Here is a 57,248-nt window from a genome sequence, read left to right as displayed (position 1 = left end):
TCGCGGAGAATGGTTAAGCAATGAAAGTAAAAGAAAATCCTACTCGGCTTGATATCACGGGCACCTGGAAAGGGATTCGCATGATGATGCCTTTGGCGGTTTTTACAATCGCTTTTGGCTTGGCGTTTGGCGTCGCCGCTGTGCATCAGGGGGTTGCTGGCTGGGAGGCGATGCTAATGAGCTTGTTTGTCTTCGCGGCGCCATCGCAGTTTGCTGCTCTAGAGATGTGGCATTCGCCTCTGCCACTGCTTGCTCTGGCGGCGGTCACACTGGCAATTCATACCCGGCATATGCTGATGAGTGCGGCGCTTTACCCTTGGCTCAAGGCGTTACCTCAACGCCAGCAATTCGCGATGGTGATCCTGCTAACTGACTCCAATTGGGCAATGGCGCTGGGAGAGTATCAGCGCGGCGAGCGAAACCTGGGTATTTTGCTAGGTGGCGGCATCGCACTGTGGGGTGCCTGGGTCGGGGGCACTGCGATAGGGCTAGCCTTTGGGGGAGGTATTACCGAGCCTGAACGCTTTGGCCTTGATGTGATCATGCTGTGTTTTCTGCTGATGATCGTTGTCGGTGGCAACCCCAGAGCGGCGATGGCCCTACCCTGGTTGGCAGCAGCGGCGAGTGCATTAATGGCGTACTGGTGGTTGCCGCCTTACCTACACGTTATGGTGGGCGCCCTGACCGGTGGCGTGGTGGCCGTATTGTTGCCAGGACACTGGTTAAGGGAAAGCGCCTCATGAGTTCATCCCCCGTGTGGCAGTCATTGATAGCCATCATGCTAATGGTGGCAATTGCTTATGGTTCCAGAGTACTGGGACTGCTAATCATGTCGCGTGTGCCACTAGGTCCTCGTGTACGGCTATTCGTCGATGCCATGTCTAGCTCAGTTTTGATTGCCGTTATTACACCTATCATTGTGCATGGAGACGGCGGCGTTCGGCTTGCGGCCATTGCGGCGGGTACGGTGGCCGTAGTCATGAGAAACCCATTAGTGTCAATTGCAATGGGCATGCTTAGTGCGGCGGGTTGGCGCTGGTGGTTCACATGAGTGACACCATCATCCATATGCGCTTTTTTGTGGCGGCTAGGTTGGAATTAACATTGTTAAACGTTAAGCGCTCTAACTCTCTGCTCTTATGAGCACGCCACTCGAAACTGTATTTTAACGATTAAAACGCTGCTGAAGCTTCTGTTTTCCTAGCGTGCTGGCGAAGTTTACGCGGTACGCAAATCGGGCTATCGCTTTCGGGGTCGTGGATGACATGGGCGTCCAGGTCAAAAACGCGCTTAAGGTTGGCAGCGGTGAATACGTCAGTGGGTGCGCCGTAGGTGACAATACGGCCATCACACATCATTACTAAATGGTCAGCGTAGGCGGCGGCCAAGTTTAGATCGTGGAGCACCAGTAGCAGGGTGCGGCCTTTTTCATGGGCTAGGCGCGAAAGTAGCTCCAGCAAATCAACCTGCACCTTTAGATCCAAAAAGGTAGTGGGCTCATCAAGCAGAATCAGATCGGTTTGTTGAGCCAGTACCATGGCAATCCAGCAGCGCTGGCGCTGGCCGCCGGAGAGCGCATCGACGTTGCGCTCGGCAAACTCAGTCACGTTGGTATAAGCCATTGCTTCACGAATAGCTTCGGCGTCTTGCCGGGCATTTTTCTGCCATAGCCCCTGGTGCGGAAAACGCCCCATCCCCACCAACTGCTTTACGCTCAGCCCCTCAGGCGCCACCGGACCTTGGGGGAGAATCCCCAGGCGCTTGGCCACCTCCCGTGTTTTGCTGCGATGGATATCCTTGCCGTCCAAATATACATGCCCATCACTAGGTGTGAGCGTGCGGGCAAGTGTTTTCAGCAGCGTCGACTTGCCACTTCCATTGGGACCTAACAGCACCGTGAGTTTGCCTTCCTCGACCGCGATGTCGACACCATCCAGTACACGTCGAGTGTCATAGCCCGCGTGTAGGGCTTGGCCCGTCAAACTAGGTGGCTGGTGAGGAAGGTGGGTCATGGAGACGCTCATTGTGGTTGGTAATACAGGCAGAACCGTAAGACAAAATATTCTCATTTTCAATATCTTCCTTTGCTCAGTAAGCAATTGCTCAGCGCCTATGAGCACCAGCCATGGAGAGAAAGCGACGTAAGGAGGATAAAAATGATGGAGTTACAACGAGCGGTCCCTTCCGCTTGGGTAGACTCATATGGCCTGTTTAAATATAATAATTATTATCATTTAGATATAGATTACGATTTAAAAGAAAAGCTCACTCAAAAGCAAGGGGATAAAAAATACATGTACATTAAGAAACGCCAGGTATTTTGGCCCACGGTGACGCTTGCTGGCTTGGTCGCTGCCAGCCACGCTTATGGGCAGGAGTCTGCATCCGCAGAGCCGCAAAGCGGCGCTAGTGATGCCGCCTCGACTATGGTGGTTACCGCCACCCGCAGCCATAGCGAAGCGGGCCAAACGCCACAGCGGGTAACGATCATTACCCGTGAACAGATCGAGCAGCAGCTAGCCATTACCGACGACCCGGGCCAGGTGCTCAGTAACTTGATTCCCTCCTATTCTCCCAGCCGCCAAAAGCTCTCCAATGCGGGGGAGACATTTCGTGGCCGCGATGCGCTTTTCCTGATTGATGGGGTGCCGCAGTCCAACCCGCTGCGTGATAGCTCGCGGGATAGCTATACCATTGATCTTTCCATGGTTGAGCGTATTGAAGTGATCCACGGCGCCAGCGCCGAGCATGGTTTAGGCGCTACGGGAGGCTTGATCAATCTAGTGACCCGGCGCGCCGAAGGCGGTGGCATTAGCCAGCACGCAGGCATTAGCCTGACTTCGGATGATGATCTCCAGTCAGGTGGGCTGGGCCACAAGCTGGACTACCGAATTAGCGGCCAGCAAGGCGACTGGGATTTCGTTGCGGCCGCGACGCGTCAGGAACGCGGGGTCTTCTACGACGGCAATGATGAGGTGGTCGGTATCGCTTATCCAGGCGAGCTGCAGAACTCGGAAAGCTACGATCTTTTCGGCAAACTTGGTTACTGGATCGACGACAATCAGAATATTGAGTTCTCGCTGAACCACTTCGATTTGGAAGAGGGCAATGATTACGTGCCGGTAGCAGGTGACCGCTCCGCAGGTGTTCCCACCACAGCACGCAAAGGCCGTCGTGATGGCGAGCCTGGGTTCAACGAAGTGACCTCGGCGCGGCTTTCCTACTCTCACGCTGACTGGTTTGGCAACGAGCTGGACGCCCAGATTTATCGCCAGCGCTTCCGCGCGCGCTTTGCTACCACGCCTTTTTTCCCCTATGTGGATAGCGCGGGCGATACCCAATACGACCAGACGCGGAATGAATCCGACAAAATGGGCGCCAAGTTCACCTTGAACCGTGACGGCATGCTGGACGACCGCTTGGGAGTGACGATCGGTTTGGACGTGCTGGAAGACGAGACCAGCCAAATGCTCGTACATACCGGGCGTACCTACGTGCCGGAAAGCCGCTACCGTAATTTGGCGCCGTTCCTGCAAGGTCAGTTTAAGCTGGCGGATCCGCTGACGTTGCACGCTGGGGTGCGTCAAGAGCATGCCGAACTGGAAGTGGATACCTTTCAAACCATCGACCGCAGCAATGTCACCCAAGACAACGTCACCGTTGATGGCGGCAAGCCCAGCTTCGATGAGACGCTGTACAACGTCGGCTTAACCTATCAAGCCACCGACTGGGCCCAGCTTTATGCCAACTACTCTGAAGGATTTGGCATGCCCGACGTGGGCCGGGTGCTACGTGGCATTGGCACGGCGGGCCAGGATGTGGATACCTTGCTGCAACTTCAACCCATCGTGACCGATAACCGCGAGATCGGCGCCCGTTTTGACTGGGATGGCTATGGGCTAGAGATCAGTTACTACGAGTCTAACTCGGATTACGGCCAGCGGCTTACCGAGCAGAATGGCTCTTGGGTAGGCAGCCGTGAGAAGACCGAGATCCAGGGCGTTGAGATTACCGGCGACATGCAGGTGGCGGACAAGCACGACTTATCGCTTTCTTATGCCCACACCGAAGGCGAGTCGGACCAGGATGGCGATGGCAGCGTGGAAACCAAACTCACCGGTATCAATATCGCCCCGGATACGCTCAAACTGGGCTGGAGCGCTACCTGGAACGACCGCGTTTCCACGCGCTTACAGGGTAGTTACTACTTTGATCGAAGCGTCGATAATCCTGCGCTTGATTTTGACGGCTACGGCCTAGTGGATGCTTCTCTGGCTTATCGCCTGCCCACCGGCAGGGTGTCAGTGGGTATCGAAAACCTCACCGATGAGGATTACCTCACTTACTACTCTCAAGCCGCACGCATCAGCGATGAGTACTACTTCACTGGGCGTGGCCGCACTTTCACGCTGGGGTATCAGTTGGATTTCTAGTCAGCCGCTTTCTATACTCGTAACTGTTTGGCGGCGCCTTCGGGGCGCCGCTTTTTTTCGTCAATTCGCACTAAAAGCGAGCTCGCGATCTATGCAGCAAATAAACGAAGAAGGGCGCGCCTATCCCGGCCACAAAGATGCCTGCGGGAAGGTCTTTGGGCAAAAAGGCCACTCGGCCCAGCAGGTCGGCGTAAAGTACGATTAAGGCGCCGACCAACGCTGACGCGGGCACCAAGCGTGCCATATTGCGCCCCACCAGCCTAGCGGCCAGGTGGGGGGCAATGAGTCCCACAAAGCTTAAGCCACCGGCAAACGCCACCGCACCGCCAGCCAGCGCCACGCTGCAGGCTAGCAATACCAACCGGCTGCGTAGAATCGCCACGCCAAGCCCTTCGGCAACGCTATCACCCAGCGCCATGGCATCCGCATGGCGGGAGAAGAGTAGGCTGATAGGCACCGTGACGACTATCCACGGTAATAAACCCCACACATCGTCCCATTGCGCCGCATAAAGGCTGCCGGTGAGCCATACATAGGCGGTCATGGCGGCAGAATCATCGCTGATAACGATTAACAGGGTGGTGCCAGCGCCCATGGCCGCCGCCAGGCCAATGCCGACCAGCACCATGCGCGATGGACTAATACCTTTTTTCCAAGCCAGACTAACCACCAGCAGAGCAGAAGCCAGTGCTCCCAGCATGGCCGCAACGGGCAGCCAGTGAATGCTAAGAGTCGAACTCAATAGGGATAGGAACACCACCGCCGCCAGCGCTGCGCCACTGGTAATGCCGATCACATCCGGGGAGGCCAGCGGGTTGCGCACGATGCTTTGCAGAATCGCCCCCGCTATTGCCAGGGCGGCGCCAACCAGTATCGCTAGCGTAATGCGGGGCAGCCGAAGCTGCCAAATAATAAAGGCGATATCGCTGTTTTGCGGGGCCGTTAGTGCGTCTAGCACCTGCAGAGGTGGCGTGGGAAAACTGCCTAAACAGAGCGACAGTCCGGCGCTTGCTAGCAATAAAAGACTTAGCATCGTCAGGCTACGCAGTAAGCGTTTACTGTCGCTGATTGCTTCGCTATGGAGGGTTAACGTTGCGTCTGATCTCATTGGCCAGCCATCTTGCGTCGCGCCAGATAGATAAAGAAGGGCGTGCCGATCAGCGCCGTCATCACGCCGACCGGTATTTCCTGAGGTGGCATTAAAAAGCGCGAGCCTAGATCGGCCAGCAGCAGCAAACAGGCACCTAGCAGGGCGCAGGCGGGCAGCAGCCAGCGATGGTCGATGCCAAATATTCCTCGCGCCATATGGGGCACAATCAGTCCCACAAAGCCGATCATGCCCGCCAGCGCCACGGAGCTACCCGCTAGCACAATCACAATTAAACCAAGTAGCAGCTTGATGGTGGTGGCCTGCATGCCGAGCCCGGTGACCATGTCATCGCCCAGCAACAGTGCATTGGCGTGGCGGATCAGCAGGGCGCAGAGCAGCAGTGCTCCGCCAAAGAGAGGTAGTAAGGGTGCGACCAATGAAAGATCACGTCCCGACACTGAGCCTGCTAGCCAGTAGAGCACGCTTTCAAAACTTTGCTGATCAATCACCAAGAGTCCTTGGCTGAACGACACAAACATCGCCGTTACCGCAACGCCTGCTAGCACGACCCGCAGAGGGGAGAGCTCACCGTGGCGGCCGCGGCTAAGCACCACCACCAGTATGGCGGCAATGAGTGCCCCCAATAGCGCGGCCCAAACGTAGTGAGCGGGTGTGTGCAGCGGCAATAGCGAAACTGCCACTACCACAAAAAACATCGCGCCTGCGTTGATGCCCAGAATGCCCGGCGACGCCAGCGGGTTACGCGTCATGGTCTGCATCAGTGCGCCGGCAATCGCTAAGCTGGCGCCCACTAGGGCGGCAATCACCGCACGGGGTAAGCGCTCAGTTAAAAGAATGATGTGGGCGATGTCGGTAGGGTCGTAGTGGGCGAACGAACCGTACAGCGAGGAGAGGGCGATTTCAGTCGTGCCTAACATCACGCTAGCGAAAAAGGCGGCTAGCGCCACCAGCGCGCCAAGCAGCAGGCCGATACTTTTTGCGGCAGCACTGTTTAGCATGAAATAGGCTCCCCGTGCCCAGAGGAGCGAGGCAGGCAAGCCTGATGCTGTGCCGCTTCGGGTTGCAACAGCCCAAAGTGGCTATACAGATCATCCAGCATGGCGTTGGCCGCTAAGATTCCACCACCCATCATCCAACTGACCGGCTCAACTTCAAATACGCGCCCGGTTTGTACCGCTGACAGCTGTTGCCAGAGAGGGTGGGAAGCCCAGTGCTGGTAATTATCTGCAATGGCGGGGTCATCCGGCTCAAGCAGAATAAAGATAACATCGGCATCTAGCACCGGGATGTTTTCAGTACTGGAAAGTTTCATGCCCCAACGCTGGCTTTGCAGTGTATCCGGTTGCTCAAAGCCCAGCTCATTTAAAATCGAGCCTGCAAAGCCGCTGGTATAGATGCGTACGTGGTCGCTTTTAAACCGTACCACGGCCACTTTTTGCGGCCACTCGCTGCCTAGCCTGGCGGCAATCTGCTGACGAAAGTCGGCGACACGATCATTCCATTGCTGAAGCAGCTCATTCGCCTGCGCTTCGCGGCCAGTGGCACTAGCCACCATCGTGAGTGTGGTTTTGAAGTTAAACACCGTAGGCGCTGATACCGTAGTGGCGATATCTTCGAGTAGCGGCGCTATCCGCGCATGGCGAAAGTCGCTGGCAATGACCAAGTCAGGATTCAGCCAGGCAATCTTTTCCAGGTTGGGTTGGGTTTCCAGTCCCACATGCTCGACGCTATCAAGCGCATCGCGCAGGTAGCGGTACATGGGCTTTTCCAGCCATGAATCGACCACGCCAATAGGCGTCAATCCGAGGGCTACGGCGCTGTCGGTAGCCCCTTGGTAAAGCGTCACAATGCGTGGCGGTTCCGGAGGGCTGCTCGGCATGTTAGCGGCTGCCAGTAGGGGCAGTAGCGTCGTCAGCGTTAACAGCAACACCCTCATAAAAACATGCTTGCGATGAGTGTGTGCTTTTAACATTAATGTCACTTTACGATTGGCTCGGATTTAAGAGCCGGGATGATGGCATGACGTAAAAGCTAATGCAAAGCATTACCAAATGAAGGCCGCTACCTCCACCATCCCAAATACCGCGACGCCGGCCGCGACCGGCCAGCCAAGTGAGCGTACCCGCGACCACACCAGCAGCGTGATGGAAAGCCCGATGGCGGTGGCAATCCAGGAAATAGCGCTTGGGTTAACCGGCACAATGGACACCCCCAGCACGGCGGCAATCATCAGCGGGCCGAGAATACCCAGCCACTGGGGCATGTTATTAAGGCCGCTTTCACTGTTGAGGCGGCGCTGCATCCATAAAAACGGCACTACCCGCATCAGCAACGTGCCAAACGCAGAAACCGCTACCGCTAACCAAAGTGCACTGCTCATGATTCACGCCTCCTGCAGGTTGCGAATTTCACCGAATAGAACTGCATGGAATAAAAGCACAGCGCGCCGCAAGCGGCAGCTAGGGGAATCGCCACGTTGCTCCAGCCGAGCAGCGTTAAACACAGCGCCGCTAGAATGGTGCAGCCCATGGCGGCTGCCCAACGCTTGTCGGTAAAGCGCGGCGCCACCATGGTCAAAAACAGCGCGGGCAGGGCGAAGGGCATAATCTCACCCAGCAGCGGCCAGCGGGCGGTAAATGCCTCACCCGCGGTAGCGCCCACCGCGGTGCCAATGATCCAGGCGCCCCAGGCCAGTAGCGATGCACCAACAAACCAGCTAAAACGCTTTACCTCAGGCAGTTGCGGCAGCCGGGTTAAGGCAAGGGCGAATACCTGATCGGTAAGACCATGCATTAGCCAGGGCCAGTGGCGGCTGCGCGGCAGTAACGCCGCCAAGTTAGGCCCATATACCACATGGCGAACGTTAATCAGCAGCGTCATCGCCACCACCAGCCACAGCGGTGCACCGGTGGCGATCATACCGACAAACAGAAACTGCGAGGCTCCGGCGTAAATCAGCGCTGAAATAGCCGTGGCTTCCAGGGTGCTAAAGCCTGCCTGAGTAGCCACTAAGCCAAATGACAGCGACACCGGAATGTAGCCACCGAGTAGTGGAATGGCCTCTCGCACGCCCTGAAGAGCGCTATGGACTGGAGAGTGTCTGGCAGCTTGGCTCATGGTGTTTGGCCTTCTGCACCGTAGGTGATGGTCATCATCAAAGTGGCCTCCGCTGCATGGGTGCGATAAAGGTGTGGCTGGTCGGCGGGGAAGGTCAAGGTGTCCCCGGGCGTGAGTTGCGTGGTGGCGCCCTCTGGCCCTGCTTCCAGCCAGCCGCTGATCAGCGTAAGCGATTCACGAGTGCCGGGTGTATGGGCTTCAGCATGACGCATTGTATGTGGTGCGCAGCGCACCCAGTAGGCGTCTACCTGGGGGGAATCCTTGCCTTGATCAATCAAACGTACTTGAACGCCATCTTCGCCCAGCGGCACGCCGATTGGCGCCACCAGGGTGCCGAAAGGCACGTTGAGCTGCACCGCCAACCGCCAAATGGTATCCAGGGTCGGATTGCCGTTGCCTTGCTCCAGGCGACACAGGTTGGACTTGGCAATTCCCGCCTCACTGGCCAGCTGCGACAGTGACCAGCCCCGTTCTAGTCGAAGGGCTTGAAGGTGTTGGCCCAGGGTGTTGAGTGAAAGCTTATCCATTCTGGTATCTTGTGTTCCTTTTATAGAACGTTCTATATAAAGAACGTTAGCCTGTCAATGATTGTCACAAGCGCTTTCAGTGGCACTCTTTATGCATGACCTTTAGGTTGGCTGCTGCGAGGAAGCGCAATGCGTTCATTGGCAATGCTCAAACCGGTTAAATCGATCCTATACAGCGTGGCGTTACTGCTGCTCGGCAACGGCTTGCTGAATACGCTGCTAACCCTGCGTGGCACGGGGGAGGGATTCTCCAGCGCGATGCTGGGGATGATTATGTCCGGCTACTTTGTCGGCTTTATCTGCGGCACCTGGGTGAGCGGGCGCTTAATTCGGCGCATGGGGCACATTCGTACCTTTGGCTTCTGTGCCTCTATTTGTGCATCGGTGGCGCTTTTACACCTGGTGTTTATCAACCCCTGGGTATGGCTACCGTTACGGGTGATCTATGGGCTTTCGTTTATCACCCTGATTACCGTAATTGAGAGCTGGCTAAACAGCCAAGCTGCCAGCCATGAGCGGGGGCGAATTTTTGCCGTCTACATGGTGGTCAACTTGGGTGCTCTGGCCACGGCTCAGCAGCTACTGCGGCTCTCATCACCGCAAGGCTTTTTACTCTTTGTCGTCATCGCCATTCTGATCAGTTGGGCTCTTTTGCCTATCACGTTGACCCGTCGCGTTCAGCCTAAAATCCCCGAGCGGCCCAAAAGTAGCCTGCGGGCGTTGCTGGGCTTTGCGCCGCTAGCGGTGGCCTCCGCCGCGTTATCGGGGCTGGCGATGGGCGCATTTTGGTCAATGACCCCGGTCTACGCCACGCAGCTGGGGTTTGATATTGGCGGGGTCGGGCTGGTGATGAGTGTAGCGATTATTGGCGGTGCGCTGCTGCAGATACCCATTGGGCGCTTCTCCGATAAACACGACCGCCCTAGTGTGATGACCTGGGTAGTGTTATTAGCAGCGCTGATCGCCGCGGGCATGCCCTTTGCGCCTAGTCATGAAGTGCTGCTGGGGTTGTATTTTATCTGGGGCGGTTTGGCGTTTTCACTCTATCCGCTGGCGGTGGCGCAATTGATCGACCAGCTTCACCCGGATGAAATTGTCTCCGGCTCAGCGGATATGTTGGTAATGCACGGTGCGGGCTGTGCCGTCGCACCGATTGCAGCGGGGTCGCTGATGACGGCTGTGGGTAGTCACGGCTTGCCGATCTATATTGCCTGCGTATTTACCCTGCTGGGGATTTACGCCATTTATCGTCGCCGCCATGTAACGGCCTTGATTACTCATACGGCTCACTTCGAACCGATGGTACAAAGTAGTGCAGGGGCATTAGAAATGATCTTCGATGATACCCAGCGCGACCTATTCGATGACCCAAGCTTCTATGAAGATGATGAGCGCGAGCGTTTGGCGAGCCTTTTCAAACCATCAAATAGTTAATATAGGCGCGCGCTGAGGGGGCGGCTGTTATAAGCAGCCGCTCCCCTGGGAGATATTAAGAGCGATTGGCCTCTTGCGATTGGCAAGCGGCAGCAGTGAACAGCACATCGGTAGAGGAGTTGAGCGCGGTTTCGGTGGAGTCCTGTACCACGCTGATCACAAAGCCAATCGCCACCGCCTGCATGGCCACTTCCGTGGGAATACCGAACAGGTTGGCGGCCATGGGAATCAGCATCAGTGAACCGCCTGCCACGCCTGAAACGCCACAGGCCGCCAACGCTGACACCACGCACAGTAGTAGAGCCGTGGGAAAGTCGACGCTAATGCCCAGCGTATGAGTGGTTGCTAGAGTGATCACCGTAATAGTGATGGCCGCACCGCACATATTGATCGTCGCGCCCAGCGGAATGGAAATGGAGTAGGTGTCAGGGTCCAGCTTCAGGCGGCGGCATAGCTCCAGGTTCACCGGGATATTCGCGGCCGAACTGCGGGTGAAAAAGGCGGTAATCGCACTACCCCGCAGGCACGTAAACACCAAGGGATAAGGGTTTTGCCGGGTGGTGAAGTACACCAGCAGCGGATTACTCACTAGCGCAACAAACAGCATGCAGCCCACAATCACACCTAGCAGTTGGGCGTAGTTGAGCAGCGCCGCAACGCCAGACTCTGCCAGCGTGCCTGCCACCAAACCAAAGATCCCCAGCGGCGCTAAACGAATCACCAGTGTCACAATGCGAGTGATCGCGGCAGATAAATCGCTCAACGCTTGGCGGGTGGTATCGCTGGCTTGACGCAGGGTCAAACCCAGGCCGATGGCCCAGGCCAGAATAGCGATAAAGTTAGCCTCCATCAGTGCACTAACCGGGTTGGCCACCGCATTCAACAGCAGGTCGCGTAGAACGCTAAAAATATCCCCGGGGGGGCTGCCATCAACTTGGCCTGCATTCAATACGAGTTCGGTGGGAAATAGAAAGCTGGCTGCTACCGCAATGAGCGCGGCGATCAGCGTGCCCGCCACATACAGCACCAGCACGGGGCGAATATGGGTGGGTTGGCCTTTTTGATGAGCAGAGATCGCTGCGGCTACCAGTACAAACACCAAAATGGGTGCCACCGCCTGCAAGGCGGCGATAAATAGCTGGCCAAGCAGGGCCACGTTGCTCGCAATACCCGGTGCAAACAGGGCGAGTACTACCCCAGCAACGATACCGATTAAAATTTGCGGGATAAGACCCAGCCGTATAAGTGGCCGGAAAACGGTGCGGGCGGTGGCGATCATTGCGCAACTCTCAGGTAGTAAAAGGTAGGTGACGTTGCGGCGTTTAGCCGCTAACGCGCCTGAAAGGGGCGATATTCTACCAGCTACAAGCATGACGCGGGTGGCTGGAGAAAAAAACGTGCAGCCTATGTACTTAGCACGCAACTTGCTGTTTACTTTAAAAAAAGACCAGGGAACTTTCCAATGAAAATTAGAACGTTGTTATTTGCGCTTGTTGCGCTATGTGCTTCATCGCTGGCGATGGCCGCTGACTACTATGTGGATATCACCAACCGAACGGGTTACACCATCTACTATATGTACGTGAGCCCAGGGAACTCGAAAAGCTGGGAAGAAGATGTGCTGGGTAAAGATGTATTAATGAACGGCGATACCCAGCGAGTTACGCTAACGGGCTATACCAACCCCTATTTCGATATTCGCTTAGTTGATGAGGATGAGGACAGCTATACCTTCTGGAACGTGGATGTCTCAACAGAAGACATTATCGTCACGCTGGATCACTTGGATTAACGTCTGCATTCACGCAATAAAAATGCCCCTGCCCCATCAGAGGGCAGGGGCATTAGTCAATGATGCTTGTTGCCTTGGCGATCTAGCCTCTAGTTCAAGCAGCCACGACCTCAAGAGCCGCAGGAGTGGATTTTTGCGGTTTTCTGATGATTTCGTCGTTATCCGCAAATAGCTCACTGCTGCCAATCATCTCAGTATACCCTCGCTGTGTTAAAGCAAGCACCTCGGGTGACGTACCCCACTTCATCAGCATCTCATCCAGCACTTGCTCGGCTTTTTCAGCCTGGCCCCAGTGGGTAAGTAGTTGGGCAATGGCGTAGTCGCACTCGGGAGTGTCGAACAGTTCATCCTTGATGTCTTGAATGGCGATGTTAAGACCCGCCTGGGAAAGGTCGCTTGACGTTTCGTTATGCATATCACGGCTCCGTGTGATTGCTAATGAGACGGCGGTTAAGCTGAGATAACCGCCTGAATTTGAGTTGTACGTGTGTTGTACGAACCGAGCTTAATATAGCCGTGAGTGAGAAGCAAATGCGAAAAGGCGGCGGCAAAGGTTTATTGCACCGCGGTTGTATTTGGCTTGATAAATACCTCGAACGGGTGCTGTTTGCCATCAGTTACAACTAAAGTTGTTAGACTTTGGTTGTAGCTAGCAGCAAATTACTGGACTAATGGCCTATTGCAGTTAATAAAGGGCGCCAAATGAGGTTCCGTATCGCCCTGCGTGCGTATATATCGGAATGTTGATCCTCGATTTGTTCTTTTCACTCTGACCGTAAGTGGCGCAAATTGTATGCAAAAAACTGCCCTGATGACGGTGTGGGATCAGCTATGGCATTCCCACTACCAAGCTAAAAACTTATTGATGTGCGCGCTCCCAACGGGAGGGGCCGCCAACGCCGCGACTTCGAATACCAAGCGTGATCCTTCCCCTCAACCTAAACCACCCGCTTACACCACCCCGCAGAAGATCGGCCTGTTGCTTGGCCCTTTGCTGTTCGCTTTTGTGGTGATGTTTTTTCACCCTGAAGACTTGAGCTTTGAAGGGCGCATGGTGCTCGCCACCACTCTATGGGTGGCCGTATGGTGGATCACTGAAGCCATTCCTATTCCCGCGACCTCGTTGCTGCCCATTGTGCTATTGCCGGTTACCGGCGCGCTGGATGGCAATACGGTGACCGCCGCTTACGGCAATCCAATTATTTTCCTGTTCCTGGGCGGCTTTTTGATCGCGCTGGCAATGGAGCGGTGGGATCTCCACAAGCGTATCGCACTGTCGATTATTGCCGTGCTGGGCACCAGTATTAATAGCATCGTCTTTGGCTTTATGGCCGCGACGGGCTTTTTGTCCATGTGGGTTTCCAACACCGCGTCGGTCATGATGATGCTGCCGATTGGTACCGCTATCGTCTACCAGGTGAGCCAAGAGCTGGCGAAAAGTGATGGCGACCACAGTGCCGAAATCGATAAGTTCAGCAAAGCACTGATTTTTGGTATCGGTTATGGCGGTACCATTGGGGGGTTGGGCACGCTAATCGGCACCCCACCGAATATCATCCTCGCTGCCATTGTGAATGAGCTGTTTGGCATCGAGATCTCCTTTGCCGGTTGGCTCATGTTTGCTTTTCCCGTCGTACTGGTGCTGCTGTTTAGCACCTGGCTACTACTAACGAGGGTGTTTTTCCGCATCGAGTTTAGCCACCTGCCGGGCGGACGGGAGCTGATTAACAAAGAAAAAGCAGCGCTGGGTAACACCAGCTTCGAGGAGAAAGCGGTGCTGGCAGTGTTTCTGTTCGCTGCCTTTATGTGGATTACCCGTTCGTTCTTGTGGCAGGGGCAGATCATCAATATCCCCGGTATCAATGACACCATGATCGCCATAGTTGCTGCGCTGCTGCTGTTTTTGATTCCCTCCAAAAACAAAGGCGGCTGCTTACTGGGCTGGGACGTGGCGAAAGACGTACCCTGGGGCATTCTGCTGCTGTTCGGGGGTGGGTTGGCGATTGCCGCAGGCTTCGGCTCTTCCGGTCTGGCAGAGTGGATTGGCGGGCAAATGAGCGTACTGGAAGGCGTCAACTTCCTGCTGGTGATCCTGCTGGCGACCGGCATGGTGCTGTTCTTGACCGAAATCACCTCGAATACCGCCACGGCCACCATGATACTACCGGTGCTGGCGTCGCTGGCGCTGGCGCTAGATGTTCATCCCTTTGTACTGATGGTGCCCGCCGCAATGGCGGCCAACTGTGCCTTTATGCTGCCAGTAGGTACCCCGCCCAATGCCATCATCTTCGCCACTGGCAAACTGAAAATTATCGAGATGGTGCGTACCGGCTTCTGGATCAATATCATCGCCATGCTGCTGATTGTGGCCGCGGTATACTTCCTGTTGCCGGTCATGTGGGGGGTTGATCTCACCAGCTACCCTGATGCCTTTCGTCGTTAGTAAGATTTTATAGTGTCGACTAGCCCCGCCCGTGTGCGGGGCTTTTTTATGGTGAAATGGAGTTTTGTGAGTAGATAGCGTGTCGGGTTGTTATCATCCCGCTACACACTTTTTCCTGAGCCTGTTATGCGTCTACTTCACACCGCCGATTGGCATCTGGGGCGGCTGTTCCACAACCTGTCGTTGCTGGATGACCAGCGCCATGTGCTCGACCAACTTATCGAGATCATTGACCGGGAAAACGTCGATGCGGTGTTGATTGCGGGCGATATCTACGACCGCTCGGTGCCGCCTGCAGCGGCTGTAACCCTGCTGGATGAAGTGCTCCACGCCCTCTGTGAGGAGCGCAAGCTGCCGGTGATTATGATCTCGGGCAATCACGATGGCGCCGAGCGGCTTCGCTTCGGCGCGCGCCACCTACGTCAGGCCGGGCTGCATATCCTTTCCGACCTAGCCGACTTTGCCACGCCTGTAACGCTGTCCATTAAGGGCGTTGAGATGGATGTGTTTGGCATTCCCTACGCCGACCCCGAGCATGTGCGCAGCCAGTTTAACGTTGACGTGCGTGATTTTGACGGCGCCCACCGCTACCTGGTTGAACGCATCGAGGAGCAGCGTCATCCCACACGCCCCTGCGTACTGATGAGCCATTGCTTTGTGGATGGCGGCAGCGCCTCTGACTCTGAACGCCCGCTGACCCTGGGCGGCGCCGAAAGTGTCGCTTGGGAACCTATGGAAAGCTTTGATTACGTCGCGCTCGGCCACCTTCACGGCCCCCAGTACCGCGGCGGCGAACATATTCGCTACAGTGGCTCGCTGCTCAAATATAGCTTTTCCGAAGCCAGCCAGCGTAAAGGCGTGACGTTGGTGGATCTTGATGCGAGCGGCGTCACCCAGATCGAGCAGATACCCCTCATACCTAGTCGTGAAGTTCGCGTACTCGAGGGCGAGATCGATGCGTTGATTGCCCAGGGGCGAACGGACGCAAATGCCGACGACTACCTGCTGGTGCGGCTTACCGACCGCCACGCCATTCTCGACCCCATGGGCAAACTGCGTGAGGTGTATCCCAACGTGCTGCACCTGGAGAAGCCCGGCATGCTCGATGCTCGGGGCAATCAGCAGCTTGATCGCGAGCGGCTGCGTTTTGATGCCCTGGATATGTTCAGCGACTTCTTCAATCAAACCAGCGGGGAGGCTATGAGCGATGAGCAGGCTAGCGCCATGGCGGAATTAATTAATCAGTTGCAACGCGATGAGGTTCAAGGATGACGCCGTTAACCCTCACCATTCAGGCGTTTGGGCCTTTTGCGGGCAGTGAGACCATCGATTTCACTGTGCTGGGCAGAAGCCCGCTGTTTCTGATTAATGGTCCCACTGGCGCCGGTAAAAGCTCGATTCTTGATGCCCTGTGTTTTGCGCTTTATGGCCAGACCACGGGAAATGAGCGTGAACCTGCGCAGATGCGCTGCGATCAGGCCGATGCCGCTTTGTTAACGGAGGTGACGCTCGATTTTCGCCTACGTGGTGAAGATTACCGGGTTCGCCGCGTACCCCAGCAGGAGCGCCCCAAAGCGCGCGGCGAAGGAACCACTACCCATAACGCTGAAGCCCAGCTTTGGCGCTTGAATGCGGATGGCGCGGTGGAGACCTGTCTGGTGGCCCGCAAGGTCAATGATGCCACCGCCGAGTTGCAAACCCTGATTGGTCTGGATGCTAACCAGTTTCGCCAGGTGATGGTGCTACCCCAGGGTAAGTTTCGCGAGTTACTGATAGCAGATTCAAAAGATCGCGAAAAAATCTTTTCTCAACTGTTTCAAACCCAGATTTTTCAGCGTATCGAAGAGCGCCTGCGCACCCAGGCCAATCAAATCGAGCGGGCAGTGAATGACCATCGCCAGCATATCAGTGGCATCCTCGCCGGGGGTGAGCTTGAGAGTGAAGCCTCGTTAGGGCAAGAGCTTGAAGCGCTGGCACCCCAGGTAGACCAAGCGCGGCAGCGCTTTGAAACCGCGCAGCAGCAGCGCCGTAGCGCCGAAAAACAGCGCGACGAGGCGCTGACCCTGCAGCGTCAATTTGAGGCCCGGGATACGCTCGCCGCGGATAAAGCCCGTCATCTTGAGCAGCACGCTCACATAGAAAACACTCAGGAGCGTTTAGCGCAAAGCACTCACGCCCAGGCGCTGCGCCCCTATAAAACTGCCCTAGACCAAGCACAGCAGGCGCTAACCACCGCCCAGGCCGATCAGCGGCAGGCGGAAACCGCATTAGCCACCCAACGCACTAACGCCGAACAGGCCCAGCAGTCGTTAGAAGTGGCACGCCAGCGTCAGGCAGAGCTCCCCACGCTGCGGGAACGGCATCGCCAGCTGGGTGAGTTTATCCGTAAAGGCCAGCAGCTAAGCGAGCTGCAGGGGCGTTATCAAACGGTGCAGGCCGCCTGGCAACAAGCCGATGTGGCACTCAAGCGCGATGAGGCGCAGCTAGATAGCATTCGTCAGCAGGGCGAAGCGATCGGCGTTAATCTGGAGCGTTTACAAACAGAGTATCAGCAGCTGGCCAGCGCCCCCGTTGAGCTAAGTCGCCATCACAACCTGCTGACCCAGCGCCAAGAGCTGGATGAACTCAACCGGCAGGGGCAGGAGTTAACCAAGCATCAGCAGCAGGCGGCTGATGCACTCAACCGCCAGCAAAACGAAGCAGAACGGGCGGAACGCCACGCCACTGAGCAGGAGATGCGTTGGCACCAGGGGCAGGCCGCGCTGTTAGCGCTTACCCTTGAACAGGATCTCCCTTGCCCGGTATGCGGCAGCCTGGAGCATCCAGCCCCAGCAGCCAACAGTGCAGACGTGGTCAGCCAGGCGCAGGTTGAAGAAGCTAGATCAACGCAAGAGCAAGCTCGCCAGGCATGCCAGAGCGCCGAACGCCATCACCATCAGCTTGAGCAGCAGATTAACTACAACGCAGAGCAGGGCCAGCGGCTTAATCAGCAGTTGGGCGAGTGGGCTGGCCAGCCACTGAGTGAGCTGCAAAATGCCTGCGAAGGCTTGCGCCGCCAAGTTCAGCGCAGAGAAAGCGTAGAGCGTGAGATTAGCCAGCAAACTGCCGCTCGGGATGCGCTGCGCCGCGAGTGGGGCGCGCTGGATAAGCAGCTTAAAGCCCAGCGGCCCGAGGTTGAAAAGGCCAAAGAGGACGCGCTGCGCCTAGAGAGTCAGCGTGACCAGATGAGTCAATCGCTGCCGGAAGAAGCCCGCGATCCTGAGGCAGTGCGCCGAACTCTCGGTGAGTTTGAACACCAGATCGCCCAGCTTGAAAAAGCCTGGGAGAGCGCCCAGCAGGCACTCTCGACCAGCCAAACCCAGCTGGCGCGAGCGGAAGAGCAGCTACGCGGAGCGAACGAGCGAATCGAACGCAGCGAACAGTCGCTCCAGCAGGTCCAGTCAGAGTGGCAAGCCGCGTTGCAGGCCAGTCCCTTTGGTGATGAGGCGGCGTTTCAGGCTGCGCAGTTGGACGACATCCAGCGGCAAGATTTGACTCGCCAGGTAGAGGCGTACCAACGCCGCCTAGCCGAGCTTGAAGGCGCGCTGGAGAACTACCAAACCCAGCTTGCGGACAAAACGCCGCCGGATCTGGCCTCTCTAGCGAGGATAACCGAGGTCGCCCAGGCAGAGGAGAACATCCAGCTAGAGGCATGGCGGGGGCTGGATGGGCGGTTGACCACGCTACACGGTATTCGTCAAAAGCTTGCGACTACCCACACGGCGCAGGCAGAGCTCGAAGCCCAGTATCAGCTGTGGGGCACGCTAAGCGAAGTCGCTAATGGCCGTACCGGACATCGCATTAGTCTGCAGCGCTTTGTGCTGGGTGTGTTGCTGGATGACGTATTGATTCAAGCCTCTGAGCGTTTGGTGCGCATGAGCCGGGGACGTTATCAGTTGGTGCGGCGGGAAGATCCCTCCAAAGGGAACAAAGCGTCGGGATTGGAGCTTGATGTGGCCGACACCTACACTGGTAAGAACCGCTCGGTAGCCACGCTCTCCGGTGGGGAGTCGTTTATGGCTGCGCTCTCGCTGGCACTGGGACTCTCAGACGTGGTGCAGGCTTACGCTGGCGGTATTCAGCTGGATACGCTATTTATCGATGAAGGTTTCGGCAGCCTCGACCAGGATGCGCTGGATCAAGCCATCGCCATGCTCAGCGAACTGCAAATGGGCGGACGCATGATTGGGGTGATCTCCCATGTCAGCGAACTCAAAGAGCAAATGCCCGTCCGTATAGACGTTCTTGCCAGCCGTCACGGGAGCTCGGTGAAAGTAAAGGGCGCACTTTTTTAATGACTATGGCATTAAATGACTAAGACGGCGTCAGTTCATGCTGTGTTCATACAGTATGTTTTATAAAGTGAGTGAATCGTCAAACGGGCCCTAAAGATAATACTTACTTAGGAGTACAAGGATGAACGCAAGCAAGATTTTACAGCAGCTGATGCAGCAAGCTGGCGGTAGCCAGAAGGGCGGCAGTAGCAGTGGTGTCGATGTTAAGGGCATGCTAAGCGGACTCTCTAAGCAGCTAGGCGGTGGCAGCAGCGGTCAAGGTAGCGGCTCCTCCAGTGGCTTTGATGTTAAAAGCCTGCTCGGCGGCGGTGCCATGGGTATGTTGATTGGCTCCAAGCGCGGCCGCAGCATGGGTGGTAAGGCACTGAAATATGGAGCCATTGCCGGTGTGGGTGTACTGGCGTGGAAAGCGTGGCAGAGCTCCCAGGCGGCGAAAAATGACAATGGGCAACCAAATACGGCCCAGAATGCGACAGAGGGCGAGCGGGTAGATGCGCTTAGTGGCGAGTATCAAGAGCGCCGCAGCCTTGAGTTACTGCAGGCAATGATTATGGCTGCCCGCGCCGATGGCCATATTGATGAGCAGGAGCAGGCATTGATTACCGAGCAGATTGACGCCCTGGGTGCCGACCAAGAGATGCATAACTGGGTGGAGCAGCAGCTAAAAGCACCGCTGGATGCCCAGGCGCTTGCCCGCGAAGCGGACTCCCCTCAAGCGGCCCGTGAAATGTACCTGATCAGCGTGGCCGTGACTGACGATCAAAACCCCATGGAGCGCGCTTGGCTTGATCAGTTGGGCAGTGCGCTTAACCTGCCTAAAGAGATGACCGCCGAACTTGAGCGCCAAGCGCAGCAGGCGGGTTAATGCTGGATACGGTTAACTTTTGGCTAGCCACCGGCTTTGGGCTGGGGCTAGCGCCGATGGCACCGGGCACCTTTGGCTCACTGATGGGCATTCCCTTGGCGTGGTGGTTGTTAAGCCGGCCAATAGGTCAGCAAGGCGCTATCATGGCAGCTCTGCTGCTACTTGCAGTACCGGTTTGCCACGTCGCTGCCTGGCACTATGACGGTTTGGATCATGGCAGTATCGTTGCCGATGAATATGTGGCGTTTCCGTTGGCGGTAATCGGGTTGCAGGCAGCACGCCACCCGCTGGTTATGGCGCTGGCATTCGGTGTTTACCGCTTTTTCGATGCGCTGAAGCCGCCGCCGATTCATCTGGCAGAGAATGTTAACGGCGGCTTTGGCATTGTGTTAGACGATGTGATTGCGGCGCTGGTGACCTGGGTGGTAATGGCGATTGGGATAAAGCTATGGCAGCGTCGATCCTCCAGGCAACAGTTTAATTCGTAATAGAGCTCGCAACGAAAAAGCGCCGCTAGCCTGATGAAAAGCTAGCGGCGCTCTCGGTTATCGCTCACGATTTTGAGCGTTTACTGCCTTACTCTTGAACGACAATCACCGACTTGGCATTGACGAACTCGTGCATGCCGAAGCCGCCGTGCTCGCGACCGTAGCCGGAGTTTTTAACCCCGCCGAAAGGCATTTCCGGGGTAGCAACGCCAAAGCCATTGATAAACACCATGCCGGTGTCAAAGTACTTGCTGGCAAGCTCGGTAGCGCGTTTCACATCTTTAGAGATGATGCCGCCGCCCAGGCCGTAACGGCTGTCGTTAGCAATGCGCATGGCATCTTCGTCATCTTTGGCACGAATCAGCGCAGCGACGGGGCCAAACAGCTCGTCGTCGTAAGCGGGCTGGCCGGGGGTAACGTTGTCCAGCACGGTGACCGGGTAAAACGCGCCCTTACCGGATGGCTTTTCGCCACCGCAGAGGATCTTCGCGCCTTTGCGCACGCTCTCTTCCACTTGGTCGTGGAGACCATCGCGCAGATCCACGCGAGCCATGGGGCCCAGGTCGCTGTCTTCTTGGGTCGGGTCACCCGCTTTAAGCGACTGCATGCGTTCTACATAGCGCTTTTTAAACGTTTCGTAGTTCTTTTCAGTGACCACAAAACGCTTGGCCGCGACGCAGGTTTGACCGCCGTTGTAGACGCGCCCCTGTACGCAGGTATCGATGGCGACATCCATATCGGCGTCATCGAGCACAAGGTAGGCATCGTTAGAGCCCAGCTCAAGCACCGTCTTTTTAAGGTGCTCGGCCGCTTTGCCAGCGACTTTGCGACCTGCACCATCGCTACCGGTGAGGGTGACGCCACGTACCGCAGAATGAGCAATCACCTCATCAGAAACATCATGAGAAATCACCAGCGTACGGAAGACGTTTTCCGGAAGACCCGCTTCGCGGTAGATTTTTTCCAGCAGCAGGCCGCTGCCAGTCACGTTTTCAGCGTGTTTTAGCAGCACGCCGTTACCCGCCATAATATTGGCGATGGAGTAGCGTACCACCTGATACGCGGGGAAGTTCCAGGGCTGAATGCCGTAGATCACACCCATCGGTGAGTAGGTCACAAAACCGCGCTCGCCATTGCCAGGCTGGCGCTCTTCGTCGGCTAGCTTTTTGGGGCCATGTTCAGCGGTATAGTCACAGATGCCGGTACAGAGGTCGACTTCCTGGCGGGCCTGAGAAGGCAGTTTGCCCATCTCTTTGACCATCAGGTCGGCAAGTTCTTCTTTATGCGTTTGCATCGCTTGGCCAATCGCTTTGACCGTTTTAGCGCGGCTTTCCAGCGATTCTAGGCGCCAATCGAGAAACGCCTCGTAGCAGGCGTCCACTACCTGCTTGGCTTCTGCGCTGCTCATTAGCGCATAGGTTTCGAGGGTTTCACCATTAGTGGGATTAATCGTTTTGATGCTGTTGCTCATAAGATCTCCTATCTATAGATCAACGTGGGGTCACAGCGTCCAGCTCCAGGACGCCTAGTAGACCAACCGGTCTATTTCTTGCGTAAGGTCACTGTAGTACAAAATGAACGACCATGCATAGCATCTGTGTTACTTATCCGGCAGTGGTAAGAGCTATCAGTTCCAAGTATTGCGTGTGGAATTTGAGCGCAGCTATCTGTATCAGGTAGAAGTTTAATGCTTATTGAAAAAAATCTATTAAACGCGACAGCGTTAACTACGCATACGGGCGGCCTTTGTGATCGCGCGAGCACACTCCATTAAAGAGGGGGCAAGCTGTTCCAGTGCTCGCTCAAGGTTCCAGCGGCTGCTGGGGGTTGTGATGTGCACAGCGGCTACCGGTAAACCTGCGGCATTGCTTATCGGTGCAGCAATGTTGATATCCCCCAGGAAGTATTCAGCATCGTTCCAGGCGATGCCACGTGTACGACACTCTCGGATCAAGTCGGTTAGGGCGCTTATATCGGTAATCGTATTTGGTGTATGGGCCTTTAACTCACAGGCGGTTAAGTACTCCTGAACGCGGGAGTCGTCCAGCGCCGATAAAAACGCTCTGCCAGATGCGGAACAATACATCGGTACGCTACTGCCCACCGGCATATGAATGGGAATGTAGTGGCGGCTGGTAAAACGGGCCATGTAGATCATATCTAGCCCGTAGGGTTCGGTTAGTGAAACGGTTTCCAGGCAGCTGTTGCTCAATTCCGATAGGTAGGGGTTGGCGCAGTCGACCAGCAAGTCGGCTTCTAGATAGTTGGCGGAGAGGGTCATCAGGCGGATACCGAGCCGGTATTTGCGACTGGCTGGCGCTTTGGCCAAATAGCCAAGTTGTTCGAGCGTGTAGGTGATGCGCTGCACCGAGCCCATGCTTAGCGCTGAAAACTTGGCGATTTCCGACAGACTGAGTTCGCTGTGCTGAGCATCAAACAACTCAAGCACAGCAAACGCTTTTTCCAGCGATTGATTGAACTGCGGCGAGCGTGATTCGTTGGCGTGCTTCATGCTTTTAGAAGATTCCTTACGTGTTCCCCTTGGCTGGCGAACCCAAGAGGAATATCTCTATAGCTTGTGTATTGGTCTTTAAGTGGCCGGTCGCTTAGCGCTCCAGCCAATCCCTGGCCCGATAGTAGTTGACCACCGTTTCAACATACAGCCTTTGTAGGCCGTGCAGCGGAATCGGCTTGATGGGGGTGAGTGGAAAGGGAAGTACTTCCTCTAACGTAGGCTCTCCCAGATGTTCGCCAATCAGCTTGCCGAGGTGTGTACCCATAGCCACACCACGGCCATTATAGCCTAGCGCCACGGTGAGTCCTTGCTGCGGCTCGTGTACGTGGGGAAGTGAATCCTGGGTGATGGCGATGCGTCCTGACCAGCGAAAATCGATCTCAACGTCCTTTAGCTGGGGGTAGAGTTTGATGATGGCGTTTTCGAGGTGCCGAAAGTCGCTGGGTTTACGTGGGTCGTTGAAGGAACCGCGCCCCCCCATAAGAAGGCGCCCAGCCCTATCGCGGCGAAAATAGAGCAACAGCTTACGGGCATCTGACGCCACCTCGCCACCGGGTAAAATATGGCCGCCTTCCTCTGCCGAGAGGGGACGGGTGGCAATCTGATAGCTATTAGCGGCTATCAGGCTGCTGGCAAGTTTGGGCTGCAGGGCGTCGCTGTAACCGTTGGTGCAGAGCAGTACGCGTTCCGCCTGAATTTCTGCCCCGCCTTCCGCCATTACGCGCCAGCGCCCTTCGGCGCGGGTCATTGAGATTACGCGGGTTTGTTCATGCAGCGTTGCTCCGCTATCGTGCGCTGCCTGTGCCAGCCCGCGGGCGTAGGCGAGCGGATTCAGCCCGCCGGCCCTGGGGTCTATCCAGCCGCCAAGATACTCTGAAGTGCCAAGACGCTCGGCACATTGCTGCTGATCTAGCCAGACGATATCTACGCCGCGCGACTGCCATTGGCGGGCTCGGAATTCAATCGCTTTCAGGCTGGCATGGGTAGCGGCGGGTTGAATCCAGCCGCGTTGCTGCGCGTCGCAGTCAATGTTGTGCTGCTTTATAAGCTCAAATACCACATCGGCATTGCGGGCTGAGAGCGCTATCATGCGTTGGCCGCGCTCTTCGCCATAGCGTGTGATGAGTTCATCCGGGTCGTATTTGAGGCCGGGGATGACTTGGCCGCCGTTACGGCCAGACGCGCCCCAGCCGATACTTTCGGCTTCCAATAAGGTGACGCTTATACCGCGGTTGGCGAGTGCCAAGGCGGCGGAAAGGCCGGTAAAACCGCCGCCGATAATCACCACATCGCTGCAATGGGCGCCCTGCAGCGTTGGGTATTCGCTGCCCGCGGGGGCGGTGTCAGCCCATAGTGAGGGGGGCATATGAGATGTGATTGCCATCCTTGGTCTCCGTTAATGATTTAGCACGCGGCGCAGAAAATCCTGGGTGCGTTCGTGGGAAGGCTGGGTAAGCAGCGTGTGGGCATCGCCTGATTCGACAATCTGCCCGCCATACAGAAAGCAGACGCGGTCAGCGACTTCTTTGGCAAAGCTCATTTCATGGGTGACGACCACCATGGTCATGCCTTCGTTGGCCAGGTCGCGCATAACGGTAAGCACATCGCCCACAAGTTCGGGGTCGAGAGCGGAGGTGGGCTCATCGAACAGAATGGCTTCCGGTTGCATGGCCAGAGCGCGGGCAATAGCAACACGCTGCTGCTGACCGCCGGATAGCTGCTGCGGGTAGGCATCGACTTTATCGCCCAGCCCGACTTTCTCCAGTAAGGCGGCCGCATTGGCATGGGCGATATCGCGGGGTTCGTTTTTGACGAAGATTGGGCCTTCCATGACGTTTTCGACCACCGTGCGGTGGGGGAATAGGTTGAAGCGCTGGAATACCATGCCGACTTGAGTTCGTAGGTCGTTAATGTCTTTGCTGGCCACATCGACTTGGCGGTCATTGATCGTAATGGTGCCTTGGTCATAAGACTCCAGACCATTTATGCAGCGAAGCACGGTCGACTTGCCAGAGCCTGAGGGGCCAATCAGACAAACCACTTCACCCTTGGCGACCGTTAGGCTGACTCCTTTGAGTACTTCTACGTCGCCAAAGGATTTATGAATAGCGTTGATATTGATCATGATTTGCCTCCTTTCGCTGCCTTTCCGAAATAGCGCTCTAGGCGGTTAACGCCAAAAATCAGCGGTAGGCTAAGGCAGAGATAGAGCAGGGCAACCAGGGTATAGACGGTAGTATTCTGAAAGGTGGAGGCGGCGATTAACTGCCCAGCCCGGGTCATTTCGGCCACGGTTATGGTGGAGGCGAGTGATGAGTCTTTCAGAATCATGACGGCCGTATTGCCATAGGGAGGGAGCGCAATACGGATAGCCTGGGGAAGTACGACGCGGCGCATGATGAGTTTGCTTTTCATGCCGATGGATCTGGCGGCTTCGATCTGGCCCGCTTCAATCGCTTCTATACCGGCGCGGAAATTTTCCGCTTGATAGGCGCTGTAGGCGACGCCGAGCCCGATAATACTTGCCTGGAAGGCACTAAGCTGTATGCCGAGTTCGGGGAGTACGAAGTAGATATAAAACAGTTGAACAATAATCGGTAGGCCGCGTACCACATTGATGAAGGTGCCTGCCACAAGCGACAGTGCGCGTACGGGAGAGAGCTTCATCAGGGCGAGTAGCAGGCCGAGTAGAGTGCTTAGTAGTAAGGCGCCAATGGTGATCTGCACTGTAATCAGAGCACCTTTTAATAAAATGGGTAGAAAGGCGGTGATGTCCGAAAACTCCATGGGAAGCCTTTATTTTGCATGCACTTCTTCCACTACCCCTGGAGGGGTAGTGAAGCGGTGCTGGGGTGATCATTAGCAGACTGATGCGTTAAAGCTGCCGGTGGGTTACCTGAAGGTGGCTTATAAGCCCCACTCTTCGAAGATGGCATCGAGGGTGCCATTTTCTTTCAGGCGAGCAAGCGAGGTGTTCACTTGTTCCAGCAGTTCGGTGTTTTCCTGGTCAACTGCAAAGCCAATATGACCCACCATCTGTTGCTCGTAGTTGTCGGCTAGCTGAAGTTCTGGAAAGCGGTCTTGGCTGAGGTGATAACCCATGATGGGGGCGTCACCGACACCTGCCACAATGCGGCCTAACGAGATGTCGCGCATCATGTCTGCCAGTGAGTTGTAATTTCGGATTTCAGGAAAAATGCCCATGTTGTTGAGCTGTTCCACATAAGTGGTGCCTACCTGGGCGCCAATCACTTCGCCAGAGAGATCTTCCAGTGTGTTGATCTCGCCATCGTAGTCTTGACGGGTAACGACGCCTTCACCGTAGGGGTAGACATCATCGCTGAACGCGATCTGTTTGGCGCGCTCTTCGGTTTTCAGCATCGCGGCGGAAATAATGTCGATATGCCCAGCGGTCAGCGAGGGTATTAATGCGTTGAACTGGGACTCCTGAATAGTGACCTCATAGCCCATATCTTCGCCCAATGCATTGACCAGATCGACCATCGCACCGGTGATCTCATTGGTTTGAATGTCCAGAAACGTAAACGGAATTCCGCTTGGCGTTCCGCCGGCTTTCAGTACGTCTTGCGCGTTGGCGGTGGCGCCGAGCGATAAGGCTGCGCCCAGTACTGCCGGTAATAGCATCGCTTTTTTAAAGTGAAGAACAGGTTGGCTGTTAGATTTAGATTTCATTGGGTCACCATCGAGAGTGTTGGGGATTGTTATTTACGCTTTGTTAAAAACTTTTCGGTAACGTCACTTCAGAGCCTAGGCGACTTTTTATTTATCGGCAAGAGTTATTATTTATCGCATTGCGATAAATAGTGAAGATATGCATGTTTTAAGCGTGTACTTTCTGGGCTCTTGGAAACCGCACTAATATGTTGATGAATAAAATCATCAAAATGTGTTTTTCCGATGATTTATTGGCTCGCTAATATCTGCCACTTTTTTATGCAAAGCTGTATGTTGAATTTTTTTTCTTAAAAATCAATATCTTGTTTATTGTTTTGGGTTGGCACGGCGTTTGCTATGTAGCAAGTAGCCAGCATGCATACATACCTCTATGGGGCGATGGTGCTGGTACAACAACCAATAAAACGCTAATAGGAAACGCCAAATGCAGTTAAGTCCCCTTAATCGAGTAAGTAGCTTTAAAAGTGCCGGTAAGTTGATTACCGGTCATGGGGCTGCACAGCAGTTGCAGTCATACGTCCAATCGCTGGGAATGAAGAGCCCCTTGCTTGTTACCGACAGCGGTGTGGTGGCTTCAGGCACGTTGGAGATCGTCACTGAACAGCTTATGGCACTCAATGTGTCCTACGAGGTGTTTGATCAGGTAGCGCCCGAGCCTGAAGTTGAAATAGTCGAAATTTGCACTCGTGCTTTCAATGATGGAAAACACGACAGCGTTATAGCCGTAGGCGGCGGAAGTGCAATAGACATCGCTAAGTGCGTGGCGGTATATGCGCACTATGAGGGTCCACTTGAGGGATTGTTTGGCGAGAATAAGGTAGCCCAACGCGGAATACCTTTAATCGCCATGCCCACTACGGCGGGCACCGGTTCTGAAGTGACTAATATTGCGATTTTGTCGGATAAAGCCCAGCAGATGAAGAAGGGCATCGTAAGTGACTGCTTATTACCGGATGTCGCCATTGTCTCGCCTGAGCTTACGTTGAGCTGCCCGCGTTCTGTGACGGCTGCCAGCGGAGTAGATGCGTTGGTGCATGCGGTGGAGGCGTATTTATCTAACTTTTCAACGCCGATTACCGATGCGTTGGCGGTTAAGGCAATGAATCTAATTGTGCATGCGCTACCAAAGGCGTTTGACAATCCCAATAATCTACAGGCCCGTGAGGATATGGCCACCGGCAGTCTGTTGGCAGGTTTGGCGTTTGGTAATGCCGGCGTGGGGGGAGTACATGCGTTGGCATATCCACTAGGTGGGCGTTACCACTTGGCCCATGGGGTGACTAATGCGCTGTTACTGCCCTTTGTCATGGAGTGGAACAAGCTGGCGTGTGTTGATCGCTTTCGTGGCATTGCGGTGGCTTTTGATGAACCCGTGGCTGGGCTTTCGGATGATGCAGTAGCCAATGCTGTTATCAAGCGCATGCATAAACTGTGCGCTGATGTGGAGATTCCTTCCGGTTTACGCTCGTTTGATATTCCTGAATCTGCCATTCCTGAACTGGCCGCCGAGGCCATTAAGGTAGAACGTTTGCTGCGTAATAATCCGCGAGTGTTAACGCTTGCGGATGTTGAGGCGATTTACCACGCCGCTTACTAACACTCCATAACCACAAATATTAAACATACTAATAACTTTAAAACAGGAGTCCATGCCATGAGCGCTTGGAAGCATCGCGTTGACGGTGAAGAGAGCCCGTACACACCGTTAGGGCCATTTAAACTACGCTTGCCGTTTTACCATTATCGTTTTGAACTGCCCGATTACCTGCAAGGGCTATTGATGTGCGCGGTGGATCTCGCCGCGATCCCATTGATGATGCAGCTGCTCGGCATGCCGTTTGAAGCAGCGTTGGCCATCGTCATTTTAAATGGCTTGCTCTATTTGATGCATCACTTGCTGGGTGACCCGGTTATTCCTGGTTGGATTACCCCTGCGATCCCTTTGTTGATGGCTTATGTATCGACCTTTCCAGAGGGGGTAGACAGAGTTCATGCGTTGATTGCCTTCCAGATGATGCTGGGGGCGCTGGCTCTGGGACTGGGGGCAACTGGCATGGCCAGTAAAGTGGTGCGACTGATTCCTTCGGCGATCAAAGCAGGTGTCATTATGGGCGCTGGGCTGGCAGCCATTGTGGTGGTCTTTGATGAGGGTGGCCGCTTTGAGCAGTACCCGTTCACCATTGCGATTGCTGTGGGAGTTGCGTTTTATCTGATTTTCTCTCGCCATTTTAACCAGCTGAAAGCAAAGGGTGGTCTGTGGGGCGCCATAGGCAAGCTGGGTATTTTCCCAATCATCGTGCTGGCAATTGTGGTGGCTCCGCTGTTTGGTGAAGCGCCGTGGCCGAATGTGGAGTGGGGGTTTAGCCAGCCTGATTTTGCGTTGATGTTTAGCGAATACACAGTGTTTGGCGTTGGCTTACCGCCGCTGACGATGTTTTTGACCGCGCTACCCACCGTTATCGCCGCTTACATTGTGCTGTTTGGCGATGTGCTACAAAGCAAGGCGTTGCTGGAAGAAGCTGACGAGAAGCGTCAGGACGAAAAAATCGACTATAATCCTAATCGTGCACACATGATTTTTGGTGGGCGTAACTTCGGGATGAGTATCTTTGGCCCCGATGTGGTGATGTGTGGCCCGCTGTGGGCTGCGATGCATGTGGTAACGGTGGAGCGTTACAAACAGGGCAAAGCGGCGATGAACTCTATCTTTGGTGGTTCTGGCTCGTTTCGCTGGGGAACCAATACGGGATTACTATTGCTGCCGATCGTGAGTTTGGTGCAGCCGATTCTGGGGATAGCGCTGGCGTTGACACTGTTGATTCAGGGCTACGTGAGTGTGCGTATTGGCATTATGGAGGCGCGCAGCCAGCGGGACTTGGGTATTGCGGGCATTATTGCCGCCATGCTCGTTATTAAAGGTGCAACTTGGGCTTTTGCGGTAGGTATCTTGCTCTGCGCGTTAATTTACGGCAAACGCTTCTTCTCCGGCGAGGTGGATAAAACCTTCGTGAAAGATTGGGATGAGGCATTGCTACCTGAGACTGATCCTGAACCGGTGGTGGCTTTGCGCAAATAACAGACTCTGCCTTTATAGTGGCTTAAAAGCTATGGGGTTGAGAACCAGCGCCCACCGTGAAAGCGGTGGGCGCGGTCTATCAGGAGAGCTGTTATGCAACGTATCGAAGAGTGCCTGTCGTTGGAAGCCGCGCTGCCGTTATTTGATTTGCACGGCACTGATGCGGTTGAGGTATTTGATACCCACGGTCAGGTGATTGGGGTATTAACCCGCACCGATATTGAAAAGGCACAGCGCGACGCGGCGCTAGGCCAGTTGGTAGGCGAGTGTATGCGCTACCGTGTAACAGGCATTAAACCTCAGACGGAGGCTGAATGCGTTGATTCATCTGGCTTTGACCAAGAGCCATTACGTTCTTTTCTGGATGCCTTGCATGACGGTGTTTATATCACCGATGCCAATGGTATTACGGTGACGATCAATAAAGCTTATGAACGTATCACGGGTATTTCACGTGCGGAGGTAGTGGGCTTTCATATGGCTGACTTGGTGAAGGCGGGGTTCATTTCTAAGTCAGCCTCGTTGGAGGTTATCCGGGAACGTCGTCCGATTACGCTGGTGCAGACCATTCATGGCAGTCGCAAGATTGTTGTGACCGGGACGCCCATGTTCAATGCCGATGGCTCCATTGCCTACGTGGTTACCAGTGTGCGTGACATTACCGAGCTGTTGCTGGCGAAACACGCCCAGGAGCAGTTAGAGCAGATCCAGCGCATTCGTGAGGCGTATAGAGTACCTGAGATAACGTCACTAAGTGCGCCTGGGGTGATTACCAGCCAGCAAACCGAACCTTGCTTTGCGCTTGCTAAGCGAGTGGCGAAATCAACCGCGAAGATCTTGATTCAAGGCGAAACGGGTACCGGTAAAACGCTGTTGGCGCGCTATATACATCAGCAAAGTGACCGTGCGGAAGGGCCGTTTATGGAGCTTAACTGTGCGGCATTTCCGGAAGGGTTGCTGGAAGCAGAACTGTTTGGCTATGCCGCTGGGGCGTTTACCGGGGCTACGCCAAGAGGTAAGCAGGGGCTACTGGATGTGGCTCATGGGGGCACGCTTTTTCTGGATGAAATCGGCGATCTACCCCTCGCGTTGCAGGTGAAACTACTCAAAGTGGTGGAAGAAAATCGCTATTTGCCAGTAGGCGGGACAGCTTTTCGTCATACCAACGTGCGCCTGATTACCGCTACCCATCAGAATTTAAACGACCATGTTAAGAAAGGGAGCTTTCGCGAGGATCTATTTTATCGCATAAGTGTGGTGCCCCTATGGTTACCCCCTTTGCGGCAACGTCGCGATGAGGTAATCCCCTTACTGAACTATTACCTAGACCACTTCAATCAGTTGCACGATGTGAATAGGCGCTGGAACCCCGAAGCGTTGGAACTACTTTCGAACTACTCATGGCCTGGCAATATCCGCGAGCTGATCAATTTAACCGAGCGCTTAGCCGTCACGGCCGTAGAGGATGAGATCACTACCACTACGCTGCCGAGTGAGGTATTTCCCGCTCTGCCGGTTAGTTTAGAGTACGTGAGTGGTGATCTGCGAGAGCAGGTTAAGCGGTTTGAACAGCAACTCATTCAGCAAGCACTTACCAAGCATGGTACGACGCGCGCAGCGGCCGCTGTACTGGGAATCGATCAGTCGACGTTGGTGAAAAAGCAGCGGCGCTGGCGTTAGTTTATATTGTGCATCTACTACTCAAACGAAGGTCCTCCGGCTTCTTCTCCCCACACTTCTTCCAGGCGGCCGTCGCGACCACAGCTGTAGCGGTAGAACTTATAGCGCACGGGGTTCTTTTGATAATAGTCCTGGTGGTACGCCTCAGCAGGCCAGAACGTAGTGGCTGGTACTATTTGTGTGGCGATCTCCCGGTCAAAGCGCGCCTCCATTTCGGCTTTGGACGCTTCAGCCAGCTCACGCTGTGCTTCATCATGATAGAAAATCGCCGAGCGGTATTGATCGCCCACATCACAGAACTGACGATCGACCGCAAAGGGGTCGATGTTGTGCCAGAAGATTTCTAAGAGCTGCGCGTAGCTGATCTGCTCGGAGTCGTATTCGATTTGCACGACTTCAGCATGGCCAGTACCGCCCTTGGAGACCTCTTCGTAGCTGGGGTTTTCTAGCTCGCCGCCGATATAGCCGGAAATGGTAGCAGTGACGCCGGGTTGTTTATCGTACGGCGGCTCCATACACCAGAAGCAGCCACCGGCAAAGGTCGCTTCTGCATTGCTTTGTTGTGGCGAAGACTGGTCTTGAGAGGACTGGGCTTGAAGGGAAGGGCTGATTAGGCCAGCGGCAGCCAATACGCCAAGCGTGAATGGACGAAGAGGGGACAGGCGGATCATTGCAAGCACTCCAGTGGCGGGGGACGAGTTACTGCCTGTTATTGAGTTGATTAGTGGCATGGTGTTCCCTTTCCTTACAGCCCCTTTCCCATAACCCTTTTTTAAGACTTAGCCAAGACGATGGGGCCATACTTCATCCAGCGTACTGAGCGCAGCGTTGACAGTCGATTCGTTGGTGCTGTCATGACGCCAAATAAAGCTTAATGCGCAGGGCAGGCGAATTTTCTCCGCTACTGCCAAGCCGCTCTCCTGGCGCTCGGTCATCGCTAGGGCGTCTCGGGCCAGGCTTAGACCAACGCCTGCGCGCACCAGGTCAAGCATGCAGGCCTCCTGATCCACCTGGGCTACCCGATTGGGAACTGCGCCGCTCGGTGCCAGCGCCTGCTTTAACAGCCGGTGGTGGGCGGAGTCTTGAGGCGTAACGATCCATGGCAGCGTGGCTAAGTGCTCCCAACGCGTATCAATGAGTCGGTTTTCCCAGCCTGCAGGGGCAATCACGTGATAATCAAAGTGGGTTAGCTCACGCCAAGCCAGCGTCTCATGGCCTTTTCCAGGGCCTTGCCCAGGCGGCGCCAGGTAGAACCCCACATCTAAGTCGCCTTGTTCAATGCGATTAAGCACGCTGCCGCTCATCCCATGATGCAGTTCGGTTTCTAACTGCGGCGCACGGGCCATCAGGCGGCTTAAAAAGGCCCCCAGACGAAGAAATTCGGGGTCAACGATGGTGCCGATTGAGAGCTTGCCGCGCAGCGTGCTGTGTAACGTTCCGGCGGTTTGCTCAAACGCCTGGGCGCTGGCCAGAGCCTTTTCAGCGGCAGGTAGCAACGCATGGCCGTCGGCCGTCAGCGCTAGACCCTGAGGACGCCGAGTAAATAGCGTGAGGCCGATATTCGCCTGCAGCTGCTTCAACTTTAGGCTAATGGCCGGTTGGGTTAGGTGTAGCTGTTCTGCGGCGCGTGACACGCTGCCCGTTCGTGCAACGGCCACGAAGGCGCGCAGTGTGGCGTACTCTTGCATGATGGCCCTCAAATGCGTGCTGTGATATTAGCAGAGCTTATAACTGGCTTTTAAATAACTCAATTGATCCGTTCGCAGCACTCGGTAGGCTAGGCTGTTATTAGACTCTTGCTAGCAAGCGTTTTTAGGCAAGCTCTTCACACGTGTTCTTAACATGCGTTCTAAAAAACAGGTAATACCATGACAACAACAGCGATTCAGCACTTTATTAATGGCCAGGTCACCGCTGGGGAGTCTTCTCAATCCCAGGACGTGTTTAACCCCGCCTCTGGCCGTGTGACCGGACGCGTGTCGCTCGCTTCCCCGGCGGACGTCAATACGGCGGTAGAGGCCGCACAAGCTGCTTTTTCCGCCTGGGCGGATACCCCGCCCATCCGGCGCGCCCGGGTAATGTTCAAGTTTTTAGAGCTACTGAACGTCCATAAAGATGAGCTGGCCGAAGCGATTACCAAAGAGCACGGCAAGGTATTCACCGACGCCCAGGGTGAAGTGGCTCGCGGTATTGATATTGTTGAATTTGCCTGCGGTATCCCGCAGTTGCTCAAAGGTGATTATACCGAGCAGGTGAGTACCGGGATTGATAATTGGACGCTGCGCCAGCCGTTAGGCGTCGTGGCTGGTATAACGCCGTTTAATTTCCCCGCCATGGTGCCGATGTGGATGTTCCCGCTGGCAATTGCGGCGGGTAATACGTTTATTTTGAAACCCAGCCCGCTCGACCCTAGCGCTTCGCTGCTGATGGCTGATTTGCTAAAACAGGCAGGTCTGCCTGATGGCGTGTTCAACGTTGTGCAGGGTGATAAAGACGCCGTGGAAGCACTCATCGACCATCCGCACGTTAAAGCGCTGTCGTTTGTGGGCTCGACGCCGATTGCCAACCTGATCTACGAGCGCGGCGCCCGCAATGGCAAGCGCATTCAAGCCTTGGGCGGCGCCAAAAACCACATGGTAGTGATGCCGGATGCGCATTTGGATAAAGCCGTCGATGCGCTGATCGGTGCCGCCTATGGCTCCGCCGGTGAGCGTTGCATGGCGATTAGCGTGGCGGTGCTGGTCGGCGATGTGGCGGACAAAGTCGTGCCAGCACTGGCGGAGCGGGCTAAAGCGCTAAAAGTAAAAGATGGCATGCAGCTGGATGCGGAAATGGGCCCCATTGTGACTCGCCAAGCCCACCAGAGGATTACCGGATATATCGAAAAAGGCGTGGCTGAAGGCGCTGAACTGGTGGTAGACGGCCGCACCTTTGACACCTCTACGGCGGGGGATGAGTGCGCCGAAGGGTTCTGGATGGGCGGCACGCTTTTTGACAATGTCACTCCCGAGATGACGATCTACAAAGAAGAAATTTTTGGCCCGGTGCTGGTCTGCGTGCGGGTGCCGGATATCGCCACCGCGATCCAGTTGATTAACGACCACGAGTTTGGCAACGGCGTTAGCTGCTTTACCGAAAGCGGTACGGTGGCGCGGGAGTTTGGCCGCCGCATTCAGGTCGGCATGGTAGGTATCAATGTGCCCATTCCGGTGCCTATGGCGTGGCACGGCTTTGGGGGCTGGAAGCGCTCGATGTTTGGTGATACCCACGCCTACGGCGAAGAAGGTGTGCGTTTCTACACCAAGCAGAAATCGATTATGCAGCGCTGGTCCGATTCGATTGATGCCGGGGCTGAGTTTGTAATGCCCACGGCGAAGTAACGCCCACACGTTACCGGAGCCGACTAATGTCAGAACCCACCAATAACAATTTCGACTATATCGTGATCGGCGCAGGCACCGCGGGGTGCCTGCTGGCGAATCGTTTGAGTGCCAATCCCAATAATAAGGTGCTACTGATAGAGGCGGGCGGTCGCGATAACTATCACTGGATTCATATTCCGGTGGGCTATCTCTACTGCATTAATAACCCACGCACCGACTGGCTGTTTCGCACTGAGCCCGATAAAGGGCTCAATGGCCGTTCGCTGATCTACCCGCGGGGGAAAACCCTGGGCGGCTGTTCCAGCATCAACGGCATGATCTATATGCGCGGCCAGGCGCGGGACTACGACCATTGGGCGGACGTCACCGGCGATGACGCTTGGCGCTGGGAGAACTGCCTTCCCGACTTTATCAAACACGAAGACCACTATCGCCTGGATGAGAGCGGCGATGCAGACGCAAAACACCGCGACTTTCACGGCCACGGTGGTGAGTGGCGGATCGAAAAGCAGCGCCTCAAGTGGCAGGTGCTGGATGATTTCGCTGAAGCTGCCGTGCAGGCGGGCATCCCGCGTACCGACGATTTTAACCGCGGCTCTAATGAGGGCGTGGCCTACTTTGAGGTCAATCAGCGCTCGGGCTGGCGCTGGAATACCGCCAAAGCATTTTTACGCCCCGCGCTGAAACGCGACAACCTAACGCTCTGGCACTCCACCCAAGTCAATCGGCTGCTGTTTCAGAGAGCTGAGGAATTGCGCTGCACGGGCGTAGAGGTAGAGCGTGGAGGTAAAACCCAACGTGCTATGTTGAGCAAGGAGGGGGCCAATGCAGAAGTGGTGCTCTGCGCAGGCGCTATTGGTACGCCGCATCTGCTGCAGCTTTCCGGAGTGGGCCCCGCAGAGTCGTTGCGTGAGCACGGCGTTGAGGTAGTGCATGAGCTACCGGGAGTGGGCGAGAATTTGCAGGATCACCTGCAAATTCGTTCGATATATCGCATTACCAATGGCAAAACCCTCAATGCCATGGCCAGTACGCTGTGGGGTAAAGCGGGAATTGGCCTTGAGTACCTGCTTAAGCGCTCTGGGCCGATGAGCATGGCGCCTTCACAGTTGGGGGCTTTTACCCGCAGCACGCAGGATCAGCCGCACCCCAATATTGAGTACCACGTGCAGCCGCTAAGCCTGGAAGCCTTTGGTCAGCCGCTGCATCCGTACCCGGCAATTACCGCCAGCGTGTGCAATTTGAACCCTACCAGCCGGGGCACCGTGCGGCTTAAAAGCAGCGATCCGCGCCAGGCCCCGGCGATTTCCCCCAATTACCTGAGTACTCCTGAAGATCGCAAGGTGGCGGCGGATTCTCTACGGGTGACAAGGCGCATTGCCGAGCAGCCTGCGTTTGCCAAATACGCGCCGGAAGAGGTCAAGCCCGGCGTCGAGTACCAAAGCGACGATGAGCTGGCCCGGCTGGCCGGTGATATCGGCACGACTATTTTTCACCCCGTGGGTACCGCTCGAATGGGCCGTGAGGATGATGCCATGGCAGTGGTGGATGCACGGCTGCGAGTGCGCGGCGTTAGAGGATTGCGGGTGGCTGATGCGAGCGTTATGCCAACCATCACCAGCGGCAATACGAACTCGCCCACGCTGATGATTGCCGAGAAGGCCGCCGGTTGGATGCTGGCTGAGCGTCGTTAGCTGCCTGGGTTGCCGGCAATGACGAGTGGCAAGAGCTATTAACTAGCGTTTTGTGGGAGGTATTGACGGAGGAGGGTGGTTAAGCGCAAAATATTGTCAGTTGGTTAGCAAGTCGAACGTTGTCAGCAGTATAGAAGCGCCTCTAGTAGCGTTAAATCTGGTGAAAGTCTCTTGTTATACCCACTGCAATTCGGGTATTTCCCGGTTTAATTAGCAACATTGAGGATTTCGATCATGGCAACTGGTACCGTTAAGTGGTTCAACGACACTAAAGGTTTCGGCTTTATTTCTCCTGACGACAATGGCGACGACTTGTTCGCGCATTTCTCAGAAATTCAGGCAGAAGGCTTCAAATCTCTGCAAGACGGTCAGAAGGTTTCCTTCGACGTCACCCAGGGCAAAAAAGGCCTTCAGGCTTCTAACATCAAAGTAGTTTAAGTTAATTCTTAAGCATTGAGATGTTAGCAATCATCGCTTAGCGTTGATTGACCAGAAAACCCCGCCAAGTGCGGGGTTTTTTGTATCTGTAAGAGTAAGGCGGCCGTCACGCCTCACACTTGTATATTCCATTTTGATCTTTGAGTGTTTCTAAAAATAACTTTTTAGAATATAAAGTTGGCCTCACACTACCACCATGCTTATTAGTTAAGGATGTCGTGGTTATGTCGCTGGATGCTTGGATAGCGGTCGGGGTGGTGCTCACCATCTTCCCGTTGATGGCCTTTTCACGCCTGGGGCCGGATATTATCTTGCTGGGCGCGGTTATTTTACTGATGACGCTGGGCGTGATTGACCCACAGCAGGCGCTTGGGGGCTTCTCCAATGGCGGCCTGTTTACGGTAGCGTTTATGTATGTGCTGGTGGCCAGCATTCGCGAAACCGGCGGCATCGATCTGATTATTCGCTATGTGCTCAAACGGCCAAAAAGCGAGCGAGGCGCGTTGGTTCGGCTTTTGCTACCGGTGGCCGCGCTTAGCGGCTTTGTCAATAATACCCCGGTTGTGGCTACCTATATTCCTGCGGTAATGAGCTGGAGCCGTCGGCTGCGCTTGTCTCCTCAGCGGCTGCTAATGCCGCTCAGTTTCGCCTCTATCCTTGGTGGCACCATTACGCTATTCGGTACCAGCACTAACTTGGTGGTGCATGGGCTGCTGCTGGAGCGCTACCCAGAGCTTGGCATGGGCCTATTGGATTTGGCCTGGGTGGGTGTTCCAGTCGCTGTCGTAGGGCTTGCCTATCTCATTTTGCTAGGGCCCCGTCTGTTACCCGCTAGGGAAGGGCTGGCCAATGCGTTTGCCAACCCACGCGAGTTCACTATCGAAATGGAGGTCGACCCAGCGGGTGTGCTGGTGGATCGTACCGTCGAAGAGGCGGGGCTGCGCCACCTGCAGGAGCTGTTTCTGGTCGAGATTGAGCGCGCAGGCAACGTGGTCAGCGTTGTTGGGCCTGGCGAGCAACTCAAAGGCGGCGATCGGCTGGTGTTTGCAGGCACCTCTGATGCAGCGGTGGAGTTGCAGCAAATTCGTGGCTTAATTCCTTCCCGAGATGGCACATCCAGTTTGGAGAAAGAGTTTAAAGAGCGTCGCCTGGTTGAGGCGGTGGTCTCAAATCAGTGCCAGTTTATTGGCCAGCGTATTCGCGATGGCCACTTTAGAACCCTTTATGGGGCAGCGGTGCTGGCGATCTGCCGTGGCGGCGAGCGGGTTAAGGGCAACCTTGGCCAAGTGCGGTTGCAGCCCGCTGACGTGCTGTTGCTGGAGGCGCGGCCGCCGTTTATTGAGCGTCATCGACAGTCACGGGACTTTTTGCTGATCAGTGAGATAAATGGCGCGGCCCGGCCGATCCATGAGAAAGCGCCGCTAGCGTGGGGCTTGCTGTTAGGCGCCGTACTGCTCGCCGCCTTTGGTGTGCTGAGCATGCTTAATGCTGCCATGTTGGGGGCGGCATTGGCGCTACTCACGGGCTGCTGTTCGGTAGGTGCCGCCAAGCGTGGCTTGGATACCCAGGTGCTGCTCACCATTGCCGCGTCTTTCGGGGTGGGGTCGGCGTTGCAAGGCTCGGGTGCTGCCGAGGCAATGGCCGGCGGGGTGCTCACCTTCGTGGCAGGGAATCCATTGCTGCTGTTAATCGGCACTTACTGCGTTGTTGCGCTGCTCACCGAGCTAGTGACCAATAATGCAGCGGCAGTGATTATTTTCCCGGTAGTGATGAGCGCTGCCGAAAGCTTGGGCGTGAGTCCGATGCCCTATGTGGTGGCGGTCATGTTTGCCGCCTCGGCGAGCTTTTTAACCCCCATCGGCTATCAAACCAACCTGATGGTGTATGGCCCGGGCGGTTACCGGGTGAGCGATTTTCTGCGTTTGGGCTGTGGATTAAATATACTGACCGGTGCCATAGCGCTCGTTTTGATTCCCTTCGTGTGGCCTTTTTGAACGTGCTGTGGCCCTTTTAAACGTGGCGCCGCTCGCTGTTAACGCGGGTTTGCGCTAGGGTGGCCCTTTTGAATAAGGAATACGATGTCATGACTGCTCCTGGCGAACTGATTATTGAGCCGAAAGATGGTCAACCCGCCGATGCCTGTGTGTTTATTATCCACGGTTTAGGCGCGGATGGGCACGATTTTGAACCCTTGGTACCGGCATTAGCGCTGCCCAAAGATTCACACGTGCGCTTTATCATGCCCCATGCGCCACGCCTGCCGGTGACGATTAATGGCGGTATGGTAATGCCCGCCTGGTACGATATTTTGGCCATGGATTTGGGGCGTCGGGTTGATGAGCGCCAGCTCAAAAAATCCGCTGAGCGAATCCAAGCGCTGATTCAAGAGCAGATTGACCAAGGCATCGATAGCCAACGCATTATTGTGGCAGGTTTTTCGCAGGGTGGTGCTGTGGCCTACCACGCCGCGCTGACTTTCCCCGCGCCGCTAGGGGGCTTATTGGCCATGTCGACTTACTTTGCGACCGCAGACAATATTGACCTTGCGGAAGCCAATCGTCAGATCCCTATAGAAGTGCAGCACGGTAACTTTGACCCCATTGTGCCTGAAAGCCTGGGTCGCAGCGGTGCCGACCGCTTAAAAGAGATGGGCTACGCGGTCAACTACCGGCAATACCCAATGGCCCATGCGCTCTGTCCCCAGCAGGTGAATGATATCGGCAAATGGCTGAGTTCTCGCCTAAACTAAGCGCCTATTCGTGACCGATGCAAGGATGTAGCGAAAACGAATGATAGCTTCCTTTGATGCAATAGAAGTGCTGCTGGCGCTGTGCCTCATGGCGTCAGCGCTGGTGTGCCTGTTTGATCGCCACCTGGTGCGCGCCTGCTACTTTTTTGTGACCTTTGCGGCCGCAATGACAGCCGCCTGGTGGCAGCTCGGGGCTCCCTGGCTGGCAGCCGTCGAGCTGGTGCTAGGGGTAGGCCTAACCGGACCCTGCTTTTTTTATGCCCTGGGTCACGTTTTACCCGGCGCCTCCTCACCTCTAGAGCGTGATAAATTTAGCGAGCCCTGGTCGCGAGTGATGATGCGGGTGGTGTTGGCGCTGGCTTGGTTCGTGATGGTCGGTGCAGCGATTCGCTTTGTCATGACCGACATGGCGTATTCACCTTCCGAGCATCCACTGCTGCTTGCTGGCGTGGTGATCGCCGCCTGTGCCTTGGGGGCATTTGCGCTACACCGGCATCTGCTGCGTCGGCTGCTGGCGTTTAATCTACTCGGCTCTGCGGTGTTTATGTTGTTGGCTGGCGTGGCGGGCACCTCAGCGGCTGCCCAGGCGTTAATTAGTGTGGGGGTGTTAGTGGCCTGGCTGGGGACGATGCTGGGTGCACTGTTGATAAGGCAGCTTTTGCATCTGGAAGGGGTCGAGGCCCTAGGGCGTGACGGTAAACCTGAGGAGAGCGCCATATGATTTGGCGCTTCGGCCTTTTCGATAGCACCTTTGAACCCCTTCTTTATACTCACTGGGCGCTGTTAGCTGCGCTTGGCTTGCCACTACTGTTGGGCATGCTGGCGGCACTATTTCCTCCTAAGCGGGCATTGCCCGTAGCGCTTGCCTGTGTGCCGATATTGGCCTCTGGGCTGATGATGCTATCGGCTTATGACCAAGCGGGACTACTGCGCTGGCAGTGGGAAATAGCCGATATTAATCTGTCGCTGCGCCTAAACGGGCTGAGTGTGCTGTTGCTGTTAATGACCCAGGTGATTGGCGTTGCGGCAGCGCTCTATACACCAGGGTATCTGCGTTTAAACGAAACCGGGCCGTTGGCACGCTGGCTGTGGCCACTGATAGGCGTTGTGCTGAGCGCGCTGTCGTTAATCTGGCTGGCCACCGATCTATTGACCCTTTATGCCGGGCTGGAGCTGATGGGGTTGGCGGCAGTCGGCATGCTGCTGCTATCGGGGAAGGTGCCCGCGCTAGTGGCGGGGATGCGCTACTTGCTGTTGGCCCTGGTGGGCTCGCTAACCTATCTACTTGGGGTGGCGCTGATTTTAGGCCACTGGGGCCGATTGGATTTACAGGGTTTGGCTGGGGTGATAGAGCCTGGACCGGTGGCGTGGTTCGCTGCTGCGCTGATTGGCGCAGGGCTAGCTTTGAAAGCCGCGCTGTTTCCGCTGCATGCCTGGTTGTCTCCTGTCCACGAGAATGCCTGGACACCGGTGAGCGCGCTGCATGCGGCGCTGGTGATTAAGGCGTCGCTGTTTATATTGCTGCTGCTATGGAGCATTCTGCTGCCCGATACATTCTACGCCCCGCGTGTTATCGCGTGGCTAGGCCTGCTGGCGATTGTATGGGGTGGGTTACTGGCGTGGCGTACCGATTCCCTTAAAACTCTGGTGGCTTCCTCTACCGTGGGCCAATTGGGGTACCTCATGGTGGCTTTTCCGCTGCTGCTGGGGCCGGATATAGCGCCGCTGCCGCGTGCTTTGGCTTGGGAAGGGTTTTGGCTGCAACTGATGGGCCATGCCTTTGCTAAAGCCGCCATGTTTATGGCCGCAGGCAACCTGATACTGGCCACTGGGGAGAGCACGCTCAAAGGCCTGGCCGGTACCAGCCGCCGTTTGCCGCTTTCACTATTAGTGTTTGGCATTGCCTCCATCACTCTGATGGGGCTGCCGCCCAGTTCGGGGTTTACCGCCAAGTGGCTACTGCTACAAGCGATGGTGCTATCCCAGCAGTGGTGGGCAGTGGCCGCGCTATTAACCGGTACGCTACTCACTGCGGCTTATATATTCCGCATGTTTCGCTACTGCTTTGATGAGACGGCACCACGGCATCGTTATCAACCCTTGGCGCCGGGCATGGATCTGATCGCACTAACGCTTGCTCTGATTGCATTCGCTCTAGGGCTGTTGGCGCATTTCCCGCTGGAATTGATGCATGGAGGTAGCCCATGAATGCCGCCTGGTTACCGCTGACTGCTTTGGCTACTTCACTACTGGTGGTGGTGATTATCTTTGCGTTGCCGGAAGATGCCCGCCGGCTGCGCACGACGATTAATCTAGCGGCTGCGGTGGTTAAGATCATTCTGGTTATTCTTATGGTTAGGCGGGTAGCCGCGGGACATGAGGATATTTTTAGCTTTCAAGTGATCGGTGGCGTTGATTTCGTACTGCGCAGCGATGCCCTAGGGGTGATGTTCGCCGGGCTATCGTCACTACTGTGGCTATGCACCACCATCTACGCCATTGGCTACTTGGAAGGATCAGCCAATCGGAAGCGCTTTTTTGGCTTTTTTAGCCTCTGCGTTGCGAGCACGATCGGCATTGCGCTGGCCGATAACCTGTTTACCTTCCTGATTTTCTACGAAATGTTGACGCTCTCCACCTATCCTTTGGTGGTTCACAACGGTACAAAGCAAGCGCTCAATGCCGGGCGCGTCTATTTGCGCTACACCTTAAGCGCCGGTGTGGTACTGCTGCTGGGCACCGTGCTGCTGTATAGCCTGACCGGGGATCAATCGTTCTCTTCTGAAGAGGGCTTGGGCGACTATTTAAACGATCATCGCGGTCTGCTAACGCTAATATTTGCCCTGCTAGTGGGTGGGTTGGCGGTAAAAACGGCCATGGTACCGCTACATGGGTGGCTACCTAGGGCGATGGTGGCCCCCGCACCGGTGAGCGCGCTGTTACACGCGGTTGCGGTGGTGAAGGCGGGGGCTTTCGGGATTCTGAGGGTCGTTTATGACCTGTTTGGCATTGAACTGAGCGTGGAGCTCGGCGTTATTACCACGCTAGCGGTAGCGGCCTCGATTACGATTATATATGGCTCGTTAAGGGCCATTGCCCAAGAGGAGCTGAAACCCCGCCTAGCGTTTTCCACCGTTAGCCAGGTCTCCTACGTCATTCTGGGTATAGGTCTGTTTGGCCCTTTCGGCACGGTCGGTGCTTTAGCGCACTTGCTGCATCAGGGCCTAATGAAGGTCACGCTGTTTTTCTGTGCGGGTAACTATGCCGAGGAGCTGGGGATTCATCGTATTGATGAAATGGACGGTGCAGGCAAGCGCATGCCGCTGACCAGCATTGCGTTTACCATCGGCGCTTTTGGCATGATTGGCCTTCCTCCCGTGGCGGGGTTCATTACCAAGTGGTACCTGGGGGTTGGCGCGATTCAAGCCGAGATGTACTGGGTCGTCGCCGTGCTCGTGGCGAGCAGTACTCTCAACGCCATCTACTTTTTGCCCATTGTGCACCGCTTATGGTTCCGTTCAGGCTCCGCGCATGGCAAAGGCAGTTGGCCCAAAGAGCAGCGCTTAGGCCGTTTTGAAACCCATAGCTGGCTGCTGTTACCGATGGTGTTTACCGCCTTGGTGAGTTTGGGGGCAGGGCTGTTTGCCGGTCTCCCGTTTAGCCCCTTGGATTGGGCGGCGCGGGTAGCCAACGGGGAGTATCTGCCATGATGACCATGCTGCTTGCCCTGGCGCTACTTTGGCCGCTGGTCGTCGTCGGTTGGACGCTATGGAGCGCCTACCGCACTCCCGCTGCGCAGCAGGGCTATTTTTCAGCACTATGGCTAAGCGCCGCTTGGCCCGCCCTGCTGCTAGCCTACGGCGGTGAAGCGCAGTGGACGATGGATGCCTGGATGCTGGGCGGCGAATGGGCGCTTAACTCGCTAAGCCGCCCCTGGCTTGCGTTTACCGCGTTGCTCTGGAGCCTGTCAGCGTTTCATGCCAGAGGCTATTTCGCCGCGGAGCAGGCGAAGGCCAAGGGCGGTGATCAAGACGCCGGGCGACGCCTGTTGCGTTTGGCGCTGCTGTGGCCGCTGACACTGCTCGGTAACGTATTACTGATTATTGCCCAGGATATCGCCAGTTTTTATCTTGGCTTTGCGCTGATGACCTTCGCCGCCTACGCCTTAGTAGTGCATAGCGGTTCTGAGGAAGCACGGCTGGGGGCCAAGGCCTATTTGATTTTGGCCGTGGTGGGTGAAGGGCTGATTTTAGGTGGTTTTCTATGGGCGGCCGGCGAGGCGAATACGCTGACGCTAAAAGGGGTGCGTGAAGGCATTTTAGTTGCCGAGCAAGGCGCATGGATGGCCGCCTTGCTGTGCTTGGGCTTTGGCGTGAAAGCCGGTGTCATTGGCTTGCACGTATGGCTGCCGTTAGCCCACCCGGTGGCACCGGCCCCGGCCAGCGCGGTGCTTAGCGGGGCGATGATTAAGGCGGGGCTACTGGGCTGGATCAGTGTGCTGCCGTTAGGTGATGAGCAAATGTCTGCCTCTTTGGCCCAGTTTGGCAACCTCATGTTAATCGCGGGGCTGGCGGCAGCCTTTGGCGCCGCGCTGTATGGCGTTTTTCAGCGCCACCCTAAAGCCGTTTTAGCCTACTCCAGTATCAGCCAGATGGGCATGATGACCGCTTTGGTGGCCATGGGATTAGTTTCGCCAGATGTATGGCCATTGCTGTGGCCGGGCCTGGTACTGTTTGCCGCCCATCACGCGCTGGCTAAAGGTTCACTGTTTTTGGGTACCAGTATCAGCGAGCATCTACCCCGGTGGCCGTTACCATTAGTGTGGGCTTTGCTGGCACTGCCGGGTATCTCATTGTCGGGTGCCATTGGCGCGGGCATGATCAGTAAGTGGGGCGTGAAGAGCCCACTCTACGAAATGCATCATGAATCGTTGATCAAACTGCTCAGTTGGGCGGCTGTTGGCACCGCGGCACTGGTAAGCGTTGCTTTATGGCGTCAGTGGCAGCAGCGCCATAAGGGCGGCAGTAACCCAGAGCAGTGGGGCGCTTGGTTAGTTGCCGTCGCGGCAGCGCTGTTGACGCCACTTTGGCTTCCCCTCCCTGCTGGCAGTATCGAGATGCCGCCGCTTAAAGAGTGGCTCGGGATTATGTGGCCATTTCCGGTGGGGGTACTTTTCGCCGCGGTGGGCTGGCTATTAACGCGCCCGCTTAAGGGTAAATCCCTTCCCGCGGGTGATCTATGGTGGCTCTACGCAGACATGGTCAGCGCTGCATTGGTGCCAATACGACTGTTTGGGCACTACTGTGCCCAAATTAAAGCGACGAGCGTGGAAAACGCGCAAAAAGCTGAAGAGACGTTGATGGGCCATTTAACTCGCCTCTTGTCGTCAGAGTCCTGGTTGCGTCACCATGCCAGTGGTTTGATGATGGTACTTGCCTTGCTGCTTGCGGCGCTAATGATGTGGGAAGGTCAGCGATGAAACGACTGTGTGGACTGTGCTTGTCTGGGGCCTGCTGTGGGTAAGCTCCCGCGCGGTCGCCGCGCGCAGGTACCGAGTGATATTCCCCAGCGGGGTTGGCACGATATTATCTGGCGGGTAGTGCGTGCTGCTCGTCGTAACCGCCTAACCATGCTGGCCGCCGGGGTGGCGTTCTACGCCTTGCTGGCGCTGTTTCCTACCATCGCCGCGGTCATTTCCCTCTGGGGGTTACTTTTTGACCCTTATGAAGCCGGTCAGCAACTGAATGAAATCAGCCGCTTTATGCCGCCGGATGCCGCCAAACTGATTGATCAGCAGGCGCAGAAGGTGGTGGAAAGTGCTAAATCAGGAAGCTTTCTTGGCGCCTTAGCCGGGTTGTTGATTGCGATGTTTATCGCTTCCAAAGGGGTGGCGGTGCTGGTCATCGGCCTTAACGTGGTGTACGGCGAAACCGAAAAGCGCAGCCTGCTACATCGCAGTACGGTATTGGTCGCACTAACCTTTGGCTTGATTTTTATGACGCTGATCTCGCTGGCGTTTATCGCCATTGTGCCGGTAGTCGTCAACTCCTTAGCGATTGATCCGCCGCTGAATCAGATTCTGCAGTGGCTACGCTGGCCTGCTTTGCTGTTGGTAATGAGCATGTTAATTGCGCTGCTCTACCGCTACGCGCCTTATCGTCGTTCGGCCCAGTGGAGTTGGTTGAGTTATGGCACGCTGCTGGCGACGGTGATGTGGCTGTTAGGCTCCGGCGGGCTTTCGCTCTACGTGCGCTACTTCTCCATGTTTAGTGAGCTATACGGCTCGTTGGGGGCGGTGGTGGCGCTCATGATCTGGTTCTGGCTCTCCGCCTTTGTGGTGCTGTTTGGTGCGGAAGTCAACTGTGAGATGGAGCGCCAAACCTTCTCCGACACCACCATTGGCGAGGTGCGCCCGTTAGGGGAACGCGAGGCATTTGCCGCGGACACCATTGGTGCCCCCCGGCCGTGGAAGGACATTGAGGACAGTAACGATACTTGAGTGCGGAGAATCATCTCCCACCAGCGGTGGGAGATGATTGGTTTCAAACAACAGGTTTAAAACAATAGGTTTCAAACAACAGGCTTAAAGCAGCTCTTCCGCCGCCAGGGCCAACCGCGAACGCTCAACGCTTTTCAGGGTGATATGCCCGGCGTGGGGCCAATCACGGAAGCGTTCCACCACCGCAGCCATGCCGCAGGTATTGGCAGTGAGATAGGGCGTATCGATCTGCCCGACGTTACCCAGACAGACAATTTTGGTATTGCGCCCCGCCCGAGTGACCAGCGATTTAAGCTGTTTGGGGGTGAAGTTTTGCGCCTCATCAATGATTAGAAAGGTGTCGTTTAGGGTGCGGCCGCGCATAAAACTTGGCGAGCGGATTTGCACCCGTGAGCCAATCAACTGCCGCGTGGCGCCGTTATCCCAGCTTGATTCTCCCTCCTCGTTGCGCAGCAGGTTATCCATGTTGTCGTGAAAGGCACCCATCCACGGTGACATCTTCTCCTCCTCGGTGCCGGGTAGAAAGCCAATGTCTTCCCCCATGGGAATCGGCGCGCGGGTAAACACAATACGCTCAAACAGCTTGGCATCCAGCGTCTGTTGAAAGGCGGCGGCGAGGGTCATAAAGGTTTTACCCGTACCGGCATTGCCTGCAATGGTGACCAGATCAATGTCGGGGTCCATGAGTAGGTTGAGGGTGAAGTTTTGCCGACTGTCGTGGGCGTGAACGCCCCAAACACCCGCGTGGTGGCGGTAGTTCGTCAGCAGTTGAAGACGAGCCGAAGAGGGGCCCAGTTCACGAATGATCGCTTCGAACTCCGCCCCATTTTCGCTATCTGAGACCAGCATGCCCACGTGCCAGTGACGGGGCATGGTGCCGGTGAGTTGGTAGAAAGTGTGGTTATCCAGGCGCTCAACGGTTACGTCGACATTCAACGCTTCCCATAGGGAGGCGCCATTCTGGCCGGCAGAGGCGTAGACCTGGGCGCCTTCAATCATGGCGTCGCTGTCGGAAAAGGCGCGGTCGTTGAGGTAATCCTCAACAGGCACTTTCAGCGCGGCGGCTTTAACGCGTAGGTTGATATCTTTGGTAATCAGGATGACCGAGGCGTCGGGACGTTCTTCGCGAAGGCGGCAGGTCTCCGCCAGTATGCGGTTATCGGGGCTATCGTCGAGGGCGTCAAAAAGCTTTAAATCGTTGTAGCATAAAAAGTGCAGGCGACCCGTGTCGCCGCTGAGCCGCGGAATCGGAATACCACGTTGGATCTCATCAAAGGTGACTTGGCTGGTAAGGTCGGAGAGCGTACGGCTGATTTGGCGGGCCGTGCGGGCAATTTCACGTACACCATTTTTGTGCTTATCAAGTTCCTCCAGGACAGTCATAGGGATAACGACGTCGTGCTCATCAAAGTGGTAGAGCGCGGTGGGGTCATGAATGAGGACATTGGTGTCCAACACATACAGCCGAGTGGCTTTCTTATCGAGTCGTACCATCGTTGGAATCACTCCTTGGTTGACGGCAACTTCGACACTGGCAGGTGCGTATGACGTCTGGATGACACTTGCCTGTGTTCCTCACGTGGCGTGTCCTGGCGTCTCCTTATTTAGCACTTTTTAATAGCGTGGAAGGCTTTTGTGTTTTTCGCCACAAAAAATATTTCAACGATGTGTCAGTTAGCTCTGGGTATTAGTTCTGGTTTAGTAATGGGTATCAGTTCTGGGAAGCTAAGAAGTGCGTCACTTTGTTTAATAAGGCGGTCGCTACCACGCCGCGGTTATCGCTCTCCACGTAGCGATAATAGTGGCTATCCAAGGCTAGATCATGATTTAGCGTGCAGAGCGTGCCAGCCCCCAGGGCGCCTTTAACCAGCGGGTAAGGCAGCAGCGCCCAGCCGGTGGCGTTGATGACGGCGTCGCGAATCACTTCAAACATGGTTAAACCCAAATAATTACCTGAAAACAGCGCTTCGCTGATCAGCTTGTCATCCTGCACGTGGGTCAAACACACTTGGGTGTACTGGGCCAAGTCGTCGCGGTTAACGCTGGGGAGTCGGCTTAGTGGGTGATGGGGTGCGGCCACTAAACGCATACTGACGGGAGCAAGATTGGTCGCGTTGGCGTCAATACCTTCGGCGGTATACAGGCCAAAGGCAATATCCACCGTTTGGCGCTGCACAAACTGGGTATGTTCCTGGGGTGGCACCAAGTACACCGAAATCGCGGTTAGCGGAAACTGCTGTTTTAAATCATGCATCACCTGACGCCAAAACACCTCTGGCAAGGCATCATCACGGGCAATGCCGAGTTGGCTTTCCACGCCCTGCAAGTGCTGGTGGCAGTGTTTCTTGATTCGGCTGGCGCTGGTCAACAGGCGGTAGCAGTCGGGGAGCACGCTATCGCCTACGGCGGTAAGCGATAGGCTATTGCCCGAACGCTCAAATAGCGCCACGCCCAGACTATCTTCTAGCGCATTAACGGCGGCACTCAGCGTGCTCCGTTTAAGGCCGGTATGTCGTGCAGCGGCGGCAAAGGAGCCATGCTCGGTGACATCGATAAAGGCCTGTACCTGTTCTGCACGCATAGTCGCCTCGTTTTGCGCTTTGAGCGCCAGTTAACTTGGCGCTGAGCGATTCGTGATTGTCATAACTCTTCACTATTATGGCGCACAATTCGTCAAATGTTATGGAGTTATCCGCGTGACCCCCTTTGTTGCCGAGCGCCGTGCGCTAAGATTTTCAGCCATTTCTGCTAGCCTATTTGCGTTTACCGGGTTAGCGCTAGGGCTGACCAGCGGTTCAATAACGATTCTTTTTGACAGCGGCTACTCGCTGTTGAGCCTTGTACTGGCGTCGCTATCTCTGTTTGCACTTCAGCAGGCGCGTAAGCCTGCGGATGATCACTATCCCTTTGGGCGGCTGACGGTAGAGCCGCTTGCAGTGCTGCTCAAAGGCGTAGTGATCGCGATGGTGTGTATCGTGTCATTGGTCTCCGCGCTATGGAGCCTGCTCGATGGCGGGCGGCTGGTCACGCTGGATTTGGCGCTGATGTTTGGCGTGGTCAACGTAACGGGCTGTTTATTAACCTGGTGGTGGCTGGCGCGCTACGCCCGGGTGGCGCGCTCCTCGCTGTTGGCCGCCGAGCTACGTCAGTGGCAGATGGATACCTGGCTGAGTGCTGCCGTTATGTTGGGGTTTGGGCTGACCTGGCTGCTAACCCAGTCGCCCTGGGCCAGCTATGCGCGCTTTGCCGATCCGGTGATGGTGCTCATTATCGCGGGCTACTTCTTACCCATGCCGATTCGCATGGTAAAAGGGGCGCTACGTGAGCTTATGTTCGGCGGCTCATGCAGCAGTGTGCGTCGCGATGTAGTGGAGGATGTCGCCGACTTTGATGTCACCTCCGACGATGTGCGCCTAGCCCAGGTGGGCAGCTTCCTGATGGTGGATATCCAGTTGGACAAGCAGCAGTTCGACGACGCTCAAGAGATTATGGACAGCGTCGAGAGGCGCTGTAAGCGGCTAAACCTGCGCCCTGTTACTAGCCTTACCTTAGTCGCCGGCTGAGCTGGTTGAAAAAACATTGACGTTCAGTTGGAAGCAGTGCTATTTAGCGCTACCGACAATAGGTGTCGGCTTAATAGTGCTACGTTGAGGGTTGTAAAAACATGCCATTGCGCCGCTGTTTACCCGTACTGCTACTGACCGCACTGGTCGCTGGCTGTGCAAGTTCTACCATTGCGCCAAACTATACCTCCGACAATCCTGATGTTATGCGGATTGGCGGCGAGCGCCCGGCTAACCGCGATGCAAGCGTTGAAAGCGCTGGATCGTTCTGCCTGGAAACTGCCGAACGCTGGAATGAGCATGGCCGTTCACCGGATGGCCAGACGTTATGGGCAAAAGACACCCTGCGTAAAGTGGTGCCTTGCAAGCAGTAGTCGTTAGTAAAGCCAAAACCGCCAGCTTATCGAAGCTGGCGGTTTTATAAAAAGAGGATGGTTAATCCTGTTTCTTTTCCGGTTTGCCTTTGCGCTTTGTACTCGCGAAATCTTCTAGCTCCTCCTCGCTCATGGAGTCATACATCTCTTTTGACGAACCATAAAGTTCACTGGGCTTGGTTTCTCCGCGCTTAGCGGATAGTGCCGCACCCGCCGCTTTCTGTTGCGCTTTGGAGGTTGAAGGCATTGTTGAACTCCTTTCATTTAGCTTCCGTTTACCGACTGCACTATTGAGCAATGCATTTTTAAGCATAGTCGCTGGCGCTCTGCTTTCCATTTGTCGCGCGCTAATATTCATGTTCCGTCACCGGTTGACTTCCATTTGCCTGCCGCGCTATTAACCTACTGGGCACAGTTTGCCATTCATTAAAGTCATCGTATCAATGCTATTAACCAAGAGAACGCCATGACACCGGCTATCAATAGTGCAAAACATGCAGGCATTGCTTTTCAGATCCATGAGTACAATCACGACGCCACCGCTCAATCCTATGGATTGGAGGCAGCTGAAAAACTAGGCGTCGCGGTGGAGCAGGTATTTAAAACCTTAGTGGTCAAGTTGGATGGTAAACAACTGGCGGTGGGTATTGTGCCGGTGAATGGCCAGCTGGGATTAAAGCAGATCGCAAAAGCCGCCGGTGCGAAGAAAGCGACCATGGCGGAACCGTTGGAAGTAGAGCGTACTACCGGGTATGTGCTGGGAGGTGTTAGCCCATTGGGTCAGAAAAAGTGCTTGGCCACTTTTATTGATCACTCTGCCAAAAATTTCGCCAGTATCTATGTGAGCGCCGGACGCCGCGGGCTTGAAATCGAACTAGCGCCAGGGGATCTAGCCACGCTTAGTCAGGCTACTTTTGTGCCCCTGGCAACCTGATGTCGATGTGAGGGCGGCGCAGCCCAAGGCACTTTCTGGTATGGTGCGGTAATATTTGCGTGTGTCGTCTACCCCTTTAGGTATCACGCGCTGTTTTTCCGATGGTCACCTACCTGTGGCCCAAGCAAGGTAATATCGTGTCTGACTCCTCTTTCTCCTCGTTAGCGTTGCCAAAAGCACTACTGAGCAACCTTGCGTCCCTTGGCTACCACGAAATGTCGCCGGTGCAGGCAGAGAGCCTGCCGCCGATGCTGGCCGGGCGCGATGTGCTGGCGCAGGCAAAAACCGGTTCAGGCAAAACGGCGGCGTTTGGTTTGGCACTGCTGGCTAAATTGAGAGTCGAGAGCTTTGCGGTGCAAGGCTTGGTGCTGTGCCCCACCCGGGAGCTCGCTGACCAGGTGGCTGAAGAGCTGCGCCGCTTGGCCCGTGGCATGGCCAATGTGAAAATACTGACTCTCTGCGGCGGTGCACCCTTTGGCCCGCAGCTCGGCTCTTTAGAGCACGGCGCGCACATTGTCGTGGGGACACCGGGGCGTATTGACGAGCACTTGCGCAAAGGCTCGCTGACGCTGGAATCCCTCGCCATGCTGGTGCTGGATGAAGCGGATCGCATGCTGGATATGGGCTTTCAGGCAACCATTGATGACATCATTGCCGAAACCCCAACTGACCGCCAAACGCTGCTGTTCAGCGCGACTTTCCCGGACGAGCAGTCATCGGGCGGTCTAACCGAGATGACCCGCGGCGTCATGCGTGAGCCGGTAATGGTGAAAATCGCCGAGGTACACGACGCCACGACGATTCAACAGTACTTCTATAGCGTCGCCAATGAAGAGGCGCGCTTTGACGCCCTGCGCCAACTGCTGCTGGTCTATCGGCCCGCAACCAGCGTGGTATTCTGCAACACCAAGCGCGAAACTCAGGCAGTGGCTGAGCAACTGACCGATGCTGGTTTTAGCGCTGTGGCGCTCAATGGCGATTTAGAGCAGAAAGACCGTGATCGCATTCTGATCCTGTTCTCTAACCAGAGTGCGTCTATTCTGGTGGCCACGGACGTTGCCGCCCGCGGGCTGGATATTGCCCAACTGGACGCCGTGTTTAACTACCAAATTGCCCGCGAGCTTGATGTTCACGTGCACCGGGTAGGTCGCACCGGGCGTGCCGGAGCCAGTGGCATTGCCTGCACACTGGTAACCCCTAAAGAGAGTTATCGGCTGGAGCGGCTGGAAGGATTGCTGGAGCAGGCGATTAAAACTGAGCCCCTGCCTAAACCGCAGCACTCGGTGCCGTTCGAGCCGTTAATGGCGACGCTGCAGTTAGCCGGTGGCAAAAAAGATAAACTGCGTCCCGGCGACATTCTTGGCGCGCTGACCAGTGAAGGCGGCTTGCGCGGCGATCAAGTGGGTAAAATCAAAGTGCTTGCACGCAGTGCCTATGTGGCCGTTGAGCGCGATGTGATCCAACAGGCTCAGGCCAAACTCGAGCGTGATAAATTAAAAGGGCGTGCTTTCCGTGTTCGCCGTATCCGTTATTGAACGCGTACCAAAGAGGAGCCGACGCAGCTAACCATGAAAATCCCTAAGCGATTACAGCCCCTGGTCGATGATGGAATGATCGACGAGGTGTTGGTGCAGTTAATGAGTGGCAAGGAAGCGCAGGTCTACGTGGTGCGCTGCGGTGAAGAAGTGCGCTGTGCCAAAGTATTTAAAGAGGCCAAACAGCGCAGCTTTAAACAGGCCGTTCAGTATCAAGAGGGACGTAAAGAGCGCAATAGCCGCCGCTCAAGGGCGATGGCTAAAAAGACTCGTTACGGCCAGAAAGAGCAGGAGCAGGCATGGCTGAATGCCGAAGTCGACGCGCTCTACCGTCTTGCCTCGGCGGGTGTGCGGGTACCTGAGCCCCATGGCTTTGTGGACGGCGTACTGTTGATGGAGATGATCAGCGACGCCGAAGGCAACGTCGCGCCGCGCTTGGACGAAGTCACACTCACGCCAGAGCAAGCCGAGACCTACTACGCCAAAGTCATTCAAGACGTGGTACGTATGCTGTGTGCGGGTTTGATTCACGGCGATCTGTCGGAATTTAACGTGCTGGTCGATGCCTCTGGCCCGGTGATTATCGATTTGCCTCAGGCAGTCGATGCAGCGGGTAATAACAGCGCCGCCGCGATGCTGTACCGCGATGTGGATAACATGCGCGACTATTTCGGTAAGTACGCGCCCGCGCTTCTTGATACCCAGTACGGCAAAGAGATGTGGGCGCTGTATGAAACCGGCGAACTACATCCGGACAGTAAGCTCACTGGCCACTTCGATGCCGACACCCATATTGCTAACGTCGATGAGCTGATGGAAGTGATCGACGATGCCAAAGAGGAAGAGGCGGAACGCCAGGCGCGCATGCGCGATGATGATGACGATGGCGAAATTCCGCAGCCTTACTGAACAGTTCTTTCGATAAACCCTGGTCGATAAGCCCCGGCCGAAAGCACTGGCAAATAAGCCCGGACAGGTAGCCCCGGTCGATAGCCATAAGCGTCGTAAGTCGATATTCTTAGCATGTTAACGGTTGTCGACGGTTCTGTTATTAGCAGTACTGCCACTCAACAACACGGCTAAGGCGAGGAGCACGCGTGGGGGGCAGGATAAAGAGAGTGTCGGCAGGGAGTGCAAAAGCGCTATTAACATCGTTAGCCATTGGCGTCGTGGGCGGCACGCTGTTTCACTTGACCGGTTTACCCCTCGCCTGGATGCTAGGTCCTTTGATTGCCAATCTGCTGGCTTCTTCACAGGGCGTGAAGGTCGCAGTACCTGAACCGCTGCGTAATGTATTTCTAGCGGTGATGGGCATGGTGCTGGGTAGCCAGGTGACACCGCAGTTGGCGCACCGCGTACTGGATTGGCCTGTTTCCGCTGCGTTATTACTGCTGGGGGTGGCAGCGTCTACCGCCGTCGCCGCTGCCTGGTATCGAAGCTGTGGTTTTGACCCGGTCAGTGCTTGGTTTGGCGCTTCTCCTGGAGCCATGACGGCGATGATCCTGCTGGGTGAAAAGTGCGGCGGTGATCCACAGCGCATTGCGGTCGCCCAGTCGCTACGCATCATTTTAGTCATTCTTTTTTTGCCGCCCCTATTTTGGGCCTATGAAGGCGGGGGAGAGGGGATCGGCCCTGTGCACAGCGGCTTGGAGCATGGTTGGATGCTACTGCTGATCCCGCTGTTATTGCCGCTAGGTCGCTGGCTGCGAATTCCCAGTCCCGCACTGCTGGCACCACTGCTAGTGGCTGCTCTATTATCCGGTATTGATATTGCCAGTCTCGCTCTTCCGGAGTGGGGAATGAACCTTATGCTATGGGTACTGGGCAGTGCCATCGGTTCGCGCTTTCAGGGCATGACGCGCAAGCTTTTTGGCCGCTATTTATGGCAGTCCGGCGTGGCGACGTTGTTAGCCTTGTCGGTACTAGCGCTATTTGCCGAGCTGATTCACCAACTGCTAGGGGTAGGTCGCGACGTGGCGCTGCTGGCGCTGGCACCTGGAGGCATTGGCGAAATGGCTATTTTGGCCGTCGCGCTCAATATCGATCCGGTGTTTGTTGCCTTCCACCATCTGCTGCGCATGGTCACGCTGATGATCATTGCGCCTTTTTGGGCGCGCTGGCTGCTGCGGCACTCTAATTCTTAATGACATTTTAACGACATCTACACCTTCCACACTCACCTATAAAAAAGTAAAGACCGTCAATACCACCGCCAGTCACGTAAGGAAGCCTCATGCTATCGCGTGTTTTACAGCCGCTATTTCGTTACTTCGAAACGCGAGTTAACCCTTACCCCGAAGGCGAGGTTAAAACGCCGCCTAAGGGCTTAATGCCGTTTATTGCGCACTTCTCCCGTCCGATGCTGCCGCTGTTGCTGCTAATGACGCTGTTCACGGCGCTGGTATCGGCGGCTGAAGTGGTTTTTTTCAGTTACATGGGGCAGTTAGTCGATTGGCTGGGCAACGTTGAACGCGCAGGCTTTTGGGCTGAAAACGGCCTGTGGCTTGCTGGCCTGGGACTATTGCTGCTGATCGGTTTGCCGCTGTTAGTACTCATGCAGTCACTGGTCACCCATCAGAGTATTTTCGGTAACTACCCGATGATCGGCCGTTGGTTATCCCACCGCCATATGCTTAGCCAGAGCCTGGCGTTTTATCAGGACGAATTTGCCGGGCGGGTGTCGCAAAAGGTGATGCAAACGGCGCTGGCGATACGCGAGACCGTCACCAAAGTGATGGATCTATTGGTCTACGCCATCGTCTATTTCACTGGTGCAGCCTACCTGTTGGGCCGTGCAGATCTATTGCTGCTGGTTCCGCTGGGCCTGTGGCTGGTGGGCTACCTGGCGATTATGCGCTACTTCGTGCCGCGTTTGCGCGACGTTTCCATGGCCCAGGCAGACGCCCGTGCCCAGATGACCGGGCGCGTGGTGGACAGCTACAGCAATATCCAAACCATCAAGCTTTTTGCAGACACCGAGCGCGAGCAGCGCTACGCAAAAGACGCTATGGAAGGCTTTATGGTCACAGTGCATCGCCAGATGCGCTTGGTGACTATTATGAGCGTGGGACTGACGCTGCTGAACACCGCACTGTTGGTGGGTACGGCGGCCATGGCGATCAGCGCCTGGTACACGGAGGCGATTTCGTTGGGCGTGCTGGCGATTGCCATTGCGCTGGTCATGCGTATCCGCTTTATGTCCGACTGGATATTGTGGGAAGTTGCCGGGCTGTTTGAAAATATCGGCACCGTACAGGATGGCATGAATACCATTGCCCGGGATCCGACCGTGCGTGACGCCCCGGGCGCTCTGCCGTTAGAAGTGCCCCAAGGGGAAATTCGTTTTGACGCCATGCGGTTTGGTTACGAGCAGGCCAAGGGCGAAAACAAAACCGTGTTTGATGGCTTGAACTTAACTATCGCCCCCGGTGAGAAAATCGGTTTGATAGGGCGCTCGGGGGCGGGTAAATCGACGCTTGCCAACCTGCTGCTGCGTTTTTACGACGTGCAGGGTGGGCGTATTCTGATTGATGGGCAGAACATTGCCGAGGTTACCCAGACCTCCTTGCGCCACCAGATTGGCATGGTCACCCAGGACACCTCACTGCTACACCGTTCGCTGCGCGACAACATCCGTTACGGTAGCCCTCATGCCAGTGAGGAAGACGTTTGGAGCGCGGTGTGTCGCGCCCATGCGGATACCTTTATCGACGAGCTGGTCGATCCGAAAGGGCGTCGCGGATTGGATGCCCTCGTCGGTGAGCGTGGCGTTAAGTTGTCAGGTGGCCAACGTCAGCGGATCGCGATTGCTCGGGTGCTGCTAAAAAATGCGCCGATTCTGGTGTTGGACGAGGCCACCTCTGCGCTGGACTCCGAAGTGGAAGCCGCTATTCAAGAGCAGCTAGATACGCTGATGGAAGGTAAAACGGTGATTGCTATCGCCCACCGACTCTCCACCATCGCCATGCTCGACCGACTGATTGTGGTGGATGAAGGGCGCATCGTCGAAACCGGCACGCATCAGGAGTTACTGGCAAAAGGGGGTATCTATGCCAGCCTGTGGCAGCGGCAGTCGGGTGGTTTTTTAGGCCACGACCTTGATCTTGAGGAAAGTGCCCTCACCTCAAAATAGACCAGTCGTTTTTTAACGATGTGCGTTCAATAGGAGGCAGTGATGCAAGCCATTCAGCTTAGAGAGCCCGGCGGTTTAGACAAGCTAGAGGTCGTTGAGCTAGCGGCCCCAGGCGAGCCTGGCCCAGGTGAAATTAAAGTACGCCTGCATGCAAGTTCCTTGAATTTCCATGACTATGCCGTGGTCGCCGGGATGATTCCTGCCGACGATGGACGGATTCCCATGTCGGACGGCGCGGGCGTTGTCGAAGCCGTCGGCGAAGGTGTTAGCGAATTTGCGGTGGGCGACCACGTGGTTTCGACATTCTTCCCGCACTGGCTGGAAGGCCCGGCCAGAGTGGGCGATTTTCGCACTACGCCGGGTGACGGCGTGGATGGCTACGCTCGTGAACAGGTGGTGCGCCCGGTTGAGTGGTTTACCCATCAGCCCAAGGGCT

The 57,248-nt window shown here is 55.7% G+C and carries 51 protein-coding genes (1 of these 51 running past the window's edge); 31 read left to right on the top strand and 20 right to left on the bottom strand.

The genetic code is table 11. From position 1 onward, the window contains the following. Positions 1 to 20: 20 nt before the first annotated feature. Entirely contained in the window at positions 21 to 743 is a 723-nt protein-coding gene (locus QEN58_RS14215; protein WP_280104278.1) for an AzlC family ABC transporter permease, read from the top strand. Continuing rightward, entirely contained in the window at positions 740 to 1,051 is a 312-nt protein-coding gene (locus tag QEN58_RS14210) for an AzlD family protein (RefSeq protein ID WP_280104277.1), read from the top strand. Before QEN58_RS14215 ends, QEN58_RS14210 begins: the two co-directional genes overlap by 4 nt. A gap of 121 nt (positions 1,052 to 1,172) precedes the next feature. Here the strand turns inward: QEN58_RS14210 and QEN58_RS14205 are convergent, their stop codons facing one another. Beyond that, complete coding sequence (locus tag QEN58_RS14205; protein WP_280104276.1) at positions 1,173 to 2,012, bottom strand: ABC transporter ATP-binding protein; 840 nt, start codon at positions 2,010 to 2,012, stop codon at positions 1,173 to 1,175. Between the two features lie 282 nt (positions 2,013 to 2,294). Here QEN58_RS14205 and QEN58_RS14200 point away from each other — a divergent pair, with 282 nt between their 5' ends. Next, complete coding sequence (locus tag QEN58_RS14200) at positions 2,295 to 4,433, top strand: TonB-dependent receptor (RefSeq protein ID WP_280104275.1); 2,139 nt, start codon at positions 2,295 to 2,297, stop codon at positions 4,431 to 4,433. Between the two features lie 70 nt (positions 4,434 to 4,503). Here QEN58_RS14200 and QEN58_RS14195 read toward each other — a convergent pair whose 3' ends face one another. From QEN58_RS14195 to QEN58_RS14170, 6 genes are all read right to left on the bottom strand, one after another. Beyond that, entirely contained in the window at positions 4,504 to 5,541 is a 1,038-nt protein-coding gene (locus QEN58_RS14195; RefSeq protein ID WP_280104274.1) for a FecCD family ABC transporter permease, read from the bottom strand. Further along, positions 5,538 to 6,542: a FecCD family ABC transporter permease gene (locus QEN58_RS14190; protein WP_280104273.1), complete on the bottom strand. Its 1,005-nt coding sequence runs from the start codon at positions 6,540 to 6,542 to the stop codon at positions 5,538 to 5,540. The genes QEN58_RS14195 and QEN58_RS14190 overlap by 4 nt, the downstream gene beginning before the upstream one ends. After that, positions 6,536 to 7,516 (bottom strand): ABC transporter substrate-binding protein, encoded by a 981-nt coding sequence (locus QEN58_RS14185; RefSeq protein ID WP_280104272.1) that lies wholly within the window; start codon positions 7,514 to 7,516, stop codon positions 6,536 to 6,538. Before QEN58_RS14185 ends, QEN58_RS14190 begins: the two co-directional genes overlap by 7 nt. Positions 7,517 to 7,588: 72 nt before the next feature. After that, on the bottom strand, positions 7,589 to 7,924 hold the full coding sequence (locus QEN58_RS14180) for an AzlD domain-containing protein (protein WP_280104271.1): 336 nt from the start codon (positions 7,922 to 7,924) through the stop codon (positions 7,589 to 7,591). Further along, complete coding sequence (locus QEN58_RS14175; RefSeq protein ID WP_280104270.1) at positions 7,921 to 8,661, bottom strand: AzlC family ABC transporter permease; 741 nt, start codon at positions 8,659 to 8,661, stop codon at positions 7,921 to 7,923. Before QEN58_RS14175 ends, QEN58_RS14180 begins: the two co-directional genes overlap by 4 nt. Then, on the bottom strand, positions 8,658 to 9,188 hold the full coding sequence (locus QEN58_RS14170) for a helix-turn-helix domain-containing protein (RefSeq protein WP_280104269.1): 531 nt from the start codon (positions 9,186 to 9,188) through the stop codon (positions 8,658 to 8,660). Before QEN58_RS14170 ends, QEN58_RS14175 begins: the two co-directional genes overlap by 4 nt. A gap of 129 nt (positions 9,189 to 9,317) precedes the next feature. On the opposite strand from QEN58_RS14170, the gene QEN58_RS14165 reads away from it, so the two are divergent. Then, a complete protein-coding gene (locus QEN58_RS14165) occupies positions 9,318 to 10,622 on the top strand; it encodes an MFS transporter (protein WP_280104268.1) in 1,305 nt (434 codons plus the stop codon). A 55-nt stretch (positions 10,623 to 10,677) separates the two neighbouring features. Here the strand turns inward: QEN58_RS14165 and sstT are convergent, their stop codons facing one another. Then, the gene (sstT, locus tag QEN58_RS14160; RefSeq protein WP_280104267.1) at positions 10,678 to 11,901 is read right to left on the bottom strand and encodes a serine/threonine transporter SstT; all 1,224 of its coding nucleotides are present in this window, start codon (positions 11,899 to 11,901) and stop codon (positions 10,678 to 10,680) included. Between the two features lie 183 nt (positions 11,902 to 12,084). On the opposite strand from sstT, the gene QEN58_RS14155 reads away from it, so the two are divergent. Then, positions 12,085 to 12,414 carry a DUF2790 domain-containing protein gene (locus QEN58_RS14155; protein ID WP_280104266.1) on the top strand — a complete coding sequence of 110 codons (330 nt, stop codon included), beginning with the start codon at positions 12,085 to 12,087 and terminating at the stop codon, positions 12,412 to 12,414. A gap of 94 nt (positions 12,415 to 12,508) precedes the next feature. Here the strand turns inward: QEN58_RS14155 and QEN58_RS14150 are convergent, their stop codons facing one another. Continuing rightward, positions 12,509 to 12,829, bottom strand: coding sequence for a hypothetical protein (locus QEN58_RS14150; protein ID WP_133729964.1), 321 nt, complete (start codon positions 12,827 to 12,829; stop codon positions 12,509 to 12,511). Between the two features lie 378 nt (positions 12,830 to 13,207). Here QEN58_RS14150 and QEN58_RS14145 point away from each other — a divergent pair, with 378 nt between their 5' ends. The 5 genes from QEN58_RS14145 (at position 13,208) to QEN58_RS14125 (ending at position 20,544) form a co-directional block, all read left to right on the top strand. After that, complete coding sequence (locus QEN58_RS14145; protein WP_280104265.1) at positions 13,208 to 14,857, top strand: DASS family sodium-coupled anion symporter; 1,650 nt, start codon at positions 13,208 to 13,210, stop codon at positions 14,855 to 14,857. Positions 14,858 to 14,983: 126 nt separating this feature from the next. Then, the gene (locus QEN58_RS14140) at positions 14,984 to 16,129 is read left to right on the top strand and encodes an exonuclease SbcCD subunit D (RefSeq protein ID WP_280104264.1); all 1,146 of its coding nucleotides are present in this window, start codon (positions 14,984 to 14,986) and stop codon (positions 16,127 to 16,129) included. Then, the gene (locus tag QEN58_RS14135) at positions 16,126 to 19,191 is read left to right on the top strand and encodes an AAA family ATPase (protein ID WP_280104263.1); all 3,066 of its coding nucleotides are present in this window, start codon (positions 16,126 to 16,128) and stop codon (positions 19,189 to 19,191) included. The genes QEN58_RS14140 and QEN58_RS14135 overlap by 4 nt, the downstream gene beginning before the upstream one ends. 121 nt (positions 19,192 to 19,312) lie before the next feature. After that, positions 19,313 to 20,056 (top strand): tellurite resistance TerB family protein, encoded by a 744-nt coding sequence (locus QEN58_RS14130; RefSeq protein WP_280104262.1) that lies wholly within the window; start codon positions 19,313 to 19,315, stop codon positions 20,054 to 20,056. Then, the gene (locus QEN58_RS14125; protein ID WP_280104261.1) at positions 20,056 to 20,544 is read left to right on the top strand and encodes a phosphatidylglycerophosphatase A family protein; all 489 of its coding nucleotides are present in this window, start codon (positions 20,056 to 20,058) and stop codon (positions 20,542 to 20,544) included. Before QEN58_RS14130 ends, QEN58_RS14125 begins: the two co-directional genes overlap by 1 nt. Positions 20,545 to 20,632: 88 nt before the next feature. Here the strand turns inward: QEN58_RS14125 and QEN58_RS14120 are convergent, their stop codons facing one another. The 6 genes from QEN58_RS14120 to QEN58_RS14095 all read right to left on the bottom strand — a co-directional run bounded on the left by QEN58_RS14120 (position 20,633) and on the right by QEN58_RS14095 (position 26,752). Next, positions 20,633 to 22,015 (bottom strand): NAD-dependent succinate-semialdehyde dehydrogenase, encoded by a 1,383-nt coding sequence (locus QEN58_RS14120; RefSeq protein WP_280104260.1) that lies wholly within the window; start codon positions 22,013 to 22,015, stop codon positions 20,633 to 20,635. Between the two features lie 252 nt (positions 22,016 to 22,267). Beyond that, positions 22,268 to 23,056: an IclR family transcriptional regulator gene (locus tag QEN58_RS14115; protein ID WP_280104259.1), complete on the bottom strand. Its 789-nt coding sequence runs from the start codon at positions 23,054 to 23,056 to the stop codon at positions 22,268 to 22,270. 94 nt (positions 23,057 to 23,150) lie between these two features. Further along, positions 23,151 to 24,443 (bottom strand): NAD(P)/FAD-dependent oxidoreductase, encoded by a 1,293-nt coding sequence (locus QEN58_RS14110; protein WP_280104258.1) that lies wholly within the window; start codon positions 24,441 to 24,443, stop codon positions 23,151 to 23,153. Between the two features lie 12 nt (positions 24,444 to 24,455). Beyond that, complete coding sequence (locus tag QEN58_RS14105; protein WP_280104257.1) at positions 24,456 to 25,184, bottom strand: amino acid ABC transporter ATP-binding protein; 729 nt, start codon at positions 25,182 to 25,184, stop codon at positions 24,456 to 24,458. After that, positions 25,181 to 25,846, bottom strand: coding sequence for an amino acid ABC transporter permease (locus QEN58_RS14100; RefSeq protein WP_280104256.1), 666 nt, complete (start codon positions 25,844 to 25,846; stop codon positions 25,181 to 25,183). The genes QEN58_RS14105 and QEN58_RS14100 overlap by 4 nt, the downstream gene beginning before the upstream one ends. Positions 25,847 to 25,966: 120 nt before the next feature. Next, entirely contained in the window at positions 25,967 to 26,752 is a 786-nt protein-coding gene (locus tag QEN58_RS14095) for an ABC transporter substrate-binding protein (RefSeq protein WP_280104255.1), read from the bottom strand. Positions 26,753 to 27,179: 427 nt separating this feature from the next. Here QEN58_RS14095 and QEN58_RS14090 point away from each other — a divergent pair, with 427 nt between their 5' ends. The 3 genes from QEN58_RS14090 to QEN58_RS14080 all read left to right on the top strand — a co-directional run bounded on the left by QEN58_RS14090 (position 27,180) and on the right by QEN58_RS14080 (position 31,511). Next, positions 27,180 to 28,352 carry an iron-containing alcohol dehydrogenase gene (locus tag QEN58_RS14090; RefSeq protein ID WP_280104254.1) on the top strand — a complete coding sequence of 391 codons (1,173 nt, stop codon included), beginning with the start codon at positions 27,180 to 27,182 and terminating at the stop codon, positions 28,350 to 28,352. 57 nt (positions 28,353 to 28,409) lie between these two features. Next, positions 28,410 to 29,831, top strand: a complete 1,422-nt coding sequence (locus QEN58_RS14085) for a hypothetical protein (protein WP_280104253.1) — start codon at positions 28,410 to 28,412, stop codon at positions 29,829 to 29,831. 93 nt (positions 29,832 to 29,924) lie between these two features. Beyond that, on the top strand, positions 29,925 to 31,511 hold the full coding sequence (locus QEN58_RS14080; protein ID WP_280104252.1) for a sigma 54-interacting transcriptional regulator: 1,587 nt from the start codon (positions 29,925 to 29,927) through the stop codon (positions 31,509 to 31,511). 17 nt (positions 31,512 to 31,528) lie between these two features. Here the strand turns inward: QEN58_RS14080 and msrA are convergent, their stop codons facing one another. Both msrA and QEN58_RS14070 read right to left on the bottom strand, forming a co-directional pair. Next, a complete protein-coding gene (msrA, locus tag QEN58_RS14075; protein WP_280104251.1) occupies positions 31,529 to 32,182 on the bottom strand; it encodes a peptide-methionine (S)-S-oxide reductase MsrA in 654 nt (217 codons plus the stop codon). Positions 32,183 to 32,290: 108 nt separating this feature from the next. Beyond that, the gene (locus QEN58_RS14070; protein WP_280104250.1) at positions 32,291 to 33,199 is read right to left on the bottom strand and encodes a LysR family transcriptional regulator; all 909 of its coding nucleotides are present in this window, start codon (positions 33,197 to 33,199) and stop codon (positions 32,291 to 32,293) included. A 180-nt stretch (positions 33,200 to 33,379) separates the two neighbouring features. Here QEN58_RS14070 and QEN58_RS14065 point away from each other — a divergent pair, with 180 nt between their 5' ends. From QEN58_RS14065 to QEN58_RS14020, 10 genes are all read left to right on the top strand, one after another. Then, positions 33,380 to 34,891: a CoA-acylating methylmalonate-semialdehyde dehydrogenase gene (locus QEN58_RS14065; protein WP_280104249.1), complete on the top strand. Its 1,512-nt coding sequence runs from the start codon at positions 33,380 to 33,382 to the stop codon at positions 34,889 to 34,891. Between the two features lie 26 nt (positions 34,892 to 34,917). Next, positions 34,918 to 36,588, top strand: coding sequence for a GMC family oxidoreductase (locus tag QEN58_RS14060; protein WP_280104248.1), 1,671 nt, complete (start codon positions 34,918 to 34,920; stop codon positions 36,586 to 36,588). Positions 36,589 to 36,822: 234 nt separating this feature from the next. Beyond that, complete coding sequence (locus QEN58_RS14055; RefSeq protein WP_035559868.1) at positions 36,823 to 37,026, top strand: cold-shock protein; 204 nt, start codon at positions 36,823 to 36,825, stop codon at positions 37,024 to 37,026. A gap of 224 nt (positions 37,027 to 37,250) precedes the next feature. Then, positions 37,251 to 39,020 carry an SLC13 family permease gene (locus tag QEN58_RS14050; protein WP_280104247.1) on the top strand — a complete coding sequence of 590 codons (1,770 nt, stop codon included), beginning with the start codon at positions 37,251 to 37,253 and terminating at the stop codon, positions 39,018 to 39,020. An 89-nt stretch (positions 39,021 to 39,109) separates the two neighbouring features. Continuing rightward, positions 39,110 to 39,775, top strand: a complete 666-nt coding sequence (locus QEN58_RS14045) for an alpha/beta hydrolase (RefSeq protein WP_280104246.1) — start codon at positions 39,110 to 39,112, stop codon at positions 39,773 to 39,775. A gap of 40 nt (positions 39,776 to 39,815) precedes the next feature. After that, positions 39,816 to 40,496: a hypothetical protein gene (locus QEN58_RS14040; RefSeq protein ID WP_280104245.1), complete on the top strand. Its 681-nt coding sequence runs from the start codon at positions 39,816 to 39,818 to the stop codon at positions 40,494 to 40,496. Next, on the top strand, positions 40,493 to 41,983 hold the full coding sequence (locus QEN58_RS14035; protein ID WP_280104244.1) for a complex I subunit 5 family protein: 1,491 nt from the start codon (positions 40,493 to 40,495) through the stop codon (positions 41,981 to 41,983). Before QEN58_RS14040 ends, QEN58_RS14035 begins: the two co-directional genes overlap by 4 nt. After that, positions 41,980 to 43,485, top strand: a complete 1,506-nt coding sequence (locus tag QEN58_RS14030) for a complex I subunit 5 family protein (RefSeq protein ID WP_280104243.1) — start codon at positions 41,980 to 41,982, stop codon at positions 43,483 to 43,485. The genes QEN58_RS14035 and QEN58_RS14030 overlap by 4 nt, the downstream gene beginning before the upstream one ends. Beyond that, positions 43,482 to 45,254: a proton-conducting transporter transmembrane domain-containing protein gene (locus QEN58_RS14025; protein WP_280104242.1), complete on the top strand. Its 1,773-nt coding sequence runs from the start codon at positions 43,482 to 43,484 to the stop codon at positions 45,252 to 45,254. Before QEN58_RS14030 ends, QEN58_RS14025 begins: the two co-directional genes overlap by 4 nt. 36 nt (positions 45,255 to 45,290) lie before the next feature. Beyond that, positions 45,291 to 46,274: a YihY/virulence factor BrkB family protein gene (locus tag QEN58_RS14020; protein ID WP_280104241.1), complete on the top strand. Its 984-nt coding sequence runs from the start codon at positions 45,291 to 45,293 to the stop codon at positions 46,272 to 46,274. Between the two features lie 84 nt (positions 46,275 to 46,358). Here the strand turns inward: QEN58_RS14020 and QEN58_RS14015 are convergent, their stop codons facing one another. Both QEN58_RS14015 and QEN58_RS14010 read right to left on the bottom strand, forming a co-directional pair. Next, the gene (locus QEN58_RS14015; protein ID WP_280104240.1) at positions 46,359 to 47,768 is read right to left on the bottom strand and encodes a PhoH family protein; all 1,410 of its coding nucleotides are present in this window, start codon (positions 47,766 to 47,768) and stop codon (positions 46,359 to 46,361) included. A 217-nt stretch (positions 47,769 to 47,985) separates the two neighbouring features. After that, on the bottom strand, positions 47,986 to 48,855 hold the full coding sequence (locus QEN58_RS14010) for a LysR family transcriptional regulator (RefSeq protein WP_280104239.1): 870 nt from the start codon (positions 48,853 to 48,855) through the stop codon (positions 47,986 to 47,988). Between the two features lie 115 nt (positions 48,856 to 48,970). Between QEN58_RS14010 and QEN58_RS14005 the strand changes: the two genes are divergently transcribed. Both QEN58_RS14005 and QEN58_RS14000 read left to right on the top strand, forming a co-directional pair. After that, the gene (locus QEN58_RS14005) at positions 48,971 to 49,837 is read left to right on the top strand and encodes a cation diffusion facilitator family transporter (protein ID WP_280104238.1); all 867 of its coding nucleotides are present in this window, start codon (positions 48,971 to 48,973) and stop codon (positions 49,835 to 49,837) included. Positions 49,838 to 49,938: 101 nt separating this feature from the next. Beyond that, positions 49,939 to 50,211: a hypothetical protein gene (locus QEN58_RS14000; RefSeq protein ID WP_280104237.1), complete on the top strand. Its 273-nt coding sequence runs from the start codon at positions 49,939 to 49,941 to the stop codon at positions 50,209 to 50,211. A gap of 61 nt (positions 50,212 to 50,272) precedes the next feature. Here QEN58_RS14000 and QEN58_RS13995 read toward each other — a convergent pair whose 3' ends face one another. Further along, positions 50,273 to 50,458: a DUF3008 family protein gene (locus QEN58_RS13995; RefSeq protein ID WP_280104236.1), complete on the bottom strand. Its 186-nt coding sequence runs from the start codon at positions 50,456 to 50,458 to the stop codon at positions 50,273 to 50,275. Between the two features lie 219 nt (positions 50,459 to 50,677). Between QEN58_RS13995 and ybaK the strand changes: the two genes are divergently transcribed. From ybaK to QEN58_RS13965, 6 genes are all read left to right on the top strand, one after another. Beyond that, on the top strand, positions 50,678 to 51,145 hold the full coding sequence (ybaK, locus tag QEN58_RS13990; protein WP_280104235.1) for a Cys-tRNA(Pro) deacylase: 468 nt from the start codon (positions 50,678 to 50,680) through the stop codon (positions 51,143 to 51,145). 101 nt (positions 51,146 to 51,246) lie between these two features. Beyond that, positions 51,247 to 52,680, top strand: coding sequence for an ATP-dependent RNA helicase DbpA (gene dbpA / locus QEN58_RS13985; RefSeq protein WP_280104234.1), 1,434 nt, complete (start codon positions 51,247 to 51,249; stop codon positions 52,678 to 52,680). A 33-nt stretch (positions 52,681 to 52,713) separates the two neighbouring features. Next, positions 52,714 to 53,589, top strand: coding sequence for a PA4780 family RIO1-like protein kinase (locus tag QEN58_RS13980; RefSeq protein WP_280104233.1), 876 nt, complete (start codon positions 52,714 to 52,716; stop codon positions 53,587 to 53,589). 209 nt (positions 53,590 to 53,798) lie between these two features. After that, a complete protein-coding gene (locus QEN58_RS13975; protein ID WP_425270287.1) occupies positions 53,799 to 54,824 on the top strand; it encodes an AbrB family transcriptional regulator in 1,026 nt (341 codons plus the stop codon). A gap of 89 nt (positions 54,825 to 54,913) precedes the next feature. Then, positions 54,914 to 56,812, top strand: a complete 1,899-nt coding sequence (locus tag QEN58_RS13970; RefSeq protein WP_280104232.1) for an ABC transporter ATP-binding protein — start codon at positions 54,914 to 54,916, stop codon at positions 56,810 to 56,812. Between the two features lie 42 nt (positions 56,813 to 56,854). Continuing rightward, on the top strand, positions 56,855 to 57,248 hold the start of the coding sequence (locus tag QEN58_RS13965; RefSeq protein WP_280104231.1) for a zinc-dependent alcohol dehydrogenase family protein. 614 nt of this gene lie beyond the right edge of the window; 394 of the gene's 1,008 nt are visible here — the first part of the coding sequence; it begins with the start codon at positions 56,855 to 56,857; its stop codon lies off the right edge, out of view.

The sequence above is a fragment of the Halomonas alkaliantarctica genome (assembly GCF_029854215.1).
Lineage (GTDB): Bacteria > Pseudomonadota > Gammaproteobacteria > Pseudomonadales > Halomonadaceae > Vreelandella > Vreelandella alkaliantarctica_A.
Note: the sequence above shows the minus strand (reverse complement) of the source record. Positions and strands in the feature narration are given on the sequence as shown.

Bases quoted from the DNA above. Each gene is read 5' to 3' on its own strand.
- QEN58_RS14215 (WP_280104278.1), top strand. From the start codon at position 21: ATGAAAGTAAAAGAAAATCCTACTCGGCTTGATATCACGGGCACCTGG.
- QEN58_RS14210 (WP_280104277.1), top strand. From the start codon at position 740: ATGAGTTCATCCCCCGTGTGGCAGTCATTGATAGCCATCATGCTAATG.
- QEN58_RS14205 (WP_280104276.1), bottom strand. From the start codon at position 2,012: ATGACCCACCTTCCTCACCAGCCACCTAGTTTGACGGGCCAAGCCCTA.
- QEN58_RS14200 (WP_280104275.1), top strand. From the start codon at position 2,295: ATGTACATTAAGAAACGCCAGGTATTTTGGCCCACGGTGACGCTTGCT.
- QEN58_RS14195 (WP_280104274.1), bottom strand. From the start codon at position 5,541: ATGAGATCAGACGCAACGTTAACCCTCCATAGCGAAGCAATCAGCGAC.
- QEN58_RS14190 (WP_280104273.1), bottom strand. From the start codon at position 6,542: ATGCTAAACAGTGCTGCCGCAAAAAGTATCGGCCTGCTGCTTGGCGCG.
- QEN58_RS14185 (WP_280104272.1), bottom strand. From the start codon at position 7,516: ATGTTAAAAGCACACACTCATCGCAAGCATGTTTTTATGAGGGTGTTG.
- QEN58_RS14180 (WP_280104271.1), bottom strand. From the start codon at position 7,924: ATGAGCAGTGCACTTTGGTTAGCGGTAGCGGTTTCTGCGTTTGGCACG.
- QEN58_RS14175 (WP_280104270.1), bottom strand. From the start codon at position 8,661: ATGAGCCAAGCTGCCAGACACTCTCCAGTCCATAGCGCTCTTCAGGGC.
- QEN58_RS14170 (WP_280104269.1), bottom strand. From the start codon at position 9,188: ATGGATAAGCTTTCACTCAACACCCTGGGCCAACACCTTCAAGCCCTT.
- QEN58_RS14165 (WP_280104268.1), top strand. From the start codon at position 9,318: ATGCGTTCATTGGCAATGCTCAAACCGGTTAAATCGATCCTATACAGC.
- sstT (WP_280104267.1), bottom strand. From the start codon at position 11,901: ATGATCGCCACCGCCCGCACCGTTTTCCGGCCACTTATACGGCTGGGT.
- QEN58_RS14155 (WP_280104266.1), top strand. From the start codon at position 12,085: ATGAAAATTAGAACGTTGTTATTTGCGCTTGTTGCGCTATGTGCTTCA.
- QEN58_RS14150 (WP_133729964.1), bottom strand. From the start codon at position 12,829: ATGCATAACGAAACGTCAAGCGACCTTTCCCAGGCGGGTCTTAACATC.
- QEN58_RS14145 (WP_280104265.1), top strand. From the start codon at position 13,208: ATGCAAAAAACTGCCCTGATGACGGTGTGGGATCAGCTATGGCATTCC.
- QEN58_RS14140 (WP_280104264.1), top strand. From the start codon at position 14,984: ATGCGTCTACTTCACACCGCCGATTGGCATCTGGGGCGGCTGTTCCAC.
- QEN58_RS14135 (WP_280104263.1), top strand. From the start codon at position 16,126: ATGACGCCGTTAACCCTCACCATTCAGGCGTTTGGGCCTTTTGCGGGC.
- QEN58_RS14130 (WP_280104262.1), top strand. From the start codon at position 19,313: ATGAACGCAAGCAAGATTTTACAGCAGCTGATGCAGCAAGCTGGCGGT.
- QEN58_RS14125 (WP_280104261.1), top strand. From the start codon at position 20,056: ATGCTGGATACGGTTAACTTTTGGCTAGCCACCGGCTTTGGGCTGGGG.
- QEN58_RS14120 (WP_280104260.1), bottom strand. From the start codon at position 22,015: ATGAGCAACAGCATCAAAACGATTAATCCCACTAATGGTGAAACCCTC.
- QEN58_RS14115 (WP_280104259.1), bottom strand. From the start codon at position 23,056: ATGAAGCACGCCAACGAATCACGCTCGCCGCAGTTCAATCAATCGCTG.
- QEN58_RS14110 (WP_280104258.1), bottom strand. From the start codon at position 24,443: ATGGCAATCACATCTCATATGCCCCCCTCACTATGGGCTGACACCGCC.
- QEN58_RS14105 (WP_280104257.1), bottom strand. From the start codon at position 25,184: ATGATCAATATCAACGCTATTCATAAATCCTTTGGCGACGTAGAAGTA.
- QEN58_RS14100 (WP_280104256.1), bottom strand. From the start codon at position 25,846: ATGGAGTTTTCGGACATCACCGCCTTTCTACCCATTTTATTAAAAGGT.
- QEN58_RS14095 (WP_280104255.1), bottom strand. From the start codon at position 26,752: ATGAAATCTAAATCTAACAGCCAACCTGTTCTTCACTTTAAAAAAGCG.
- QEN58_RS14090 (WP_280104254.1), top strand. From the start codon at position 27,180: ATGCAGTTAAGTCCCCTTAATCGAGTAAGTAGCTTTAAAAGTGCCGGT.
- QEN58_RS14085 (WP_280104253.1), top strand. From the start codon at position 28,410: ATGAGCGCTTGGAAGCATCGCGTTGACGGTGAAGAGAGCCCGTACACA.
- QEN58_RS14080 (WP_280104252.1), top strand. From the start codon at position 29,925: ATGCAACGTATCGAAGAGTGCCTGTCGTTGGAAGCCGCGCTGCCGTTA.
- msrA (WP_280104251.1), bottom strand. From the start codon at position 32,182: ATGATCCGCCTGTCCCCTCTTCGTCCATTCACGCTTGGCGTATTGGCT.
- QEN58_RS14070 (WP_280104250.1), bottom strand. From the start codon at position 33,199: ATGCAAGAGTACGCCACACTGCGCGCCTTCGTGGCCGTTGCACGAACG.
- QEN58_RS14065 (WP_280104249.1), top strand. From the start codon at position 33,380: ATGACAACAACAGCGATTCAGCACTTTATTAATGGCCAGGTCACCGCT.
- QEN58_RS14060 (WP_280104248.1), top strand. From the start codon at position 34,918: ATGTCAGAACCCACCAATAACAATTTCGACTATATCGTGATCGGCGCA.
- QEN58_RS14055 (WP_035559868.1), top strand. From the start codon at position 36,823: ATGGCAACTGGTACCGTTAAGTGGTTCAACGACACTAAAGGTTTCGGC.
- QEN58_RS14050 (WP_280104247.1), top strand. From the start codon at position 37,251: ATGTCGCTGGATGCTTGGATAGCGGTCGGGGTGGTGCTCACCATCTTC.
- QEN58_RS14045 (WP_280104246.1), top strand. From the start codon at position 39,110: ATGACTGCTCCTGGCGAACTGATTATTGAGCCGAAAGATGGTCAACCC.
- QEN58_RS14040 (WP_280104245.1), top strand. From the start codon at position 39,816: ATGATAGCTTCCTTTGATGCAATAGAAGTGCTGCTGGCGCTGTGCCTC.
- QEN58_RS14035 (WP_280104244.1), top strand. From the start codon at position 40,493: ATGATTTGGCGCTTCGGCCTTTTCGATAGCACCTTTGAACCCCTTCTT.
- QEN58_RS14030 (WP_280104243.1), top strand. From the start codon at position 41,980: ATGAATGCCGCCTGGTTACCGCTGACTGCTTTGGCTACTTCACTACTG.
- QEN58_RS14025 (WP_280104242.1), top strand. From the start codon at position 43,482: ATGATGACCATGCTGCTTGCCCTGGCGCTACTTTGGCCGCTGGTCGTC.
- QEN58_RS14015 (WP_280104240.1), bottom strand. From the start codon at position 47,768: ATGGTACGACTCGATAAGAAAGCCACTCGGCTGTATGTGTTGGACACC.
- QEN58_RS14010 (WP_280104239.1), bottom strand. From the start codon at position 48,855: ATGCGTGCAGAACAGGTACAGGCCTTTATCGATGTCACCGAGCATGGC.
- QEN58_RS14000 (WP_280104237.1), top strand. From the start codon at position 49,939: ATGCCATTGCGCCGCTGTTTACCCGTACTGCTACTGACCGCACTGGTC.
- QEN58_RS13995 (WP_280104236.1), bottom strand. From the start codon at position 50,458: ATGCCTTCAACCTCCAAAGCGCAACAGAAAGCGGCGGGTGCGGCACTA.
- ybaK (WP_280104235.1), top strand. From the start codon at position 50,678: ATGACACCGGCTATCAATAGTGCAAAACATGCAGGCATTGCTTTTCAG.
- dbpA (WP_280104234.1), top strand. From the start codon at position 51,247: ATGGTCACCTACCTGTGGCCCAAGCAAGGTAATATCGTGTCTGACTCC.
- QEN58_RS13980 (WP_280104233.1), top strand. From the start codon at position 52,714: ATGAAAATCCCTAAGCGATTACAGCCCCTGGTCGATGATGGAATGATC.
- QEN58_RS13970 (WP_280104232.1), top strand. From the start codon at position 54,914: ATGCTATCGCGTGTTTTACAGCCGCTATTTCGTTACTTCGAAACGCGA.